The organism is Mycoplana sp. MJR14, assembly GCF_029210525.1.
Classification (GTDB): domain Bacteria; phylum Pseudomonadota; class Alphaproteobacteria; order Rhizobiales; family Rhizobiaceae; genus Mycoplana.
The window spans coordinates 113,652-167,220 of sequence record NZ_JARGEO010000007.1 but is presented as its reverse complement, the minus strand read 5'-3'; the positions used below and the strand labels follow the sequence as shown (position 1 = coordinate 167,220).

Here is a 53,569-nt window from a genome sequence, read left to right as displayed (position 1 = left end):
TCGATGCCGGTATGGGAGGCCGCGTCCATCTCGATGACGTCGACGTGGCGGCCTTCCATGATCGCCTGGCAATGCTCCCCGGGGACCTTGAGGTCGATCGTCGGGCGGTCGATGTCGGCGGTCTTGTAGTTGAGGGCGCGGGCGAGAATGCGGGCGGTCGTCGTCTTGCCGACCCCGCGAACGCCGGTGAGCATGTAGGCCTGGGCGATGCGGCCGGTCTCGAAGGCGTTGGTGAGCGTGCGGACCATCGGCTCCTGGCCGACCATGAGGTCCGTGAAATCCTTGGGACGATACTTGCGCGCCAGAACCCGGTATGCGGCGGGCCTATCACCTGACGGAAGTGGAGTGTCGTCGCTCATCGCCCCTGCCGTATCGCCTGAAATTCGCGTCCCGACAGGACGTTGGGTGGGAGGCTGGCACGATGACCCGTGCCGGGGCTCGTTAGGGCTGCTTCCTTCCGGACCTGACCCGGTTGGCGAGTGGCTCGTCCACCACCAACCTCCCGGCTTTCATATCGGCAATAATGGATCAGAATGCAAGCAGGCATGCCAAAAAACTGTTGGTGCCGGCCCCAAGCCGTGGCATGAGTCAGGGTGAGGAGCAACATGGGAGCGACGGACTTGACCCCATTCGAGGCTGACGCGCGGCTGGCTCGGGACAGCGAACTCCTGACGCGGATCGGACTTTGCGAGCTGCGGCTGATGAAGGATGCGCGCTGGCCTTGGCTGGTGCTCGTGCCGCAGCGGACGGACGTCTGCGAGATGTTCGACCTCACGCCCCTCGACCAGACGATGCTGACCTTCGAGGTCAATCTCGTTGCCGATGCCCTGAAGCGGACCACCGGCGCCACCAAAATCAATGTCGGCGCGCTCGGCAACATCGTCAGGCAGTTGCACGTCCACGTGATCGCCCGCAGCGAGGGCGACCCGAACTGGCCAGGACCTGTCTGGGGCTTCGGCAGTGCCGAGGCCTGGGGCGACGCCGACAAGACCGCGTTCACGACCAAGCTGCTGGAACATCTCGACTCATGACATCTTCGATCTTCGACCTGCACCTGCCGCATGCCGAACCCAGCACCATGGTCGCCTTTGCCGAGAACAGCCTGGACAGGCGCTCGGAGTATCGGGCCGACGACTGCGTGGAGCGGGCCTTCGCGGCCGAGGGCGTGCATGCCTTCGCCTTTGCCGGCGGCAAGCTCGTCGTCAAGCACGACGAGAAGATCATCGATCCGTTGTTTGCGCCTTACGAGCTTGCCGGGCTGGACCCGATCGTCGAGGAGACGATCCTGCTCGGCTACCTGAAAAACGGCGAACCGCGGGTGGCGGTGCCGGTCCGCGCCGATCCGGACACGCTGCACGAGCCGCTCAGGGCTGCCGACGGGCGCACGCTCTACCGCCAGCAGATGCTGGACGACGACCTGCTCGGCCAGTTCGCGCAGGCCTCGGCGCTTCTGACCTGGAACGGCAACAACCGGTTCTGCGGTAGGTGCGGCGCGCCGAACCGGATGGAGATCGGCGGCTATCGCCGGGTGTGCACGGCCTGCGGCCACCAGACCTTTCCGCGCACCGATCCGGTCGTCATCATGCTGGCGATCGACCTGGAGCGGGATCGCTGCCTGCTCGGGCGCTCGCCGCATTTTCCGCCGGGCATGTATTCCTGCCTCGCCGGCTTCGTCGAGCCGGGCGAGACGATCGAGCATGCGGTCCGCCGCGAGACGCTGGAGGAGTCCGGCATCCGGCTCGGGCGCGTGCGTTACCACGCCTCCCAGCCCTGGCCGATGCCGCATTCGATGATGATCGGCTGCTATGCGGAGGCGAAATCGTTCGAGATCCATCGCGACGAGCAGGAACTGGAGGACTGCCGCTGGTTCAGCCGCGCGGAGACCGTGGAGATGCTGGCCCGCACGGCCGTCACCGACCCTGTCACCGGCGCCATCACCTCGCCGCCGAAGGGGGCGATCGCCCACCGGCTCATGCGCGACTGGCTCGACTGGCCCGCCTGAACCGGCCCGCCTGAACGGCGGCCGGCGGGGCAGTTACATGTTCAGACGCATCGGATGCGCCCGGTAGGCGCCGAGGATGCGGACCTTCTCGGAGAAGAAGCGAAGTTCCTCCAGCGCGCGGCGCACGTTGGCGTCGTCGGGGTGGCCTTCGATGTCGGCGTAGAACTGCGTGGCAAAGAACTTGCCGCCGATCTGGTAGCTCTCCAGCTTCGTCATGTTGATGCCGTTGGTCGCAAAACCGCCGAGCGCCTTGTAGAGGGCTGCCGGGATGTTGCGGACGTTGAAGACGAAGGTGGTGACGATGACGTCATCCGGAGCCTTTCGGGCGGGCACGTCCTCCTCGCGGGCGAGGACGACGAAGCGGGTGACATTGCTTTCCGAATCCTCGACGTTCTCGGCGATGATCTCGAGTCCATAGAGATCGGCCGCCAGGCGCGGGGCCAGCGCCGCCATGCTGCGGTCGCCGCTCTCGGCGACGAGCTTGGCGGCACCGGCGGTATCGCCGGCGATCACCGGCTTCCAGCCGTTCATCCGCACGATCCGGCGGCACTGGCCGAGCGCATGGATATGGCTGTGGACGGTGCGGATCTCGTCCTTCGTCACGCCCGGCAGGACCATCAGCTGGAAGCGGATCGGCATGAAATACTCGCCGACGATGTGGAGCCGCGATTCCGGCAGCAGGTGATGGATGTCGGCGACGCGCCCGGCGAGCGTGTTCTCGATCGGGATCATCGCAAGGTCCGCCTCGCCGTTTTCGACCGCGAGGAAGGCTTCCTCGAAGGTCTGGCACGGCAGCGGTTCCATCTGCGGGAACATGTCCCGGCAGGCCATGTCGGAGTTCGCGCCGAACTCGCCCTGAAAGGCGATCCTGTTGTTCTTCTGTATCATGGGGCCGTCCATCAGCGGGGCGCGACCGAGAGCATCCGGCGGGCCTTTTCGAGATCGGCGGGAGTATCGACACCGAGGGGAACGGTGTCAACGATCTCGGCATCGATGCGCAGGCCCGCCTCCAGCGCACGCAACTGCTCCAGCGATTCCCGCTTTTCCAGCGTCGACGGCGGCAGCGCGACGAAGGTCTCCAGCGCCTTCCGGCGATAGGCATAGAGGCCGATGTGATGGTAGAGCGGACCTGCGCCGTAGGGGGCCGTCGCGCGGGTGAAGTAGAGGGCGCGCAGGCGGCTCTGGCCGATCGGCGAGCCCACGACCTTCACCACGTTGGGGTTCACCTTCTCCTCCGGATCGGTGATCTCGGTCGTGAGCGTGGCGATATCGGTTGCGGGATCGGAAAGCGGGTTCAGCGCGGCGAGGATCGTGGCCGGATCGATCGTCGGCAGGTCGCCCTGGACGTTGATGATCACCTGCGCCAGGCGATCGGGGTCGCATTTCAGCAGCGCTTCATGGATCCGGTCGGAGCCGGACTGGTGCTCGACCCTGGTCATGACCACCTCGAAGCCGGCCGCGGCGACGGCATCGAAGGTGTCCTGATGGTCGACGGCGACCACGACACGGCCGGCGCCCGATTCGGCGGCACGCCGGGCGACCTGCACGATCATCGGCGCGCCTGCGATATCGGCGAGCGGCTTTCCGGGCAGGCGGGTCGAGGCCATGCGCGCCGGAATCAGCACAAGCGTCTCTTCAAACTTCGGGGATTTCATGCTCTGCCCTTCACGATCGCGGAACGAGTGTCAAAAGGTCCCATCTCTGGCTGCACAATCACTGTTGCAACGAAGCAGCAAAAGACATAGGTTCCGCGCGATTTCAAGACTGGCGGCCATGCCGCCGTGTCCCTGGGGAGTGGTGGATGAATCCTTATGTGAACATGGGTGTGGGAGCCCTGCTCGGCACCGTCTTCGTGCTGATGTCGGTCTCGATAGCTTCGGAAGGCATATTCCATTCGGAGGCTCCCGAAAAGGAAGGATTCGCCATCGTCGCCGCTGAGGGCGCTGCCGAAGGCGGCGAAGAGGCCGCCGGCGCTGGAGAAGCGGCCGTCACGCCCATCGCCACGCTGCTCGCCTCGGCCGACGCCGGCGCCGGCGAAGCCGTCTTCAAGAAGTGTCAGGCCTGTCATAGCGGAGAGAAGGGCGGACCGAACAAGGTCGGCCCCGATCTCTGGGACATCGTCAACCGCCCGGTCGGCGCGCACGAGGGCTTCAGCTATTCGGCCGGCATGAAGACCTTCGCCGAAGGCGGCAAGGTCTGGGACTTCGATCACCTCAACCATTTCCTGATGGCACCGAAGAAGTATGTCGCCGGAACGGCCATGGGCTTTGCCGGTCTGAAGAAGGACGACGAGCGCGCCAACCTGATCGCCTACCTGCGCACGCTCTCCGACAGCCCGGCACCGCTGCCCTCGCCGTCCGCCGAAGGTGCCGCGGCAACGCCGCCGGCCGCTGCCGAGGGTGCGGCACCGGCCGCACCGGCCCAGTAACGACGTCGAGATCGCCTGAAATCGGAACCCGGCCATTGGCCGGGTTTTCTTTTTGTCCGTCGTCGACAAGCGTTGGAGGCCTGTCCAGTCCCCCCGCGCAATGCCTGCCGGGGTCTCGGGCCGCTAGGCCACCAGGAGCCAGGTCCAGAAGGAGACGCTCAGGGCCCCCGCCATCGTCGTCAGGGTGATGGTCGAGGAGGCGAGGCCGTGGCCGACGTTGAAGTGGTTGGCGAGCAACCAGGCGTTCACGCCGGTCGGAACCGAGGCGGTCAGCACCATCGCCGCGGTCCAGTCCTGATCCAGGCCGATCAGCCGGCAGGCGAGGTACACGCAGGCCGGCAGCAGGAAGAGCTTGAACAGTGACATCGCCACCGCAGGCGCCACGTTGCCGCGGATTCCGTACTTCACCAGCGCCATGCCGACCGAGATCAGCGCCGCCGGCGATGCGATCAGGGCGATCTGGTCGACGATGACCTTCCCCGGCCCCTGCAGCGGCACGCCGCCCAGGTGAAAGAGCGCGCCGCAGACGAGCCCGATCACCAGCGGATTGCGCACGAGGCTCCGGCTCAGCCCCATCACCACGTTGGAGACGCTCTGGGGCGGGCGCGTGCCCTCCCGCTGCTCGGCGAGCTCCATCAGCAGCGTGCCCGCGATCATCATGACGGGGAGGTGAACCGACAGCAGCACGGAGATTGCCACCAGGCCGTCCTTGCCGACGATATTGGAGACCAGCGGCAGGCCGATGAAGATCGTGTTGGCGAAGGCCGACGACACGCCGGCGAGCACGCCGACGCGGCGGTCGCGGCGGAAGGCGAGCGTGGCGACGAAATGGGCGACGGCCCAGGTCACGGCGACACCCGAGAAATAGGCGACCCAGATCCGCCAGGGCGCGTCTCCGGCGAACGTCGCCTCGGCAATGGTGCGGAAGAGCAGCACCGGCACGGCGACGCGGAAGACGAACTCGCCGAGCGCATCGCCGATCGAGGCGGTCAGATAACCGGTGCGGACAAGAAGCCAGCCCAGGAGGATCAGGGCGAACAGCGGGACTACGTTCAGTGCGACATCGGCCATGGGGAAAGAGCAAGGGAGCGTGGCGAAGGGGATCGAAGCGCCGCGGAAGCCGGCGCCTGCCTTCGATGCCTAAAGCATGCGGCCGGCCCGGTCCACCTCGCAGCCCGGCCAAACTGAAAAAAGCGGGGCCGTAACCCCGCTTCCTCATTCCCGGAGACGTCCGGGACGATATCCGCCGGCTGCCAGTACATCCGTGGTCAGCATCGTCGGACAAATCTCTGTCCGCCTCGCGGCGGGCGCCTTTGCAGGTTTTCTAGTCACCCACGGTTACAGCCGTGTGACATGTTCCGGCCCGGCATCGATGGCCTCAGCATCATCGGGTTTGGTTAACGGCCGGTTAACGCACCCGTCGCTTCGATGATAAACTGGCATGGCGGACCGAAATCCCGGCCTTGGGGAACCCGGGGCCGCCATTGCCAGTTTCTTGCCTGTAAACCCCGGATCAGGAGATTTCTCATGGTAGATGAAAAGCAGCCGCCCCGGCGCGCGTCACTCGGCGTCGTCGCCGGCGACAAGAAGACAGGCAAGGCAATCGAGGATGCGGCAGATACCCTGTCTGCGGACGCGGCGGACGCCGAAGCGGCAAAGGCCGCGATCACCGAGCAGGTGGCCATCCTGAAGGAGGAGGTCGCCCGTCTGCGCGAAAGCCTCGGCGTGATCGCGGAAAGCAGCGGCCAGTACGCAGTCTCGCGCGTGAACTCGGTGCGGGAGGAGGTGCGCGTCGCCGTTGCCGCCAATCCGCTCGGCGCGCTGTTCGGCGCCGCACTGGTGGGCTACCTGCTCGGGCTTCGGCGCCGCTGAACCATATTTGCGCAACAAGGACTTCCTGCACGTCGAGCGCCGTCCTCGCGGGCGGCGCTCGTGACGTTCTATCGCCAATAGCGGCTGCGCGGCGCCCGATCTTCGGCGCTGCCCAGCAGATAGCCGAGCACGACGCCGGCCAGTCCCGCCGTCAGCACCAGCGTCGACACCGCGGCCGGATGCTCGCGGGCGGCGTCGGCGACTGCGGCGCCTTCCGAACGGACATAGCCCGCGCCCTGCCTGGCGGCCGCGCGCACGGACCGTCCCGCCTTGCCGGCACGATCCCGGACCTCCTCGATCGCCTGCGACGACTGCGCCGCCACTTCCCGGCGCAACCGGTCGATTTCCTCGCGAAGGCTCGCAAGCTGCGCCTGGGCGTCAAATTCTGCCATGTCTCTTCTCCTCTTAAGGATCGATCAGCGTTCGCCCGTGGGTGGCAAGCAAGCCTGACGGCTGCCGGGCGGCCGACGGGAGCGGATCGCCAGGGCCACATGCCCGCGACACCGACAGAACGACCGAAGCGGCATTGCGGTTCCGCTCCGCGCTCCGGATCAGACAGCGCCTCAATTATCGTCCGTCATGCCGTCAAGGAGGTGATGATGCTGCCTGGTGGGCACCATTCACAACGGGCCACCATGCCCCAAAAGGAAGAACCCGGCGCTGTGCGGGCGCCGGGAGGTACAGGTTGGGGCATTTTCTGGGGTGACGCCGGCGCCACGTATGCGAATTTAAATGCAATCAGCATTTGCTCCAAGTAGAATTACACGCTCTAGCTCGAATTATCGAGTTCTATAGCTCTCCGGCCCGGCGCTGCACTGCAGATCGTCCTTCGGTGAAACTCTTCCGTCCGGCTATTCGGCGGCCGCTACCTGCTCAGCTTCGCTCAACTGCGAATAGTGATCGACGAGATCCGGAACGAGCGCCAATCCGAACATGACGGCGACGAACGTGACGAAGACCGTCACGGATAGGGTGGTGCGAATCATATCGGCCTTCCTTTCAAGGGATCAGGCTACACCATGGCGGATGGCCGCGTCGGTGCTTTCTGAACACCAGATGAACAAAAAACCGTTATCGGGGAAAGTAACGAAAAATATACGCCTGTCATGTGCGACGTGCGCCTGCCTGATCCCACGCGCCCTTCGCCGAGCCAGGCCTTTGACATCGGGCTGGAAGCGAGGGTACCAACGGCTGCCCATTCACGATCGATTCCGGACAGGCCATGCCCCCGAAGAAACAGCGCAAGCGCCGTTCGACAGCCCGGCGAACGACCGCGGCACGCGGCCGCATGTGGCCATGGTACGTCCTGGCCTTCACCATCGTCGCCGCCATCGTCGCCCGCGAAAACCTCGACGACCTCGCGGCATGGCTGCGACCCGGCAACACGATCCGTTCCACCGCGCAACCGACGGTCGCCTCCAGACCGAAACCGCCCGAACCGCCGCGGAGCGTGCCCAGGCGCGCCGTCGCCTCCGCGGAGCGCCGGGACGCTCCCGCCGCTCCCGCCACGGCCGATGCGCCGACCCCGGACCCGCGGCCGCCCGAGGCGATCCCCGGCGCCGGCGGAAGTGCTGCCTTCTTCTATTGCGGCATCAAGGAGGACAACTGTGTCGTCGACGGCGCCAACTTCATCTATCGCGGCGCGAAGATCCGCCTGGCCGACATCTATGTGCCGGCGACCAAGGAGGCGAAATGCGACCGCGAGCGCCTCCTCGGCGGCGACGCGAAGGAAGCGCTGCGGATCCTGCTCAACGCGGGCGATTTCGAGCTTGCGACCTGGAAGCCGATCGACGAGGACCAGTACGGCCGCAAGCTGCGGGTCGTGATCCGCGACGGCAGGTCGATCGGCGATGCCATGGTGGCGCGGGGGCTGGCGCGCCCCTGGACGGGCCAGCGGGAGCCGTGGTGCCCGTAAGGATGAAGCGTCCCGCGGCCTGGGGCGGGCTCGCCGGCGGGCGCGCGATGAGATCCTGAAAATCGTCTGCGCGCCACCCCTTCAGGTGGCTGTCAGGCAAAGGCTGCATTCAACGGGTGGTCTTCCACGGCGTGAGTGCGAGCATGCGTCTTCTTCCTGCCCGTAAATCCCTGACGGCATTGGCAAGGCTCTGCCTGCTCTCAGGGGTCATTCTCGGCGGCTACGCCGCAAGTCTGCAGGCGACCGGCAATTTCCATACCGTCATCGCGGGCGAGCTCTACCGATCGGCCCAGCCGAGCCCGGCGCAGCTCGAGAGCTATGTCAGGGAGCACGGCATCAGGACCGTCATCAACCTTCGCGGCGAGAATACCGACGCGCCCTGGTACGCGGCGGAGCGCGAGACCGCCCGCGCGCTCGGCATCCATCACGTCGATTTCCGCATGTCGGCCTCGAAGGAGCTTTCGACACGCCGGGCGGACGAACTCGTGGCCATCATGGCGGCGGCGGAGAAGCCGATCCTCATCCACTGCCAGGCGGGATCCGACCGGACCGGACTGGCGTCGGCGCTCTACAGCCTGCGCGTCGCCGGCCGCCGCGAAAGCGAGGCGGAGCGGCAGTTGTCGTTCTACTTCGGCCATGTGGGCATCCCGCACCTGTCGTCGGCCTATGCGATGGACGAGAGCTGGGAGACCTTCGAGGCCTACTACGCGCCGGAGGGCTAGCTCTGCCGCTCAGCGCGGTTGCGGGGTCGGCGCAGAGCGCCGCACCGTCGTCGCCATGCCACAGGCGCCGTGTATGACGGCCGCCGGACGCGCGGGCTTGCATTTGCCGCGCGGACATGGAAGGAGGCGCTCCCTTCCCGCCCTCGCGACACACCGGATCCGTCATGACGATCGCCTACGGCCTCGATTTCGGCACCACGAATTCCGTCCTTGCGACCGCCAGGGAAGGTACGACGCAGTCCGTCGTCCTGCACACGCCGGCCGGCGAGACGGACACGCTCAGGACCGCGCTCTCCTTCATGAAAGACGGCCTGCGCGAGCTGACCTGCGAGGCGGGGCCGGCCGCCATCGCCCAGTTCATCGACCATCCGGGCGAGTGTCGGTTCCTGCAGTCGATCAAGACGTTCGCCGCCTCGCCGTTGTTCCAGGGCACGCTGATCTTCTCCAAGCGCTACAGCTTCGAAGACATCATGCATGCCTTCCTGTCGCGGCTGCGCGACTATGCCGGGGCGGCGCTGGACCGGCGCGCGGAACGGATCGTCGTGGGGCGTCCGGTGCGCTTTGCCGGCAGCAATCCGGACGAGCGACTCGCCACGGAGCGGTACAACGCAGCCCTTGGCCGCTTCGGCTTCCCCGAGGTCCACCATGTCTACGAACCGGTTGCCGCGGCCTTCTACTTCGCGCGCAACCTCGATCGCGACACGACCGTGCTGGTCGCCGATTTCGGCGGCGGCACGACGGACTATTCGCTGATCCGCTTCGAGCGCCATGCCGGGCGGATGACGGCGACGCCGCTCGGCCATTCCGGCGTGGGCGTGGCCGGCGACAATTTCGACTTCCGCATCATCGACAACATCGTCTCGCCGATCATCGGCAAGGGCACGATGTTCAGGAGCTTCGACAAGCTGCTCGAGGTGCCCTCGAGCTACTATGCGAACTTCGGGCGCTGGAACCAGCTGTCGATCTTCAAGACGCTGCGCGATTTCGCGGAGCTGAAGAAGCTCGTCCAGACCAGCCTGGAACCGGAGAAGCTCGAGACCTTCGTCGAACTGATCGAGATGGACGAGGGCTATCCGCTCTATCAGGCGGTATCCGCCACCAAGATGCGGCTTTCGGCCGCCGAGGAGACGGAGTTCTTCTTTCCGCCGCTCGGCACGTCGGCACGCCGGGTCGTCCGGCGCACCGATTTCGAGAGCTGGATCGCCCCGGAACTCCAGCAGATCGAGAACGCGCTGGACGACGTGCTGACCAAGACGCACACGGCAGCCGGCGATATCGGCAAGGTGTTCCTGACCGGCGGCACGTCGTTCGTCCCCGCCGTCCGGCGGATCTTCGAGCAGCGCTTCGACCGGAGCCGCATCGAGAGCGGCGGCGAATTGCTCTCCATCGCCCATGGCCTCGCCCTGATCGGCGCGCGCGACGACATCGCGGACTGGTCGGCCACCTGACGAGGGCGCCCATCGGCCGCAAGCCTCGCCCTGCCGAGACCGCGATGCGGACAGTCGGCATGGGACAAACCGCACGCGGCCGCCTGTCGCCGCCTCTCCTGTTTGCGCAATACCAAAGAGCGACCGTGGCAAAGCAGTAGTCTGCTCCGGAAGACCACGCGCGTCTTGCATCCGATCGAGCAGAAAACGAGAGGCCGCCCGCTTCTGGCGGCTGGAGACAGTTCATGAGCGAAGCAGAGCTTACGGCCGTCGCCGGCGATGGCCACCGCACGCAGGGCAACGCCCTGAGCACGATCAGGCGTGTTCGCCGGATCGTTCTGGAAAGCGCCCGGGATTGCCGCTGCCGCGAGCGGGTCGCCGAGGCGATCAGCGGCCTGGAGGACTTCGAGGCGCGGCGCGAGCGAAAGCGCCTGACGGAGGCCGCACGGATCCAGCCGCGCAAGATCGTAGCCCTTCTCGAACTCCTCGCGGATTTCGATCCCGCCACGGCCGACGAAGGGGAGCTTTCCGAGGCGAGCCTGCTCCTCGACGATATCGCGTCCGAGGCGCGGCTGGGATCGAGCCTGCTGCACGAACTGGCCGGCCTGCGGGAGACGTCCGCCCCGGCCCCGCGAGGGACGCCACGATGAGACCGCATCTACACAACGACCGGGACCACCTGCTCGAACTCCTGATGGCGCCATCCTTCGCGCCGGCCGAAACCGCGCAGTTCATCGACCTTCTGGAGAAGGAAGTGGGCTACGGCGAGACCGCCGGCGTGCGGGCCCGGCCTGCGCGGCACAATGCCGAGGCCAGGGCAACACGGACCTGACACCGGCAGCGGCGCGGGGCCTTCATACCCCGGCCCACCAGGCGCCCGCCCCTCAACCGTGGCCCATCGCGGCGTTTCGGCCCCTGGCGATCCAGGCGGCCCCTTCCCGCTGGTGGAAGAAGCCGTTGGAGAATTCGGCGCCCGGGTAGATCCCGGTGAGCCTGCGAATGGCTTCCTCGCTCTCCATCTGCCCGTCCAGCACGGCGCGATAGAGGACGGCGACCGCGACCATGTCGCAGTCCTGCGGCGAAAGACGGACCCGCGCAATCCCGGCGCTCTTCAACGCCGCCAGCTCGTCGAGCAGAACGACACAGCTGTTCGACATGGTCTGCACGCCGTTCAGGACGAGGAACGACTGCCGGTCGAGGGTCTTAAGCGGCAGTCCGTCCGGCTCCTGCCCGCAGATGAACTGGCAGTTGTCCTTGCTCAGTCCCTTCGACCGCGCATGGGCGCAGCGCGCCGAGATGGCGAGCGGCATGCGGCCGAAGGCGAAGATCTCGAACGAGAAGCCCGGCATCTCCTGCAGGATCCGTTCGATGGAACTCATCGGCAGCTCGGGCGGCAGGCAGATGTTTTCGGCGCCGCGCGCCGCCAGGACCTTCGCGGTCACGGCATTGTAGACGTTGACCAGCGGTCCGATCGAGTGCGCCTTGTCCTTGACGAGCCCGAGCGCGGAAAGATCGTTGGCCTCGACCGGATGGTCGCTGTCACCGATCAGATCGCGCACATGGCGGCTCTCGCGTTCGAGCGTGACCATGGCGAGCGTCGACAGCGTCACCGTCTTGCCCGCCGCCTCCAGCCGCTCCACGACCTCGGCGACGTGCGGCTCGGTGAAATGCTGGCGCTTCGAGCAGACCGTCTCGCCGAGCGTCACGTGTTCGACCGGCGCCTCATCGGCGATCCGGAAATAGAAGTCCCGCCACTTCGGACCGTCCCAAAGATAGTAGACCGGGCCCAGGCTGAGCGCCGGCGTGCGTGCGTCGGTCATGATGTCTCCTATCGCCAGCGCTTGTCGTAGGCGCCTGCGGTGGTGCGCTGGCCTTCGCTCATCGATCGCAGGCGCGCCACCAGGGCGCTGCGCTCGCCGGCCGGAGCGGCGAGCGCCTTCTTCATCGAAGAGACGACTTCGGCGACATAGGCCTTGCCGCGCTGGCGTCCCTCGATCTTGAGCGCCGAGACGCCGGCCTCCCGCAGGGCGTCGAGCTGGTCGACGACGTCGAGCGACACCGGGTCCTCGAAGGCATAGCCGTGCGCATCGCCGATCTCGAAGCGTCCCTTGCAGAGCGTCGGATAGCCGGAGGCCTCGTCGGGGCCGAAGCGATTGATGGTGTAGGCGCCGAGTTCGGACACCATGGTGTCGCCGTCCTGCCGGTACTTCACGTGGCTCGCCGGCGAGCAGACGCCGTTCATGTTCGGCGATTTTCCCGTGGCGTAGGACGACAGCGAACAGCGCCCTTCCGCCATGACGCAGAGCCCTCCGAAGGCGAAGACCTCGACCTCGCAATCGATCTGCCGCGTCAGCCGGGCGATGTCCTGGACCGTCAGGATACGCGGCAGCACCACCCGCTTCGCCCCAAACGCCTCGACCAGGAAACGGATGGCGTCGCGGTTGGAGGCCGAGGCCTGGACCGAGACATGCAGGCGCTGGTCGGGGTATTTCTCGGCGACATAGGCCATCAGGCCGAAATCGGCGAGGATCAGGGCATCGGCGCCCAGGGCGACGGCGTCGTCGGCGGCCTGGTACCACAGGGCTTCGCTGCCCGCCCGCATGAAGGTGTTGAGCGCGACGAAGGTTTGGACCGCCTTGCTCCTGGCATAGCCGATCGATTCCTTCAGTTCGGGCCGGCTGAAGTTCAGGCCGGGGAAATTGCGGGCATTGGTCTCGTCGCGGAAGCCGCAATAGACGGCGTCCGCCCCGGCATCGACCGCCTCGCGGAAGGCCGAGGGCGTGCCTGCAGGGCAGATCAGTTCCATGTTGCATCCCTTTCCTCGAAGGCCCGCTTGCGCACATGGCGCGCAGCCCGCGCGACGAACGGCGCGAGCGGGCCGGCGAGGCTGCCGATTTCGGTCGGAAGGTCGATCGCGCTGTCATCGAGCGCGTTGCGGAGCGCCAGCATCGCCTCCATGTCGCCCGTGACCGAAAGCTCGCGCGAGAAGAACAGCGCATCCGCGTCGCATCGCCCTTCCAGCAGGCCGAGAAGCAGCACCAGCGGCCCCTCGATGCAGGCATCCGACAGGGGCCGCTTGGCCTTGCGCGAAACCTGCACCGTCTTTGCGGCCGGGACGACGAGGAAGTTCAACGGCAGGTCGAGCGGGCAGAAGAGATACCGGGTCTGCCGGTAGTCGCCGAGGCGTTCGAAGAGATCGGGATGGGAGCGGAGGACGCCGGAAAAGATCGTCCTGGCGACACGTTCGATCAGCCAGAGAGGCGCAAGATCGACGGGCGCAACCAAGGCGGGCGGAAGGGTCATGCGAAAGGCTTTCGACAGTGTACGGTCGCCCCAAGACTAGGGACAGGCGTCCCGTTGCAGTTTGAGCCAGGACAAAGACGCTCCAATTTTTCGACGGCAATTCTTCCCGAATGAAAGCCGATGTCCCCGTTCCGCGCCGATTCGACAGCCTCCAGGATTTCGTCGCCCTATTGGAAAGCAGGGCCAGGCTGAAGCGCGTCACGCGCCCGGTGTCGCTGGTGCACGAGATCACCGAAATCCATCGGCGCGTCCTGCACGACGAAGGTCCCGCCCTTCTCTTCGAAAAGCCGGTCGATGCGGCCGGCAACGTCCAGCCCATTCCGCTCCTTGCCAACCTGTTCGGGACGCGGGAGCGCATCGAATGGGGACTGGGCCTGGAAAGCGGCGGCCTCTCCCGCCTTGCCGAGCTCTTGGCGGACCTGCGCGATCCGCGGCCGCCGCGCTCGATGCGCGACGCCTGGCAAAAGCTGCCGCACCTGCGGGCCGCACTCGCCATGAACCCGCGTCCGGTCGGACGCGCACCCTGCCAGCAGGTGATCTGGCGTGGCGACGCGCTCGACCTCGATCGCCTGCCGATCCAGACCTGCTGGCCGGGCGAGCCCGGGCCGCTCGTGAGCTGGCCGCTCGTGATCACCCGGGCGCCCGACGACCCCGCGGACGTCAACGCCGGCATCTACCGGATGCAGAAGCTGGGGCCGGACCGTCTCATCATGCGATGGCTGGCCCATCGCGGCGGCGCACGCCACCACCGGCTGTGGCAGGCGAGCGGGCGCGACATGCCCGTCGCCGTCGTCATCGGCGCGGATCCCGCCACCATTCTCTCCGCCGTCATGCCGCTGCCCGACGGCATGAGCGAACTGAACTTCGCGGGATTGCTGAAGGGCAGGCGGCAGCACGTCGCAACCGGCGTGAGTGTTCCGTTGCCGATCCCCGCCACCGCCGAGATCGTGCTCGAAGGCACGGTCTCCGCAAGCGAGACGGCGGAGGAGGGTCCCTTCGGCGACCATACCGGCTACTACAACAGCGTCGAGATCTTTCCGGTGATGACGCTGTCGGCGATCACCATGCGGAAGAATCCGCTCTATCTCTCCACCTATACCGGCCGCCCGCCGGACGAACCCTCACGCCTCGGCGAGGCGATGACGGAACTGTTCGTGCCACTGGTCAAGCGCCAGTTTCCCGAGATCCGCGACCTGTGGATGCCGCCGGAAGGATGCTCCTACCGCGTCATGGTGGTGGCGATCGACAAGCGCTACGCCGGCCAGGCGCGGCGCATCATGATGGGGCTCTGGTCGATCCTGCCGCAGTTCAACTACACTAAGATGATCATCGCCGTGGACGGCGACATCGACGTCAGGAGTTGGCAGGACGTGATCTGGGCGCTGTCCACGCGCTTCGACGCCAGCCGCGACCTCGTGCTCGTCGAAAACACCCCGATCGACTATCTCGACTTCGCCTCGCCGAAATCCGGCCTCGGCGGCAAGCTGGGCCTCGATGCCACGACGAAGATCGGCGCCGAGACCGACCGCGAATGGGGGCGGGTGCTGGCGATGTCCTCCGAGGTAAAGGCCAGGGTGGACGGCATCTGGGCCTCGCTGGGGCTCGGCGAGGCAGGGTCATGATCGAGCGCGTCATCGTCGGCATCTCCGGCGCGTCGGGCGCGGCGATTGCCGTGCGGATCGTCGAGCAACTCGCGTCGATGCCGGATGTCGAGACGCATCTGGTCGTCTCCGACGCGGCCCGACGGACGCTCGATCTCGAGTGCGGTGCGGATGCCCTGGATCGTCTGCGGGCACGCGCCCACAAGCACCATTCCGTCACCGACGTGGGCGCGTCGATCGCCAGCGGCTCCTTCCCGGTCCGGGGCATGATCGTGGCACCCTGTTCGATGCAGACGCTGTCTGCGATCGCCACCGGGCGGGCCGATACGCTTCTGACGCGTGCGGCGGACGTGCAACTGAAGGAGCGGCGCCGGCTGGTCCTGCTGGCGCGGGAAACACCGCTTCACCTCGGCCATCTGCGCAGCATGTGCGCGGCGACGGAGATGGGAGCGATCATCATGCCGCCGGTGCCGGCATTCTACCATCGGCCGCGTACGGTGGACGAGATCGTCGATCACCTGGCCACCCGCGCGATCGATCTCCTGGCGCTTCCCTCCGGTCCGATCGCCCTGCCCTGGCAGGGCCAATAGCAAACAGGAGAAGCGCAATGCCGAAGGAAACAGCGGTCAGGATCGCGATCGTCACGGTGTCCGACCGGGCAAGCCGGGGCGAATATGCCGATGTGGGCGGGCCCGAGATCGATGCCTGGCTGCGCTACGCCATCGTCACCCCCTTCGAGACGATCCGGCGGCTGATCCCGGACGGCAAGGAGTCCGTGCGCAGCGCACTTATTTCGCTCTGCGACGAGGAGGAGGTCGATCTCGTGCTGACGACGGGCGGGACGGGCCCCTCGCCGCGCGACGAGACGCCCGAGGGCACGAGGGCGGTGCTGGACAAGGAACTGCCGGGCTTCGGCGAACAGCTGCGCCAGGCCGGCCTCGCGCAGACGCCGACCGCGATCCTGTCGCGCCAATTGGCAGGCGTGCGCGGCAGGACCCTGATCGTCAACCTGCCGGGTCGGCCCGCGTCGATCCGGCTGAGCCTCAACGCCGTCTTTCCCTCCATTCCCTACTGCCTGGACCTGATCGGCGCCGGGCGCATCGAGACCGATCCCTCGCGCATCGTCAGTTTCAGGCCGAGCCGCTAGGGGCCCCACAGCACACAAGGAGACAAAAATGATCGAGATAACCCCGGACAAGTCCGTCAGCGCGATTTCGGCGACGCTGCCGGGTGCTGCGGAACTGTTCCGCCGCGCCGGCATCAATTTCTGCTGCGGCGGACACGTGACGCTGGCGGATGCGGCAACCGAGGCCGGGCTTTCGCCCGAGGCGCTGGTCGCGGACCTCAAGGCGCTGGTGGCCGCAGCCCGGCGCGACGCGCCGGAAGAGACGGGGCTGCTGATCGAGCACCTGATCAACCGCTACCACCTCGTCCACCGGAGCGAACTGGAATGGCTCATTCCGCTCGCCCAGAAGGTCGAGCGCGTTCACGGCGACAGTCCGAATGCCCCGAACGGCCTGGCGAATGCGCTGATCGCGCTGCGCGAGGAACTCGAAAGCCATATGCGGCGGGAGGAGCAGGTGCTCTTTCCGATGATGAAGCGCGGCGGCAGCGCGACGATCGGGGATCCGCTGGCGCAGATGCGCCACGAGCATGGCGATGCCGCAAAGCTCCTCGGCGTGATCGAACGCGCGACGAACGGCCTGAACCTGCCGCAGGGCGCCTGCGGCTCCTGGACGGCGCTCTATACGGGCCTGCGCAAGTTCTGCGACGACCTCGTGACCCACATGCTGCTGGAAGACGCCGTGTTGTTCCCGCGCTTCGAGCAGAAGGCCGCTTCCGCCTGATGCCGTGCGCAGACGCGCAATAGATCGCCCGTTCTGGCGGGCGCCGCACCGGCCGCTGTTCGCCTTCGCCGGACTGTGGGCAGTGGTTGCGCCGCTGGTCTGGCTTCTGCCCGACGGGATCGCAGCCGATCCCGTCGGCTGGCACCTGCACGAGCTGATGTTCGGAACGGGCGGGGCTGCAGCCGGCGGCTATCTGCTCACGGCGCTGCCGGCCTGGACCGGGAGAGGCCCGGCGCCGGCGGGGATCGTGCTTGCGCTGTCATTGCTCTGGATCGTCGGGCGCCTCGGCCTTCTGCTGTCGGAAATGGTGCCGCCGATCGCCGCTGCAGCTGCGACATCGGCCTATCTCGTGGTGCTCGGCACCTTCATCCTGCGTGAGCTTCTGACGTCCCGGCTCTGGTCCAGGCTCTGGGTCGTCGCGCCCATCCTGGGATTGATGCTGGCGGATGGTCTGCTGGTTTCCGGTGCCGCGCAGGGGCGGACCGGCCTCTGCGGCGTCCTGCTCTTTGCCCTGCTGATCAGCGCGATCGGCGGACGCGCGGTGCCCGCCTTTACGCGCAGTTGGCTCGAACGACGCAAGGCTGCGACCGATTTCCGCGATGGCCGGTGGCTCGGCCGCCTCGGCATCGGCGCGCTCATGGCAGGCGGGGTGGCGGCGCTCGCCGATGCGGGCAGGCCTGCCGGGATCCTCCTCGTTCTCTCCGGAACCTTGCAGCTCGTCCGCATGGCCGGCTGGCGGAGTTTTCGCACGGTGCGCTACCCTGCCCTTCTGCTCCTCCATCTCGCCTGGCTCTGGCTCCCGGCCGGCTTGGCGCTGGTCGGCCTGGCGCTGTTGTCACCGCAGACCCTGACGCTCCCTGCGGCGTTGCACGCGCTGACCATGGGGGCCATGGGAACGATGATGCTCGCCATCATGAGCCGCGCCGCCATGGCCCGGCAGGGCGACCGGCTCGTGCTGTCGCCTGTGCTTGCATCAGCCTTCGCCCTCGTTTGGCTGTCGGCCCTCATCAGGATCGTCGCCGGAAGTGCCACTGCGGAAGCGGCGGTGCGGCTTGCAGCGTTCTTCTGGGTCGCCGGCTGGGCCCTCTTCCTCTGCGCCCACCTCCGGTCGCTGCTGCGTCCGGCGCCCCGGCCGGTGTTCAGCGCGCGCATCGGCACTCCTTCGCCATAACCGAAGAGATGCGCGCCGGCTACCAGACCCAGAAGAACAGGATCCACGACCCGGCCGCAATCGCCCAGGCCAGCGACAGACAGGCCATCGCGGCGATGCGGCGAGCGCGGCTTGCGGTGTAGAGCGCGCTGACGCGCCATCCGAGATAGGCGCTCCAGACCGCAGCCAGAAGCAGAAAGCCCGCCCGCAACTCCGCAACGAAGGGGATGACGATGCCGTCGGACCGCAACTGGGTGACGGTCATTGCGGAGAGCCCGAGGAACAGGCCTGCCCCGGCGAGCGGGATCAGGGTCTGCGCCAGGTGGTGAAAGCGGCGGCCATCCCAGCGGCCAAGACAACGGACGGACAGGGCCACCGACAGCGAAAGCATGGCCCCCAGGGCGATCGCCGACATCAGGATATAGGTCAGCAGCAGCGCACCATCGACGATCGTCAGCACGTCGTTGCGCCCCGGATAATTGGTCAGGATCCACCAGGGCAGCGCCTGTTCGAGCGGCGCCACCCATCCGATGTCGATCAAGAACAGGCCAAGCGCCTGCTTTGCGGAAACGAACCAGGGGCTTGCGCTCCAGTGGAAGGCGCCGACCGCCAGGCCCAGCAGGCCCGCCAGGATCAGGACCGTCTCGGCCGGCTTCGGAACCGTCCCCGCGACGTGGATGATCTCGTGGTTCGGCGACCGGCGCGCCAGCGAAATGGCGCCGCGGAAGCCGCTGCAGCGGCCGCACATGTGACAGTCGCTCGCCCCCCGCATCGTCCGCAACGGCACCAGCGGCGCACAATCGACCGCGCCCGGCTTCTCGCCCCGCTCCTGCGACAACCGCCAGAGAAAGGGATCGGAACGGAAATGCAGCGGGGCCAGCTTGGCCATCAGGGCGAAGACGCCCCCGACCGGGCAGAGATAGCGGCACCAGACGCGCTTGTTGCGGCCATAGGCATAGCCGACCGCCATCGCCGCCACGGTCGATCCGCCGAGGATGAGGGCCGCGGGCTTCGGGTACTGATAGACGCTCGTCATCTGGCCGTAGACGGTCGTCAGCGCGAATGCCGTCGTCGGCCAGCCGGACCATTGCAGCCATTTCGGGATCGCACCGCCCCGGCCGTGCCGGCTGGCGAACTCCGAGAGCGAGCCTTCCGGGCAGAGCAGGCCGCACCACATGCGCCCGACCAATGCGGTGCCGAGGATGACGAAGGGCCACCAGATGCCCCAGAACATCAGTTGCGCGAAGCGGGTGAGGTTGTTCCATACGGTTGCGGTGCGGTCCGGCAGCGGCAGCCACAGCGGCACGACGAGAAGGCCGAGATAGAGCACCACCACCGCCCACTGGGCCCGTTGTATGTGACGGCGGTGGCGGAACAGCCAGTCGCCGACCCGTCTCCACGGATCGGCCCGCAACGGTGGCGCATGGTACATGTTCATGACACGGCCGCAGCCCTTCGCGGCAGCCAGGACCCGAGCAGGCTGACGACGAACCAGTAGCCGCCGAAGACGATCACCGGCAGCAATTCCGGCCGGGCGCGATAGCCGGTCAGGGTGGCGAGCAGGCCGCCGACGCCGCGTGCGTCGTCCAGGAGCCACGACGTGTCCCACAGGGGCTGTGAGAGCGGCGACAGGACGTCCAGCGAAATCAGCCTGTCGAGGCCATTCATCAGGAGCGAGCCGGCGAGGACGAGCAGCATCGCCTCGCTGACGCGGAAGAACGCCTTCCAGCTCAGCGCGCGGGCGCCGAACTGCAGGGCGACATAGAGGCCGATCGCCGCGGCGAATCCGAGCCCGGCGGCGGTCACCGCCGCGAGATCGACGCCGCGCCCGGACGAGGCGAGGATGCCGTAGAGAAAGATCGTCGTCTCGCTGCCTTCGCGCGCGATGGCCAGCGCCGGAATCAGCAGCAGTCCCCAGCCGCTTGCGGCAGACAGGGCCTGGCTGGCGCGCCCCTCCAATGCCCGCCGCGTACCCGGCCCCTGCCGCCGCATCCAGTAGACCATCTGCAGGATGAGCGCTGCGGCGACGAGCACCATCGTCGCCTGGAAGTAGTCCTGGCGGTCGCCGTCGAGCCACTCGCCGACGAAGAGGATCACGCAGGCGATCAACAGCGCCGCCAGCAAGCCGGTGACGATGCCGGCGCGCAGCCAGAGCGCGCCCCTCGTCCTGTCTGCGGCCGGCTGGCGCTGCAGCCAGGCATGCAGGACGCCGATGACCAGCAGCGCCTCCACACTCTCGCGCCATACGACGAGGGCAATCTGGATCATGGTGCCTGACATCGGTCCGTTCCTTACCTGGCAATCAGCCTTGCCGGCGGCATATCGAGGTGGAAATCGTCGAAGAACTCGTATTCGCCCGGATCCAGCCTGCGGATGACGATGAAACTGGACGCGCCGGGGCCCAGCACCTTCTCCTTGCGGAGGACGATGCTCTCGAACTCGACGGGGCTTTCGCCGACGTTGTGAAGCTCGAGCTTGAAGCGCGTGTCGGCCGGCACGACGAGCTCGGACGGCGCAATCGCGCCGTCCTTGAACTCGATGACGAAGACGGGATCGTCGTCGGCGCGGGCGCTGCCGATCGATGCCGCCAGGGGAAGGACGGTCGCGAGAAGGGCCGCAACCAGCCGGCGCATCTCAATACCCGCCCTTCTTGCCGGTGCCGGTGAAGGCGAACTCGTAGGAAAGGGTCACGGGCTCGGGCCAGGGGGCGACGCCCGTCTCCTTGTCGACATGCCGGCCGAAATGGCCGTGCCCTTCGCTGCTGCTGTTGACGACGAGCTCCAGGCGGTACTTGCCGGGCCCCTTGAGCTTGACGTTGTCGCCGTAGTGGGGACCGTCGCTCGCCACCATGGTCATGAGCGTGCCGCTAACCTCCTGGCCGTCGTCGATCCTGGTCAGCCGATAATCGATGGCAAGGTTCGGCAGCCAGTCGCCTTCGGCAAAGCCGTTCGTGTTGTCCGCGGTGGCGTGGATGTCGGCCTCCAGATGGATATCTGTCTCGCTGGCCGGCGCCATCATGCCTTCCGGCTCCATTTCGATCGGCTGGAGATAGACGGCCGCGATCTCCATGCCGCTGACGAGCTTCGGCTCGCCGATCGGATACTCCGCAGCGAGGGCGGACTGGAGCGACAGGCCGAGAAGGCCGATGCCGGCGAGGGAAAGCGAGCGAGATAGACGCATGAGATGTCCCCGTTAATATGAGATAACGGGTCATGTTTATGCGCGATCAGGGGCAACGCTGTTTGCGCTGGATCAAACAGCTGCGATTTTCGGATCGGACCGGTCGCCGGGACGGCTATTGCTGCACGAACAGCACCGCGGCGATCGCAACCGAAAACAGCACGGCCGCGACCGCGCTGTAGCGCTGCAGCACGCCCATCCGATGGAGCGCGACCGCAAAGACGATGATGATCGGCGTGGCCACGAGCAGGCCGGCTTGAGCGTCTGACATTCTGATCAGTCCTATCGATTGAGCCGATCCTATCCGCCCGGCGATGTCGTTCTTTGCGAAAGCGCAAAGATCTGGCCGCCCCGAGATGCCAAGCATCCGGTGGAACAGAGCCGGAGATCCAGAATGACCGTGGCGCAGCTATCCCAGGACGATGCCTCCGACGAAGGCGGCGACCTGCTTCTATGGATCCTCGTCTTCAGCGAGCTCGCCGCCTTCGGGATCCTCCTCGGCGGATTCCTCGTCATGTCCCTGATTCATCCGGAAAGCTTCGGCGCGGCGAAGCTGCACCTGTCGGCGCGCCTGGCCGGCTTCAATACGGTCGTCCTGCTCGCCAGCGGATGGCAGGCGGCGCTGGCGGCCCGGACAGGCGCCAGCGTCGGGCAGCAGCGCATCGCGCTCCTCATCGCCGCCGCGCTCGGTTTCGTCTTCGTCGGTCTGAAAGCGCTGGAATACACCGCCGAACTGCCATTTGCGGGAGACGACCGGTTTGCGACCTTCTTCGAGCTCTACTTCATGATCACGGGCTTTCATCTCGCGCATGTCGCCTTCGTCGCCGGCCTGTTCGTCGTGGCGGCCCTGCGGCCGGTGCGGGCCAACATAGTGATGCTGACGACCGTCTGGCACGTGATCGACATCGTCTGGCTCGTCATGTTCCCGCTGATCTACTTCGGGTGAGACCCATGAACCCCAAGACCTCCGGCTCGCTGTTTGCCAGCACCAACTGGATTTTGATGATGGGTGTCGTCTCCGGCATCGTCTCCGCGCAGTGGAAGCACGAGGCGCTACCGATCGTCGCACTGGCCGCGATCCTGCTGCTGACGGTGTTCAAGGCCCGCCTCATCATCCTCGACTTCATGCACCTGCGCGAACGGCCGGCGCTCGCTGCGGCGCTGCTTGGCTGGCCGATCCTGTTCTGCATCGCCGTCCTGGCGAAGATCGCGGTCCCCGCCCTGCTCTAGCGCCGGCTTCGTCTTCCCAACGCGTTCTTGTTTGCAAAATCACAAAGAAGAGCGCCGGGAAAAACCTCAATAAACTGAAGGTCGTATGCGCCACATTGATCCCGGCTGCCGGCGAAGATCCTCGCTGCAGGCCGCGGTTCGATGCGGCCCGCAATTCAAGGGGACCTCCGAATGGCTGAACGCCTGACAAAGACAGGGGCCCGAAACGTCTTCTACGGCGGCTCGGCGTTCTTCTTCGCAATATTCATCGGGCTCACCGCCCATAGCCACTACTACATGCGCACGACATCCACGGATGAGACGACGCTGACGGACTCCGTCGCCCGCGGCAAGCACGTGTGGGAAAAGAACTCCTGTATCAACTGCCACACGCTGCTGGGCGAAGGCGCCTACTTCGCGCCGGAACTCGGCAACGTGTGGAAGCGCTGGGGCGGCGACACCGACCCGGAGACCGCCCGCGAGACGCTCAAGGGCTGGATGGCCGCGCAGCCCTCCGGGATCGAGGGCCGGCGCCAGATGCCCCAGTTCAATCTCACCGAGCAGGAGCTGAACGATCTGGCGGACTTCCTGGAATGGACCAGCCGCATCAAGACGCAGAGCTGGCCGCCGAACGACGCCGGTTGATCAGGGGAAAGGAAGACTGAGATGAAGTATCAAACGCAAAAGGTCGCCATGCTGTATTTCTACGGCGCGCTCGGCCTGTTTCTCGCCCAGGTCCTGTTCGGCGTCCTCGCGGGCACGATCTACGTCCTGCCCAACACGCTCTCCGAACTGCTGCCCTTCAACATCGTCCGCATGGTGCACACCAATGCCCTGATCGTCTGGCTGCTGATGGGCTTCATGGGGGCGACCTACTACCTGCTGCCGGAAGAGGCCGAGACCGAACTCTACAGCACCAGGATCGCCGTGGTGCAGTTCTGGCTCTTCCTCGTCGCCGCCGCGATCGCCGTGGTCGGCTACCTGCTGCACATCCATGAGGGCCGCGAGTTTCTCGAGCAGCCCTTCGCGATCAAGGTCGGCATCGTCGTCGTCGCGCTGATGTTCCTCTACAACGTGACACTGACGATCCTGAAGGGCCGGAAGACGGTCGTGACCAACATCCTGGTCTTCGGGCTCTGGGGTGTCGCGATCTTCTTCCTGTTCGCCTTCTACAACCCGGCCAACCTGGCGCTCGACAAGATGTACTGGTGGTACGTCGTGCACCTGTGGGTCGAAGGCGTGTGGGAGCTGATCATGGCTTCCGTCCTGGCGTTCCTGATGATCAAGCTGAACGGCATCGACCGCGAGGTCGTCGAGAAGTGGCTCTACGTCATCGTCGGCCTGGCGCTGTTCTCGGGCATCCTCGGCACCGGCCACCACTATTACTGGATCGGCGCCCCGGGCTACTGGCAGTGGATCGGCTCGCTGTTCTCCACCCTCGAGGTCGCCCCCTTCTTCACCATGGTCGTCTTCACCTTCGTGATGACCTGGAAGGCGGGCCGCAAGCATCCGAATCGCGCAGCGCTGCTCTGGTCGATCGGCTGCTCGGTGATGGCGTTCTTCGGCGCCGGCGTCTGGGGCTTCCTGCACACCCTGTCGTCGGTGAACTACTACACCCACGGCACGCAGGTCACCGCCGCCCACGGCCACCTCGCCTTCTTCGGCGCCTATGTGATGCTCAACCTCGCCATCATGGCCTATGCGGTGCCGGAGATCCGCGGCCGCGCGCCCTACAACCAGTGGCTCTCGATCGCAAGCTTCTGGATCATGTGCACGGCCATGTCGGTGATGACCTTTGCGCTGACCTTTGCCGGGGTGCTGCAGGTCCACCTCCAGCGCGTGCTCGGCGAAGGCTACATGGACGTGCAGGACCAGCTGGCGATGTTCTACTGGATCAGGCTCGGCTCCGGCGTGTTCGTGCTGATCTCGGCGCTGATGTTCCTCTGGGCGCTGTTCGTGCCAGGCAAGGCGCGCAATCCCAGCGTCGCCGCCACCGTGCAGCCGGCCGAATGAACGATGCGGCTCCGGCATCGCCGGAGCCGCGCTCTCCCTTCCTCAAGGAAACCCGTCATGACTGTTCTGACCTCGACCCCGTTTCAGGCCCAGCCGGAAATTCCTCCCTATGTTCCCCAGGGCAACGAGTGCGCCCTGTTCGAGACCGCGCTCGTCAGGCAACTGCCGCTGCTTCTGAAGGGGCCGACCGGCTGCGGCAAGACCCGCTTCGTCAGCCACATGGCGGCCCGGCTCGGTCTGTCGCTCACGACCGTCTCCTGCCATGACGACCTCGCCGCCGCCGACCTGACCGGCCGCTATCTTCTCAAGGGCGGCGACACGGTCTGGGTGGACGGGCCGCTGACGCGCGCGGTGCGCTCCGGCGGGGTGTGCTATCTCGACGAGATCGTCGAGGCGCGCAAGGACGTCGCCGTCGTGCTGCATCCGCTCACCGACGACCGCCGCATCCTGCCGTTGGAGCGAACCGGCGAGATCCTGGAGGCGCCACCGGGCTTCATGCTCGTCGTCTCCTACAATCCGGGCTACCAGAACATCCTGAAGGCGCTGAAGCCTTCGACCAAGCAGCGCTTCGTCGCGATCGAGTTCGACTTCCTGCCGAAGGAGCAGGAGATCGCGGTGGTCTCGACCGAAAGCGGCCTCGAAGCGGCGAAGGTCGCCCCGCTCGTCGAGCTCGCCCACCGCCTGCGGGCGATGAAGGGGCACGATCTCGAGGAAGGCGTTTCCACCCGGTTGCTCGTCTATTGCGCCTGCCTGATCGACAGCGGCATGCCGGCCAAGGAAGCGGTTCTCGCCGCCCTGATCGAGCCTTTGACCGACGAGCCGGACGTGCGGGCGGCACTGCGGGAAATCGCGCACGCCGTGATCGCCTAGGGGGCATCCATGCTGGATTTTCTCGAACTGGAAGAAACGGTCGGCAAGTTCTGGCATCGGCTGGTGGGGTCGACCGCCAGCATGCCGCGCTATCCCGACCATGCCATATCCTTCGAGGAACTGAAGCCGATCCTCAGCGCCTGCTTCCGGGGTTTTGGCGGCGCGCCGGCGGTTCAGCTGACCCCGGCGCATGCGAAGACCTCGCGGCACCGGCTGCGCCTGCGCCAGCTGATCGGGCTTGGCGAGGAGAAGGTGGCGGGCGCCAGCCGCGACCTCGCCACCGCGATGCTGCCGCCGGTGATCGACCACTTTCCGGACCGGCAGCTCAACCGCGATCTCTACATCTGGCTGGCCGCCGCCATGGCGCTGATGGACCTGGAGGCGCCGGACGGCACGGACCCGCTGCGGCGGGATCTGCGCCGGATCGAGACGGCGCAGGCCATGGTCCTGCGCGTGACCGCCGCGTTTCCCGGCCTGAGCGCGACCTACCGGCGCCTTTGCGCGGCGACGCTGAAGGAGCGAAGCCGCGGCATCCTGCCGGCCGTCGAGCAGCTCGTCGAAAACCGCATCCTCGCGCTCCTGAAGAAGGGGGCCGGCCTCAAGGACGATACGCTGCCGGCGATCTTCCCGCATCATGCGCCCGCGGGCTACCAGCCGATGATGGGCGTGCCGCTCTGGCCCGAATTTCATGTCCGCTCCGAAGCCGACACGACGATCGAGGATGCGGTGCCGGACGGGACGCAGGAGCAAGGACTTGCCGGCAATGCGCGCTATCTGGCGACGCGGCAGACCAGCGATGAGCGCAAGGGCGAGCGCAGCCCGTTCATCCTGAACCGCTTCGAGAAGATTCTGGCGATGGCCGAAATGGTCAACGTGGACCGACCGACGGACGACAGCGAGGACAGCGACAGCAAGGCGGCCGACGACCTGGACGAGATGAAGCTCGGCCAGCGCCGGGAGCGGCCGTCCTCGAAATTCCGCTTCGATCTCGACCTGCCGCCGGAAATGATCGACCTGTCGGAGATGACGGCCGAGATCAGCTACCCCGAATGGGACTATCGCAAGGGCCGCTATCTGGAGAACTACACGAACGTGCTCGCCGTGCCGGCCGAGAGCCTCGGCGAGCGAAGCGCGCTGGACAGCGAGACCCAGTCGCTCGTCCGCAAGGTGCGGCGCCAGTTCGAGGTGCTGCGGCCGCGCCACGAGCTGTTGAAGGCGCAGCTGGATGGCTCGGAGCTCGATCTCGACGCCGTCATCCGCTCGCGGGCGGACCTCGCCGCCGGCGGACAGGGCAGCGACCGGATCCACCTGGCGAGCCGACCGCTCGCGCCGGATCTCGCGACCACGATCCTGGTCGACGTCTCGCTCTCCACCGACGCCTGGATCGACAACCGCCGCGTCCTGGACGTCGAGAAGGAGGCCCTGCTGGTGCTGGCGCACGGCCTTGCCGCCTGCGGCAGCATGCATTCGATCCTGACCTTCACGTCGCGCCGTCGGTCGTGGGTGCGCCTCGAGACGGTGAAGGGGTTCAACGAGACGATCAGCGCTGCGACCGAAGAACGGATCGCCGGATTGAAGCCCGGCTACTACACGCGCATGGGTGCTGCCATCCGCCACGCCGCAGCCGATCTTCGCAAGCAGCCGAGCCGGAAGAAGCTGCTGCTCGTCCTCACCGACGGCAAGCCGAACGACATCGACCATTACGAGGGCCGGTTTGCGTTGGAGGATACCCGCAAGGCGGTGCAGGAGGCCCGGCGCACTGGGGTGAGCGTCTTTGCCGTCACCGTCGACCGGGACGCGAACAACTACCTTCCGGCACTCTTCGGCAGGAACGGATACGCGCTCGTCGGCGACATCTCGAAACTGCCGGTGGCGCTGCCCACGATCTATCGCGGACTGACGGCATAGGGGGCAAACATCCGCGATAACGAGCGACGAGGCCGGTCGCTCGGGGGCCCGGCATGGGCGGAATGCCGGGCCCTCTTCTTTTGTCGACCACGAGGCCCGTTTCGATCCGCGACGACGGCGCCCGGTGGCGCCGTCCAGCATCGACAACCAGCACGAAACGCCGACATCGATCGGCGCGAGGTCACGCCGGGACAGCCCCGGTGCGCCGGGGACGCTTCTAGTTCACCTCAGCATGGAGTTCCGCCATGGCGCGGCTCAGGTCGTCGATCGGGGTCAACCCGGCCGATGGCTTGCCCTGAAGCTCCGGCGGCATCTTCCAGCCCGGATCGACGCCCTGCATGTTGGGCAGTTCGTGGGCGATCCCCTTGTGGCAATCGATGCAGGTCGCCTTGCCCGGCAGCAGGTAGCGCGTGTGGATCTCGGCCGCCCGCTGGGTCTGCTTCTGCAGGTCCATGGCGACCGAGGAGTGGCAGTTGCGGCATTCGAGGCTGTCGTTGGCCTTCAGGCGCGCCCATTCATGCTGGGCGAGCTCCAGCCGGTGTTCCAGGAATTTCGGCCGGGTGTTGATCGTGCCGAAAATCTTGCCCCAGACCTCCTTGGAGGCCTGCATCTTGCGCGCGATCTTGTCGGTCCACTGATGCGGAACGTGGCAGTCCGGGCACGAGGCGCGCACGCCCGAGCGGTTGGAGAAATGGATCGTCCGCGTCAGCTCCTGGTAGACGTTGTCACGCATCTCGTGGCAGGAGGTGCAGAATTTCTCGGTGTTGGTCAGTTCCAGCGCCGTGTTGAAGGCGCCCCAGAACATCACCCCGCCGACGAACCCGCCCAGGGTGAGGAAGCCGAGGCCTAGCGTGCCGGCCGGGGTGGCGACAATCTTCCATGCCCAGAGGATGACGCCCTTTATCCATTTGATCATGGCGTCACTCGCTTCCGGCGGGCTTGACGCCCATCTCGCTCATGTCCCTGAAGCCGTTCGGCACCAGGGGGCGCGTGTCCGCCTGCGGCACGTGGCAGGCGGTGCAGAAATAGCGCCGCGGCGAGACATCGGCGAGCATCTGGCCTTCGCGGGTCATGTAGTGCGTGACGCTGATCATCGGCGCGCCGGAATCCTGCGTGAACTCCCGCTTGTGGCAGGACAGGCAGCGGTTGGCGTTGACCGACAGCTCATAGCCCTCGATCGAATGCGGAATGACCGGCGGCTGGTCGGGATAGGCGCGCATCTTGCGCTGATCGTCGACCACCCATTTCGGCAGCGGCGCCGCCGCCTCGGTCGCCATCGACGGCGTCGGCCCCTCCAGCTGCGGCGGGGTTTTCGTCACCACCTGGGCAATCGCAGCCGTCGCAACGAAGATGAGAAGCCCCGCTGCGATGGCCGTCCATTCAGGCCGCCTCAGACGGCGACGGGAACAATCTTGACCGCGCATTTTTTGAAATCCGTCTGTTTGGAAATGGGATCGGTTGCGTCCAGGGTGACCTTGTTGATGAGCTGGCTCGCATCGAACCAGGGGACGAAGACAACGCCCGGCGGCATGCGGTTGCGGCCGCGCGTCTCCACGCGGGAGCGGATCTCGCCGCGCCGGGAGACGATGCGGACTTCCGCGCCCTGGTTGATCCCGCGCTTGCGCGCATCGTCGGCATTCATGAAGACGCGGGCGCCCGGGAAGGCCTTGTAGAGCTCCGGCACGCGCATCGTCATCGAGCCGGAATGCCAGTGCTCCAGCACGCGCCCGGTCACGAGCCAGACGTCGAACTCCTCATCGGGGGACTCCGCCGGCGGCTCGTACGGCACGGCGAGAATGACCGCCCTGCCGTCCTTCTGGCCATAGAACTTCAGGCCCTCGCCCGGCTTGACGTAGGGATCGTAGCCCTCGCGGTAGCGCCAGAGGGTCTCCTTGCCGTCGACCACCGGCCAACGCAGCCCGCGCACCTCGTGGTACATGTCGTAGGGTGCGAGATCGTGGCCGTGGCCGCGGCCGAAGGCGGCATATTCCTCGAACAGTCCCTTCTGGATGTAGAAGCCGAAGGCTTCCGCTTCGTTGTTGTCGTATTCGGGATTGATCCCGCTCAGCGGGAAGCGGTCGACTTCGCCGTTCCTGTACAGGACCTCATAGAGCGTCTTGCCGCGGTACTGCGGGTTCGCCTCGAGGATCTCGGCGGGCCAGACCTCGTCGGTCGTGAACCGCTTGGAGAACTCCACCATCTGCCACAGGTCGGAGCGCGCCTCGCCCTTGGCCTGGACGAGCTGATGCCAGACATGGGTGCGGCGCTCGGCATTGCCGTAGGCGCCTTCCTTTTCCACCCACATCGCGGCCGGCAGGATGAGGTCGGCGCTCATCGCGGTGACCGTCGGATAGGCGTCCGAGACGACGATGAAATTGTCCGGGTTGCGATAGCCCTGCCAGGTCTCGTTGCTGGTGTTGGGGCCGGCCTGGACGTTGTTGTTCACCTGCACCCAGTAGAAGTTGAGCTTGCCGTCCTTGAGCATCCGGTCCTGCTGGACGGCATGGTAGCCCGGCTTCTCCGGAATGATGCCGTGCGGGATGCGCCAGATCTCCTCGGCGTGCTTGCGGTGCTCGGGGTTCGTCACCGTCATGTCCGCCGGCAGGCGGTGGGCGAAGGTGCCGACCTCGCGGGCGGTGCCGCAGGCGGACGGCTGGCCGGTCAGCGAGAACGGGCTGTTGCCGGGCTCGGAGATCTTGCCGGTCAGGAGATGCAGGTTATAGACCATCTGGTTGGCCCAGACGCCGCGGACATGCTGGTTGAACCCCATGGTCCAGAGCGACATGACCTTGCGGTCGGGATCGGCATAGAGCTCCGCCAGCTCCTGGAGGAACCCGGGGTCGACGCCGGTCATTTCCGCCGTCTTTTCCAGCGTGTATTCGGAAACGAATTCCTTGAACGCCTCGAAGTCGATCGGTTCGGACTTGCCCGGTTCGGCTGCATTGGCAGCCTTCGTCTCCTGCGGATCGTCCGGCCTGAGGCCGTAGCCGATGTCGGTGGCGCCGCGGGCGAACTTGGCGTGCTGGCGGACGAAGTCCTCGTTCACCCGCCCGGTCTGGATGATGTGGTTGGCGATGTAGTTGAGGATGACCAGGTCCGTTCCCGGCTTGAACACGACCGGGATGTCGGCGAGATCCATGCTGCGGTGGGTGAAGGTCGACAGCACGGCGACCCGCACATGCGGATGGCCGAGGCGGCGGTCGGCGACACGCGTCCAGAGGATCGGATGCATCTCCGCCATGTTCGAGCCCCAGAGCACGAAGGCGTCGGCATGCTCGAAATCGTCGTAGCAGCCCATCGGCTCGTCCATGCCGAAGGTGCGCATGAAGGCGTAGGCGGCGGACGCCATGCAGTGGCGCGCGTTCGGATCGAGGTTGTTGGAGCGGAATCCCGCCCGCATCAACTTGGTGGCGGCATAGCCCTCGAAGATGGTCCACTGGCCGGAGCCGAACATGCCGACGGCGGTCGGCCCCTTTTCCTTCAGCACCTTCTTGCACTGCTCGGCCATCACGTCGAAGGCCTCGTCCCAGCTGACCGGCTCGAACTCGCCGTCCTTGGCGTAGGCGCCGTTGCGCTTGCGCAAGAGCGGGGTCTGCAGACGATCCTGCCCGTACATGATCTTGGAGAGGAAATAGCCCTTGATGCAGTTCAGGCCGCGGTTGACCTCGGCCTGCATGTCGCCATGGGTGGCGACGACCTGCCCCTCCTTGACGCCGACCATCACGCCGCAGCCCGTGCCGCAGAACCGGCACGGGGCCTTCGACCATTTGATTTCGAGCGCCTCGACCCCGCCCGGCACCGGCTGGGCGGCCGCGGGAAGCGCGACACTGGCCGTGGCCGCGGCGATGCCGGCCGCGTGGGCCTTCAGAATGTCACGTCGCGTCAATGTTCCGGTCATCGCTTCCAGTCTCCTCTGTCTCGACGTGCTCGAAAACCATGTTTGCGGAGATCACCCCGTCCAGGAGCGACATGCGCGTCAGGCATTCCCCGAGCATGCCCGTCGACGTCCCTTCGATCACGACGACGATCTTGCCGCCGCCTTCTCCGTGGACTTCGACGTGTTCCATCTTGTTGATCTCGGCCAGCACCGCCGCGGTGCGCGCCGGCATGGTCGCGATCACGGCGCTGGAAATGTGATAGGTTCCCTCAGGCATCGGCCACCTGCAATTCTCGTGCATGAAGGCCGATCGCCCCGACCGGGCAGACGCCGAGGCACGCGCCGCATCCGCTGCACAACGCTTCGTTCAGTTCGGGAAGGAAGGCCCCGCCGATGCGCGGGCGAAAACGGATCGCCTGCACAGGGCAGCATTCGCCGCAGGACTGGCAGGCGACGTTCCGCCGCGCCAGGCAGGCATCGTCGACGCTGGCCACATGCGGGAAGCGTGCCGCCCCCTTCTCGACGAAGACAGGCGCGGGACAGGCGGCGGCGCATTCCCCGCAGAAGGTGCATTCGCCGCGCGAAAAATCGATCGACGGCACACCGCCTGCCAGATCGATGATGCCGCTCGGACATCGTTCGGCGCAGAGCCCGCACCCCGTGCACGCCACGAGGCTCTCGGGCGTCGCCCCCGGCGGACAGATCCCCGCCTTGCGGGCGACCGGCCGGCCGAAGAAGAGCTCCCGTCTGGAGATCGCGTCCTCGCGCATGTCGGACCTCAATGGCCAAGCGGCCCGGGTGGGCCATAGACGATCTGGAACATCCAGACCAGGAAGCCATAGCCGCCGACGACACCGACGGCGACCAGCGGCCAGATACCGAAGGCCAGCACGAAGAAGGCGATCAATTCGGCACGGCGCCGAGAACGTTTCTCGGCCAAGACAGAGTGTTCTGTAGGAATTTCAGCCATCTCGCCCTCACGGATAGGAAGAAGATAGCGCCGAAGGTCAAATAGTAAAGCCGGTGAGGTGCTTTGCCGCACGCCCGCGTTGCGGATCGGAACAGGCTGCCATCGTGGCGCGGCGAATATGCCGAGCGCCATTGCCGCATTTTTTGATTATTGCAAAATAACAACGACTTAAACATGAAACCGTCGAGGCGACGGCGATGCTTTCCAATGCCTACGGAGGGATGGATATCGCGGACAGACTACTTCAGGCTTGATCAAAACTGCATGCGGTGTCATAGAATAGTTTTTATTTATACTGGGGACGAGGGAATGAATGAAATGGCTTCTGGCATCGGGGCAACTGAGCCCTATTCATGGGAATTCAGAGAGGGCAAATTTAACAGGGACGTCACCGTAACGTTAGAATACTATGCGAAGAAACTAAACAACACCTGGAAGCAACAGCGACTAATTTCAGTAATTGTAATGTTGTGTAGCGTATTTGCCCCGCTTCTCGTCGTTGGCTCATCATTGGAACAAGCGTTCTATCTGAGCGATGTAGCGATAAAGATCGGTGCGGTAATTGTTACCATAATTTTATCCATCGCCGAAGGATTGAAGAGAATATTTCGATTTGATCGGCGTTGGGTCGCCATCTATTGGGCGAGATCGGCAATCAAGCGCGCCAGAAACGACTATCGGATTGCACAGATAGGCCAGCCGATCGGAAGTGAGACCTGGGTCGCCAACTTCAAGGCTTTCCGCGATCGGTACTACGAGACAATCGACGCCGAGACTCGCGAGTTTTTTGACGCCTTGGGGAAGGGAGATGAAAAAGCTGGCCCGAAATAGCAGGCCCCGCCACCCATGGCCGCATCGATCGCTCAATCCAGGGCCAGCAAAACGACACCGATTGCCGGGAGGAGGATGGCGGACAGAGAGGGATTCGAACCCTCGATACGCTTTCACGTATACACGCGTTCCAGGCGTGCGCCTTCAACCACTCGGCCACCTGTCCATCCGCTGACGGCCGGCGGTCAATCCGGCGCGGACCGCTTTGCTGTTTCCAGTTGGCGGGACGGCGCGATATATACCGATGATGGCCGCCGGATCAACCGCTTTCTGACAGATTTTTGACCGCGTTCGATCGCGTCGGCGCAACGCCGATTGCAAGGGATGGCGGCGCCTCTTATCTATAGGCCGACGCAGGGGATCGGGCCGATGGTCCCGCCGGAGTGATACCGTCGATGATACGCTTCGTTTTCAGGATGCTCAGCCTCGTGGCGCTCGTGCTCGCCGTGATGGCGGCGACGCTGGATGCCATCCAGTCCGTGGCCGCGTCCACACCCGTGCTGACGCCGCTGGCGGTGGCCTGGAGTGCGGCCAGCCCCGAATCGATCGCCTTCGTCGCCGACACGCTGATGAACCGGGTGCACCCGCTGCTGTGGGATCCGGCAGCACTGTGGGTGCTGTCGCAGCCGGCGGCGATCGTGCTGCTCGTGCTGGCGCTGCTGCTTTGGATGATCGGCTACAAGCGCCGGCCGTTCGCCGGCCGCTTCACCGCCTGAGAGCGGCATCCCGAATGCCCATGACAGTTGCCCGGCCATCCGGGCTGGAACGGAGGAGTTCGCGTGTTTCTGATCGACATGTTCAACAGGAAGACGACGATGCCCGCGCCGGACGGCGCGCTTCCCGGTCGCGCCGACCCGATCCCGACGGCGGAGACGCATTTCGTCAATGGGCGGCCGCTCCAGGCGCCCTATCCCGACGACACCCGCAGCATCCTGCTCGGGCTCGGCTGCTTCTGGGGCGCCGAGCGGCTCTTCTGGCAGATCCCGGGCGTCTACGTCACCGCGGTCGGCTATTCCGGCGGTTACACGCCGAACCCGACCTACCAGGAGACGACGACGGGGCTGACCGGGCATGCCGAGGTGGTTCGCGTCGTCTACGATCCGCAGGCCGTCTCCCTCGAGACCCTCTTGAAGGTGTTCTTCGAGCAGCACGACCCCACCCAGGGCATGCGCCAGGGCAACGATATCGGAACGACCTACCGTTCGGCGATCTATGCGACCGACGACGGCCAGTTGCAGACCGCCCGGAAGGTGCGCGACCAGTATCAGGCCGCCCTCGATGCGGCCGGGCACCGCAGCAGGATAACGACGGAAATCGCGCCGGCCGGCGCGTTCTATTTCGCCGAGCCCTATCACCAGCAGTATCTGGCCAAGAATCCCGGCGGCTCCTGCGGCCTGCGCGGGACGGGCGTATCCTGCGCCATCGGTTGACGGCGCTGCGTCTCGCCGCCGCATCGAAATCCCTCAGGGCGGGTCCATTCGGGCCCGCAACGTTTTTTTACCAACTGAAAAAATTCTCGTGAAATTTTGCGGCGGGCATGCAAGGATCGCCGCGTCTGATCCTCGGGAACAGGGTTGGCGCTCCGCAGACCGTCATTTACGGACGTGCGGGAGGACCCAAAAAAATCAATAGCAACAGGGCTGCACGATGAAAAAAACCTTGCTTACTCTCCTTGCCACTGCGGCCATGTCGGCGACGGCGCTCGCAGCGGACATCAAGCCGGCCATCATCTACGACCTCGGCGGCAAGTTCGACAAATCCTTCAACGAAGCAGCCTTCAACGGCGCCGAAAAGTTCAAGGCCGAGACCGGCATCGAATACCGCGACTTCGAGATCGCCAACGACGCCCAGCGCGAGCAGGCGCTGCGCCGCTTCGCCGGCGACGGCAACAACCCGATCGTGATGGCCGGCTTCTCCTGGGCCGCCACGCTGGAGAAGGTCGCAGCCGAATATCCGGACACCAAGTTCGCGATCATCGACATGGTGGTCGACAAGCCGAACATCCGCTCCGTCGTCTTCAAGGAAGAGGAAGGCTCCTGGCTCGCCGGCATCCTCGCCGCCATGGCGTCGAAGTCGAAGACCGTCTCCTTCGTCGGCGGCATGGACATCCCGCTGATCCACAAGTTCGCCTGCGGCTATATCGGCGGCGCGAAATCGGTCGGCTCCGACGTCAACGTGCTCGAGGCCTATACCGGCACCACGCCCGACGCCTGGAACGACCCGGTCAAGGGCGGCGAGATCGCCAAGTCGCAGTTCGACCAGGGCTCTGACGTCGTCTACCACGCGGCCGGCGGGACCGGCGTCGGCGTGCTGCAGGCGGCGGCAGATGCCGGCAAGCTCGGCGTCGGCGTCGATTCCAACCAGAACATGCTGCATCCCGGCAAGGTGCTGACCTCGATGCTGAAGCGCGTCGACGTCGCCGTCTACGACGCCTTCAAGTCGGCGAACGACGGCAACTTCACCCCCGGCATCAACGTGCTCGGCCTGAAGGAAGACGGCGTCGGCGTCGCCATGGACGACAACAACGCACCGCTGATCACGCCCGAGATGAAGGCCGCCGTCGACAAGGCCAAGGCCGACATCATTGCCGGCACGGTCACCGTCCACGACTACATGTCGGACGAAACCTGCCCCTACTGATCACAGCAGTCCTGGAGGGCCCGCCGGGTTCGCATCGAGCCCGGCGGGCCCTCTGATTCTGCGGGCGCGTCAGTAATGCGGCGGGCGGGTGACCGGCGGCGCCTCGAGGGCATTCTCCTCCAGCGCGAGGAAGCGTTCGGCCAACTGGTCCAGCTTTGCCCGCATCTGCTCCACGACCTTCCACTGCCCGGCAATCTGGTCGGACAGTTCCTCGATGGTGCGGTCCTGGTGGGCGATGTGCTCCTCGAGGGCGGCGATGCGGGCCGAATGGTCTTCGGCAGTGTCGGCGGGTTCTGTCATGATGCTTCGGCCTTGCGCTTCGTTGTGACGGATCTAACGAATGACGGCGCGGGCCGCAATGATGCTGGACAAGCGCAACGGAAGCAACAAGACTGAACCGGCAGAGAGCGGCCGGACGTGAGAAGCCAGCAGACCCGCCATGCGGACGACGGCTTCCCCACACAAGAACAACGGATCGTCATGGTTGAACTGGCAATCGAACTGAAGGGCATCGACAAGAGCTTCGGCCTCGTCCATGCCAACAAGGACATCAACCTGAAGGTCCGAAAAGGGACCATTCACGGCATCATCGGCGAGAACGGCGCCGGCAAGTCGACGCTGATGTCGATCCTCTACGGCTTCTACCAGGCCGATCGCGGCGAGATCCTGGTCGATGGCAAGCCGATCGACATCCGCGATCCGAACACGGCGATCTCGGCCGGCATCGGCATGGTGCACCAGCACTTCATGCTGGTGGAGAACTTCACCGTGCTCGAGAACGTGATGCTGGGGGCGGAGGAAAGCTGGATCCTGAACGCCGGCATCACCAAGGCGCGCAGCGAGCTGAAGCGGCTGGAGAAGGAATACGCGCTGGAGGTCGATCCGGATGCGGTGATCGAGGAACTTTCGGTCGGGCTGCAGCAGCGCGTCGAGATCCTGAAGGCGCTCTACCGCAAGGCGGACATCCTGATCCTCGACGAGCCGACGGGGGTTCTCACCCCGGCCGAGGCCGACCATCTGTTCCGCATCCTCGGACAGCTGAAGGCGCAGGGAAAGACCGTCATCCTCATCACCCACAAGCTGCGCGAGATCATGGCGATCACCGACGAGGTGTCGGTCATGCGCCGCGGCGAGATGGTGGCGACGCGGCAGACGAACAAGACCTCGGTGGAGGAACTGGCCGAACTGATGGTCGGCCGGCGGGTGCTGTTGCGGGTCGAGAAGGGCGAAGCGCGTCCCGGCGCCGTGAAGCTCTCGGTGAAGGGCCTGACGGTGCGCGACAGCCGCGGCGTGACCATGGTCGACGACGTCTCCTTCGATCTGCGCGCAGGCGAGATCGTCGGCATCGCCGGCGTCGCCGGCAACGGCCAGTCCGAGCTCCTCGAGGCGATCGCCGGCATCCGCCGGGCGGTCGCCGGCAGCGTCGAACTGAACGGCCGGGCGATCGACGTCACCGGCCATGCCGATCCGGCCGAGCTGCGCCAGCGCGGGCTGGCGCATGTGCCGGAGGACCGCCACCATGTCGGGCTGGTCTTGAAGTTCGAGGAAAGCGAGAACGCCATCCTCGGCTATCACGACGACCCGAAATACCGCAAAGGCCTGCTGCTCGACGTCGATGCGATCCGGGCGGACGCGGAGGACAACATCCGCAAATACGACATCCGGCCGCCGAATGCGCGGCTGAAGACCGCCAACTTCTCCGGCGGCAACCAGCAGAAGATCGTGCTCGCCCGCGAGATGGAGCGGGACCCGGACGTGCTGATCATCGGCCAGCCGACCCGCGGCGTCGACGTCGGCGCGATCGAATTCATCCACCGGCGCATCATCGAGATGCGCGACCAGGGCAAGGCGGTGCTGCTCGTCTCGGTCGAGCTCGACGAGATCCGGGCGCTGTCCGACCGGATCCTCGTCATGTTTGCCGGTCGCGTCGTCGGCGAACGTGAACCCGATGCCTCCGAAGGCGAGATCGGCCTCCTGATGGCCGGCGTCGAAGGCCCGAAGGAGGCCGCGCAATGAGCACCCCTTATGCGAAACTGCCGGGCTGGGTCGAATACGGCCTCATCCCGCTCGTCAATCTCGTCGTCGCGTTTGCGGTCGCCGGCCTCGTCGTGCTGCTCGTCGGCGAGAGCCCGCTGGAAGCGGCCTACCACATGATCAACGGCGCCTTCGGGCGCGGCGAATACATCGGCTTCACGCTCTACTACGCCACCACCTTCATCTTCACCGGGCTCGCGGTCGCCGTCGCCTTCCATGCCGGGCTGTTCAACATCGGCGGCGAGGGCCAGGCCTATGTCGCCGGCATCGGCGTGGCGCTGGCCTGCCTCTGGCTCGACCGCCTGATGCCCTGGTACGTGGTGTTTCCGATCGCGATCCTCGGTGCGGCGCTGTTCGGCGCCGCCTGGGCCTTCCTGCCCGGCTGGTTCCAGGCCAAGCGCGGCAGCCACATCGTCATCACCACGATCATGTTCAACTTCATCGCCGCGAGCCTGATGAACTACATGCTCAACCGGGTGATGAAGCCGCTCGGCTCGATGTCGCTGGAGACGCGCACCTTCGACGCCGGCGGCCAACTGCCGAAGCTCGACTGGCTGATGGCGATCTTCGGCCTGAGTGTCGGCACCTCGCCCTTCAACGTCACCTTCCTCCTGGCGCTTGCGGCCAGCTTCGGCGTCTGGGTGCTGATCTGGCGGACCAAGCTCGGCTACGAGATGCGCACCATGGGCCACAGCCCGCAGGCGGCGCGCTATGCCGGCATCAAGGAGGCGCGGATCATCGTCATCACCATGATGATCTCCGGCGCGCTCGCCGGCATGATGGCGCTGAACCCGATCATGGGCGAGACCTACCGCATGCAGCTCGACTTCGTGCAAGGCGCCGGCTTCGTCGGCATCGCCGTGGCGCTGATGGGGCGCTCGCATCCGGCCGGCATCATCCCGGCCGCGATCCTGTTCGGCGTGCTCTACCAGGGCGGCGCCGAGATCGCCTTCGAGATGCCGTCGATCTCGCGCGACATGATCGTCATCATCCAGGGGCTGGTGATCCTCTTCGCCGGCGCGCTGGAGCACATGTTCCGGCCCGCCATCACCCGCGCCGTCCTCGGCCTGTCCGGGCGCGGGCGCACGCAAGCAGCCGTCAAGGGAGCCTGAGGCCATGGACTATCTCCAGCTCTTCCTCGAGCTCGCGCAGTCGACCGTGCGTCTTTCGACGCCGCTGATCCTGGCCGCCCTTGCCGGTCTCTTCACCGAGCGCGCCGGCGTCTTCGACATCGGCCTGGAAGGCAAGATGCTCGGCGGCGCGTTTGCCGCCGGCTGCGTCGCCTTCGTCGCCCAGTCGGCCATGGCGGGTCTGCTCGCCGCCGTCGTCGTCTCGGTGCTGCTGTCGCTCGTGCACGGCTACGCCTCGATCACCCAGCGCGGCAACCAGATCGTCTCGGGCGTCGCCATCAACTTCATCGTCGCCGGCGCCACCGTCATCCTCGGGGAAGCCTGGTTCCGGCAGGGCGGGCGCACGCCGGCGCTGGCCGAAGGCGCGCGCTTCCAGGAGATCACGCTTCCCTTCGCCGAGACGCTGCGCGGCGTGCCGTTGCTCGGGCCGATCTATGCCGAGCTCATCTCCGGCCACCAGGCGCTGACCTACCTCGCCTTCCTGATGGTGCCGGCGAGCTGGTGGATCCTCTATCGCACCCGCTTCGGGCTGAGGCTCAGGGCGGTCGGCGAGAACCCGGGAGCGGTCGACACGGCCGGCATCTCGGTTCTGTGGATGCGCTACCGCGCCGTCATCTGCTGCGGTATCCTGTGCGGCATCGCCGGCGCCTATCTGTCGCTCGCCGCCAATGCCGGCTGGACGAAGGGGATGACAGCCGGCAAGGGCTATATCGCGCTCGCGGCGCTGATCTTTGCCAAGTGGCGGCCGGTACCGGTGATGCTGGCCTGCCTGCTGTTCGGCTTCCTCGACGCCTTCGCCATCCGCTACCAGAGCACGCCGCTGCCGTTGATCGGCAAGGTGCCGGTACAACTGATGCAGGCCCTGCCCTATATCCTCACCGTGGTGCTGTTGGCCGGCTTCATCGGCAAGGCCATCCCGCCGAAGGCCGGTGGCGTCCCCTACGTGAAGGAGCGGTAAGAATGTCCCACGACCTGTTCGAAGCGGCGCGCGACGCCATGGCGTTTTCGCACGCGCCCTATTCGAAGTTTCCGGTGGGGGCGGCGATCCGTGCGGAGGACGGCAAGGTCTATCGTGGCGCCAACATCGAGAACATCTCGTTCCCGCAAGGCTGGTGCGCCGAGCCGACGGCGATCGGCGCGATGATCATGGGCGGCGCGAAGAAGATCGTCGAGATCGCCGTGATCGCCGAGAAGCTGCCGCTCTGCCCGCCCTGCGGCGGCTGCCGGCAGAAAATCGCCGAATTCGCCTCGTCGTCGACGCGCATCTATCTGTGCGACGAGACGGGCGTGAAGAAGACGCTGACGATGGACGAGCTCTTGCCGCACAGCTTCGCGACGGAGGTGATCGGATGAAGGACACCGTCGACCAGCTGTTCCCGCATCTCGGCGGGCGCGTGCCGCGCTACGGCATCATCCTGGGATCCGGGCTCGGCTCGCTCGTGGAGACCGTCGAGGGCAGCGTGCGCATTCCCTATTCGGAGCTTCGCAGCTTTCCGGTCAGCACCGTCTCGGGCCATGCCGGCGAAATGGTGATCGGGCTCGTCGGCGGCGTGCCGGTCATCATGCTGTCCGGTCGGGCGCACTACTACGAGAAGGGTGATGCGAACGCGATGCGCGGGCCGATCGAGGTGCTGAAGGGGCTCGGCGTCACCTCGCTGATCCTGACCAATTCCGCCGGTTCGCTGCGCGAAGACATGCCGCCCGGCTCGGTGATGCGCATTTCCGACCACATCAACTTCTCCGGCGCCAACCCGCTGATCGGGATCGAAGACGACGACCGGTTCGTCGGTATGACCCAGGCCTACGATGCGGGCCTTGCGGCGCAGATGGAGGCGGCGGCGCAGAAGACCGGAACGCCGCTCCACCAGGGCGTCTACATGTGGTTCTCGGGGCCGAGCTTCGAAACGCCGGCGGAAATCCGCATGGCGCGGGTGCTCGGCGCCGACGCCGTCGGCATGTCGACCGTGCCGGAGGTGCTGATCGCCCGCCACCTCGGGCTGAAGGTGGCCGCGGCGTCGGTGATCACCAACTACGGTGCCGGCATGACCGGCTCCGAACTCAGCCATCACGAAACCAAGGACATGGCCCCGGTCGGCGGTGCGCGGCTCGCCGCCATCCTTGCCGAGATGATCGCGGCCGGAGAAACTGCCGATGAATGAGACCACACCCCGCCTCGTCGCCGCCAAGGCGCTGTCGCTGCTCGACCTGACCGACCTCTCCGACACCTGCGACGCGGCCGCGATCGAAAAACTCTGCGCGCAGGCGAACACCCCGTTCGGCCCGACGGCGGCCATCTGCATCTGGCCGCGCTTCGTTGCCCAGGCCCGGGCCCTTCTCGGCCCGGACAGCCCCATCCGCATCGCCACGGTGGTCAACTTCCCCTCCGGCGACCTGCCGGTCGACACCGTCGTCTCCGAGACGGAGCAGGCGATCGCCGACGGCGCCGACGAGATCGACCTCGTCATTCCCTACAGGGCGCTGATGGCCGGCAACGAGGACGCCGTGCGGGAGATGATCCGCGCGGTGCGCGCGGCCTGCAAGCCGCCTGTCGTGCTGAAGACGATTCTCGAGACCGGCGAGCTGAAGGACCGCGACCTGATCCGCAATGCGTCGCATCTGGCGATCTCGTCGGGCGCCGACTTCATCAAGACCTCGACCGGCAAGGTGGCGGTGAACGCCACCCTGGGCGCGGCCGACATCATGCTCAACGCCATCCGCGAGAGCGGCCGCAATGTCGGCTTCAAGCCGGCAGGCGGCGTGCGCACCGTTGCGGATGCGACCCTCTACCTGGACCTCGCCGCAACGATCCACGGTCCCGACTGGGCGGCGCCCTCGACCTTCCGCTTCGGCGCCTCCGGCCTTCTCGGCGACATCATCGCCGTGCTCGAGGGCCGTGAGACCGGCGACCAGAGCGCGGCCTACTGATCATGCTGCCGCAGGAGACCATACGGCGAAAGCGCGACGGCGAGGTGCTGGCGGCGGAGGAAATCAGCGCCTTCATCGCGGCGCTGACGGAAGGAACGGCGAGCGAAGGCCAGGTCGCAGCCTTCGCCATGGCCGTGTGGTTTCGCGGCATGGACGCGCGCGAGACCGTTGCCTTGACCGAAGCGATGCGCGATTCCGGGGAGGTGCTCGACTGGCGCGACCTCGACCGGCCGGTGGCGGACAAGCATTCGACCGGCGGCATCGGCGACAACGTCTCGCTGATGCTGGCGCCGATCGCGGCAGCCTGCGGGCTGGCGGTGCCGATGATTTCCGGCCGCGGGCTGGGGCACACCGGCGGCACGCTCGACAAGCTCGAATCGATCCCGGGCTACACGGTCACCCCGACGCCGGCCCTGTTTCGCCGGACGGTGAAGGAGGCAGGCTGCGCGATCATCGGCCAGACGGCCGACCTCGCGCCGGCGGACCGGCGTCTCTACGCCATCCGCGACGTCACGGCCACGGTCGATTCGGTGCCGCTGATCACCGCCTCCATCCTGTCGAAGAAGCTCGCCGCGGGGCTGCATTCGCTCGTGCTCGACGTGAAGCTCGGCAACGGCGCCTTCATGACCAGCCGGCCGGATGCCGAACGGCTGGCGCGGGCGCTCGTGGAGGTCGCCAACGGCGCGGGCCTGCGGGCGACTGCGCTCATCACCGACATGAACCAGCCGCTCGCGGATGCGGTCGGCAACGTCGTCGAACTGGAAAACTGCATCGCCTTTCTCCGGGGCGAGAAGGCGGGGACGCGGCTGGAGCGGATCGTGCTGTCGCTGGCTGCGGAAATGCTGGTCAGCGGCGGCATCGAGACGGATACGGCAGCCGCGCATGAGCGTGCGCAGCGGGCCGTCGCAGACGGACGGGCCGCCGAGGTGTTTTCGACGATGGTGCGGTCGCTCGGCGGCCCTGCCGACCTTCTCGACAATCCGGCCGGCATCCTGGCGAGGGCCCCGGTCATCCTGCCCGTCACCGCCGCGACGTCGGGCTACCTTGCGGCCTGCGACGCGCGCGGCATGGGGATGGCCGTGATCGAAATGGGCGGCGGACGGACCAGGCCGGACCAGACGATCGATCATCGCGTCGGCTTCGACCGGCTGAAGCCGCTCGGCACGCGCATCGAGGCGGGCGACGAGATCGGGCGGGTCCACGCGCGAACGCTGGAAGAGGCCCAGGCCGGCGTTGCGCGCCTGCGCGCGCTGTACACAATCGAAGATGCCGCGCCGCTTCCGGACTATCCGATCATCGGCCGGATCAGCGAATAAGGCGCATCCGGCCGCCGTCGACCTGATAGGACGAGAGCCCCTTGAGGAAGGTCATGCCGACCAGCATGCCGGAGAGCGCCTTGTCCTCCAGCACCATGGCGCCGACATCCGAAACGCTGATCGAGCCGATGGCAACACTGTCGAGGCGGACATAGGCTGCGCGCGCCTTGCCGTTGGCCGTGTTGACCGCGTAGCGGAAATCGAGTTCCTTGCGCGCGATCCCCAGCCGTTCGGCCATCGAGACGTTGATCGCGACCATGCTGGCGCCGGTGTCGATCATGCCCTTCTGCTTGCGGCCGTTGATCGTGAACAGGCCGGAGAAGTGACCGGCGGCATCCGCCTCCAGCGTGACGCCGCGGTTGCCGGTATAGCGGGCGGTCGAGACCGGCTCGACGGTGGCCGTCTCTGCGCCGTTCGCGCTGCTCTCGCTCCGACCGGTGGACAGATAGCTGCTGGCAATGCCCGGCACATAGACGGCCACGGCGGCAATGGCGGCAACGACGAACAGACTGCGGGCGAACATGGGCATCTCCTGCGGGGATCATCCCCGACCTTGCACACGCCCCGATGGCGCGGGACGGTGCGCCGAACCGGACGTGTCAGGCAGTAGACCATGCCAATGTTGACGGACCGGAAAAATGGAGCCCGATCGCCGGATTTGCCGCGGTGAAAGCGCAGGGTGGCTAACACCCGGTTAACGCGGCATACCAACCTGCGCTGATACTACTTCGTGCCGTACATGCGGTCTCCGGCATCGCCGAGGCCGGGCATGATGTAGCCCTTGTCGTTCAGGTGGCTGTCGATCGACGCCGTATAGACCCTGACGTCGGGATGGGCGGAGCGGAAATTGCGGATGCCCTCGGGGGCCGCCAGCAGGCAGAGGAAGCGGATATTGGTGGCGCCCCGCTCCTTCAGCTTCTCGATCGCCGCGATCGCCGAATTGCCGGTAGCGAGCATCGGGTCGACGACGATGACCAGCCGTTCGTTCAGCAGGTCGGGGGCCTTGAAGAAATACTCGACGGCTTCCAGTGTCTCATGGTCGCGGTAGACGCCGATGTGCGAGACGCGGGCGGAAGGGACGAGCTCCAGCATGCCCTCGAGCAGGCCGTTGCCGGCGCGCAGGATCGAGGCGAATACGAGCTTCTTGCCCTCGAGGACCGGGGCGTCGATGACCTGCAGCGGCGTCTCGATCCGCTCGGTCGTCAATTCGAGGTCGCGCGTCACCTCGTAGCAGAGCAGCGTCGAAATCTCGCGCAAGAGCCGCCGGAAGCTGCCCGTCGAGGTGTCCTTCTTGCGCATGATGGTCAGCTTGTGCTGCACGAGCGGGTGATCGATGACTGTTACGCCGTCCATGGCCAAACCTTCCCTCGATTTCGTTGATCTTCTCTTCTTTCACAATCGCGCCCCGTCCCGCAAGAGACTGGATGGGACACCTGCCGTTCATCCCCGGTTGCCGGGCGAGGGACGGCCGAAAGCCACGTCAGAGCTGCGACAGCAGCCGGCTGCGGGTCTCCTTGTCCACAAAGGCGGCCTCGATCGCCGTTCTCGTCATCCCGTCCAGTTCGCTCTCGGAATATCCCATCGCCTGCGAAGCGACCTCGTATTCGCGTTGAAGCGAGGTGTGGAAGAAGGGCGGATCGTCGGAATTGAGCGTCACCTTCACCCCAGCGGCCTGGAGGCGGCGCAAGGGATGAGCCTGGAAGCTCTCGAACACGCCGAGCGCCACGTTCGACCCAGGGCACACTTCCAGCACAACGCCCGCCTCGGCCAGCCGCTCGACGAGGCCCGGATCCTCGATCGCCCGCACGCCATGACCAATGCGGGCAGGACGAACGAAATCGAGCGCATCGCGCACGCTTTCCGCCCCGCAGACCTCGCCGGCATGGATGGTGATCCCGAGGCCCGCCTCGCGGGCGATGTCGAAGGCGCGGACGCAGTCAGACACGGCGCCGATGCGCTCGTCGCCCGCCATGTTGAAGCCGGTCACCAGCGGATGCCCGATTGCGGCGGCAAAGCGGGCCGCCCATTCGACCCGCTCGGGTCCGCGGTGACGGAGACCGACGACGATCATCCGGCACTCGATGCCGGTCTTTGCACGGGCCGCCTCGATCCCGCGCGCGATGCCGGCGATGTAGGCGCCGGCGCCGAGGCCGACAGTCTCGGCGTGGTCGGGCGAGACGAACAGTTCGCTGTAGATGGCGCCCGCAGCGGCCAGTTCGTCCAGATAGGTCTCGGTCAGGAGCGCATAGTCGTCCTCGGTGCGAAAGAGACCGGCGACAGCATCATAGGCGGCCAGGAAGCTCGTGAAGTCCCGCCAGACATAGGCGCCGTCCCGGAGGAAGACATCGGTTTCGACGCCGTATCTGCGCGCCTGCGACAACGCCAGCGCCGGCGGAACCGCGCCCTCGAGGTGGCAGTGAATCTCGGCCTTCTTCATCTGCCGCATCACAGGAAGCTTCTCCCGTAGGGTCCCGGCGGCAGGCCGAGGTGCCTTGCGATCGTCTCGCCGATGTCGGCGAAGGTCGTCCGGGTGTCCAGCAATCGCGAGCGGATGCCGGGGCCGAAACTCATGATCGGCACGCGCTCGCGCGTGTGGTCGGTGCCGCGCCAGGTCGGGTCGCAGCCGTGGTCGGCCGTGAGCAGAACGAGATCGCCCGGATGCAGCTTGCGGTCCACCTCCGGCAGGCGCCGGTCGAACGCCTCGAGGGCTGCGGCATAGCCGGCCACGTCGCGGCGATGGCCGTAGAGCATGTCGAAATCGACGAAATTGGTGAAGACCAGGTCGCCATCCTGGGCCTCGTCCATCGCCTGCAGGGTGGCGTCGAACAGCGCCATGTTGCCGTTCGCCTTCAACAGCCGGCCGATGCCCTGATGGGCGAAGATGTCGGCGATCTTGCCCACCGCATGCACCGTGCGCCCGGCCTCGGTCAGCCGGTCCAGCAGCGTCGGCTCGGGCGGCAGGACGGAGTAGTCGCGGCGGTTGCCGGTGCGCTCGAAGCTCCCCGGCGTCTCGCCGACGAAGGGCCGCGCGATCACCCGGCCGATCTTGCCGCCCGGCCGGTCGTCGAGAATGGCCCGGACGGCCTGGCAGAAAGACAGGAGCCGATCCAGGCCGAAATGCGCCTCATGTGCTGCGACCTGGAAGACGGAATCCGACGAGGTGTAGCAGATCGGCTTGCCGGTCGCGATGTGCTCCTCTCCGCACCGTGCGATGATGTCCGTTCCAGAGGCGTGGCAGTTGCCGAGAATGCCCGGGACCTGGCCGATCTCGCAGATGGCCGCGACCAGTTCCGGCGGGAAGGCGTCACCTTCGGAGGGGAAGTAGCCCCAGTCGAACATCACCGGCGTGCCGGCGATCTCCCAGTGGCCCGACGGCGTGTCCTTGCCGCGGGAGACCTCGCTTGCGGCGCCATGCTGGCCGAAAACGCGGGAAGGCACCTCCATGCCGGCGGGAAAGCGGCCGGTGGCGGCGTGGGCGGCGTGCAGCAGCCCGAGGGCGGACATGTTGGGAAGCCTGAGCGGCCCCTGCCGCAGGCCCTCCCGATCTCCGGCACCGGCCGCACAGAACTCGGCGATGTGCCCGAGGGTATTGGCGCCGTCGTCGCCGAAGTCCGCCGCATCCGGGCCGCCGCCGATGCCGAAGGAATCAAGTACGAAAAGAAACGCTCTGGCCATGCTTCACCTGTCGATCCTACGCAGCGCGCACGGGGCCGCGGAATGGGAGACGATCGACCTGCGGCCGAAAGCGCGATGGCGTCATCCTGCGCCGACGGCGATCCTCCCATCGCCGGAATGACATGGAACTCGATGACGGCTCAAGAGAAATCGCCGGCTCAGGCCGGCTGGGCGACAGCGAGCGACGCCGAATGCAAGTATCAGCTGCAAACGCTGCAGGGAAGCTCGTTGCCCTTGCGCAGACGGCTGTAGCTGGTGCGCCTGAGCGTGGGATCCAGGATCTCCGTCGTCGGAGATCCGTGCAGAAACGGGAGGAACCGCTCGACGAGCTCGATCTTGTAGTCCATCTTCACCGTGGTCATGACGAGGAAGCTCTTCACCGTCTTCATGTCGTCCGGCAGCGGTATCGGCGTTCCCTTGGTCATGCCCGTCACCGTCTGATCGTTCTCGTCGCGCGACCAGGCAACCGTGGCGTTCTGGGCATCGTCGACTTGAATGCCGACGATCTCGTAGCCGAGGTTTGTGGCGTCGACCGCGTAGGGTGCGAGCATGCTGTTGGCCGCCATCCTCGCGTCGGCAAATTCCGTATTGCCGAGGCTACTGAACTGAGCCAGCAGATCGGAGATCGTCGAGGATGCGCGGCCGACCTTGTTGTAGACCGACATCGCCACCGAGATCTCGTAGGCGCCGATATATCCGACCAGAAGCAACGGCACGAGGATGGCGAACTCCACCGCTCCGGCGCCGTCGCGCCTGCGTGCCAGACGCCGCAGCGCGGTCGGCATCCGGGAGGCGATGATCCTGCGCATGCGACCTGCACCCGCCCTCATTTGTAATCCTCGTTCCGGAATACGGCCGTGGCGACCAGATTCTGCCCGTCTATCGTCTCACCCGACGGACCGTACAGCAGCGAGACCATCCGCAGGTAGTCGACGATGATCGGCCAGCGGTAGCAGGCGCGTACGATGTTGGTCGACTGCTTGCCGCCGGGCGCGAAGGTGTCGGCGTCCGGGCATTCCATGACGTCGGCGGCTCCCCCGAAATTCGCAAGGCTGCGGACATCGATGTGGAGACGCGACGGCTCGTCGGTGCTCTCGTCGCAGCTCAACAGGACGACAAGCTCCTCGCAAAAGAGTGTGCGGAACTCCGTCTTATCCACGTCCGTCGGACGGTCCATCTCGAATGTGATCTCGCCCATGCGGATCCTGCGCGCCATCGAATCGTTGGCGTTGAGCAGAACCTGCTCCGCGGCATAGGCGACGAAGGTCTCGATGATCGCGAAGATAATGCCGAAGAACACCGGAGCCAGAATGGCAAACTCCAGTGAGGAGGCGCCTTCGCGCGTGCAGAAGAAGCGCCGCAGCCGGCCGGAGGGCCTGTCATGTCGCCTGGTCGTTCCCGTCATGGATCCGATTCACCTTCCGCTCGCGCTCCGGCCCTTTCGGGGCGCAGGGCACCTTCCCCAAGCGTCGTTCCAAAAGGTCCTTCATCGACCATTCGACCGCGCATGGGCGCGAGACTAAACGATCGACCGTTTATTTTCCGTTTGCGGGAAGGCTGGCATTCTACCGGCTTCCCGGTTTCGAACGCCACAGGCGTCAGGGAGAGGAACTGGTCGCCCGCTTGGCGTGCTGTTCGCAGATCGGCGTGCAGGAGAGCACCGAGCGTTCGGTCTGGCGGAACACGCGGACGGTGTTGCCCTCGTCGATGGAGACGAGGATGCGCTCGTCGACGATGGCATTGCCGTCGGCATCGAGGAGCACGAGATTGGTGGTGCCGAAATTCCGGCCGGTCAACACGATCGTCGTCGAGTCGGCGACGGTCGCGTCGGCCACCTCCGCATTGCCGACGATGACCTTGCTGACGGGGCGGTCCAGCTTCAGCACGCGCGCGTGATCCATGTAGACGCGCATCATTTCGCCGTCTTCCGCCCGGGCGCCGCCCGCGACCATGCAGGACTGCGCGAGCAGAAGCCCGATACCCAGACGCATGGCCCTGGAGGTGGCAAAAGTCCCGACGGTTCTCATCTAGCAGAATCCTGACGCTGCGGCTTGTGCTGAGCATGGCCGCGAATGGTGAACGATCCCTTAAGCCGGCCGGCTTTTTCGTGAGTCCTTCACTGACCCGCCGGGCGACACCGAGCGTACCGAAGAATCGCATCTCAAAGCCCGCGCGCCGATCCCGGCTTTAAAATCGCCCGCTCGCCCGCGGCTCCGGAACATCCACCGTGCGGGCGCGCTCCGTTGCACTATTGTTTACCACAATATCGGTCAGTCCGCGTTAACGGAACGGTAACCGCCTTCCTTAAGCAGGTGGCAATGCGGCGCGTGTAGGTTGCAGTCATCCGAACAACGGAAAACAGTTGTCGGACGTGCTGAACCAACATCGTGGATAGGAGAAACTCCCATGACCAAGATCTTCGCTCGCTTCCTGAAAGACGAATCCGGCGCGACCGCCATCGAATACGGCCTGATCGCCGCCCTGATCTCCGTCGCCATCATCACCGCAGCAACCACGCTCGGCGACAATCTGTCGACGACCTTTGACACCATCGCTGGTCGGGTTGACGCCGCAAACCAGGAAGCCGCCGGCGGCGCTGGTGGCGGCGGCGAATAAGCGCCAAAGCCGACATCGGAACATAAATGATCGACCGCCTTCCTCCACTGGAAGGCGGTCTTGCTTTTTTAGGAAGTCTTCATCGATAGCAGGCATGTTCCCTGTCGATGGGATAAGCCCGAGGGGAGGAGAAACCTATGACGGAAGCAGCCATCTTTGTCGTCTTTCCGCTGTGCCTTGCGATCGCGGCCTTCTCCGATTTCTTCACGATGACCATCCCGAACCGGGTTTCGGCCATCCTCCTGGCCACGTTCATCATCGTGGCGCCGCTCGCCGGGCTATCCGTCGCCGAGATAGGTACTCACCTGCTCGCCGGCCTTATCGTCTTTGGCATCTGCTTTGGGCTGTTCGCATTGAACGTCATGGGCGGCGGCGATGCCAAGCTGCTGACAGCAAGCGCCGTCTGGTTCGGCATGACGCCCTCGCTCCTGTCCTTTGTCATCCATGTCTCCATGTACGGTGGAGCCCTGACGCTACTTCTGCTCGCGCTGCGGGCCCGGACCGATATGATCCTGGCATCCGGCCTACCGGTCCCGAACCACCTGCTGACCGCGAAAAAGGTGCCCTACGGGATCGCGATCGGAATTGCCGCCTTCGTCACTTATCCGGCTTCGCCGCTGATGCAGGCCGCGCTCGCCCGCCTCCACTGACACCGTCGAAGACTTGAAGCGCAAGGTCACCGGTGACCTTGCCCGCCGCCCCGTTGCCGCCTGCAGCGCGCATACGCCTTTCAGCCGTCGATTGCATTAGCAGAACGCGATAGCCCCGTGGTGAGCGGCATTTAAGCGCCTGTTAACCACGCTCATAAGCAAGTCATTAACCATAATTATACCAATTGGTGGTCAATGTGACGATGCAATCTCGCACGTCCAGGGGCCAACCATGAAACCGGCGCGAATCATCATTCTGGCAGTCGCCGTCCTTTCGGCGGGCGTTGCGGGCTATCTCGCCCTGCAGCTCGCCCGCGGCAACCGCATCTCGGTCGCCAAGCCCGTCGTCGAACGGGAGCCGACCATCAACGTGCTCGTGGCAACGCAGAGCCTGCCGATCGGCGCGCGCCTCAACGGCGACTCGTTCGGCTGGAGCGCCTGGCCTGAGAAGAACGTCGTCGAAGGCTTCATCACCGAGGAGAACCGACCGGACGCGGTGGAGAAGCTCGCGGGCGCCGTCGTGCGCATGCCGATCTTCAACGGCGAACCGATCCGCCAGGAGAAGATCGCCGACTCGAACAGCAAGATCATGTCGTCGCTGCTGCCGGCCGGAAAGCGCGCGGTATCGACGGAGATCTCGGTTGCGACCGGCGCCGGCGGCTTCATCCTGCCGAACGACCGCGTCGACGTGATCATGGTCCGCGAAGGCGACGACGACGCCAAGATCACCGAGACCATCCTCAGCAACGTGCGGGTGCTCGCGATCGACCAGCAGATCCAGGAGAGCGAGGACGGCAAGAAGACGGTCGTCGGAACGACGGCGACGCTCGAGCTGACGCCGGATCAGTCCAAGGTGATCACGGTCGCGCAGCAGATGGCCGAGCGGCTGCAGCTGGCGTTGCGCAGCGTCGCCGACGCGCAGGAAGAAGACACGAAGGCGGCCGACTACCTGCTGAGCGGAGGCGAGGGCTCCCCCATCATCCAGGTCATCAAGTCCGGTGAAATCGTCCGGTCGGGTACGGCCGCGGCCAACCAGTGAAGCAGGAGCGCACAGTGCGAGGAATCGGAAAGAAATTTCGGACTTCGGTCGCCGGCGGGATGACCTTCTGCCTTGCCTTCTCGGGCATGCCGGCAGCGGTGGTCAATGGCGGCCATGCCATCGACATGGCGCGCGCCGCCGCCTCGACCAGCCTGGTCCGGATCACCGACGCAGGCCCGGGGGCACGCAAGTCGCTGAAACTCGGGCTCAACAAGGCGATCGTCGTGGACCTGCCGACCGACGCGCACGACATCCTGGTCGCCGACCCGATGAAGGCGGACGCGGTCACCCGTACCTCGCGACGCATCTACATCTTCGGCAAGGAGATCGGCCAGACCAACGTCTTCATCTTCGGGCCGAACGGCGAGGAGATCGTCAGCCTCGATCTCGCCGTCGAGCGCGACATCACCGGCCTCGAAGAGCATCTGCGCCGGTTCATTCCGGATTCCGACATCTCGGTCGAGATCATCTCCGACAACATCGTGCTGACCGGCACGGTGCGCACGCCGCAGGACGCGCTGCAGGCCGCCCGTCTCGCCGACATCTTCCTCACCGGCGGTGAGGCGACCACCCGTACCGTGACGGCCCAGGGCAACAACGGCGATGCGGCGATCTTCGGCGAAGAACGGCAGAAGTCGCAGGTCGTCAACATGCTGAAGATCGACGGCGAGGACCAGGTCACGCTGAAGATCACCGTCGCCGAGGTCAGCCGGCAGGTGCTGAAACAGCTGGGCTTCAACGGCTCGGTCAGCGGCAGTGACGGCGGCATCGCCTTCCGCAATCCCTCCAACCTTGGCGGTGCGATCGACTGGATCGCCAACGGCAGTCTGTCCGGCAGCATCGGCGGCACCAATATCGCCACCTACGTCAACGCCATGGAACAGGCCGGCGTGATGCGGACCCTTGCCGAGCCGAGCCTGACGGCGATCTCCGGCGAAAACGCCAGCTTCTATGTCGGCGGCGAATTCTGGCGCCCCGTCGAGCAGGAGGTCGACGAGGAGGGCAAGATCTCGCGCACGAACGAGGAAGTGGAATACGGGATCCGTCTCAACTTCAAGCCCGTCGTGCTGTCTGCCGGCCGCATCAGCCTGCGGGTCGACACGGAGGTCTCCGAGCCGACGTTCGAAGGTACCGTCAACACCGGCAGCAACCTCACCATTCCCGCCGTCACCGCGATGTCGATCCGCAGGCGCGAGGCGTCAACGAGCGTGGAGCTTCCCTCGGGCGGCTCGATCGTGATCGCCGGCCTGGTGAGAGAAGAAATCCGCCAGGCGATGACCGGTTTCCCCGGACTGTCCAAGATCCCCGTGCTCGGCACGCTGTTCCGCTCGAAGGACTTCCTGCGCAACGAGACGGAAATGGTCATCATCGCGACGCCCTATCTCGTGCGCCCGGTGGCCCGCAACGAGCTGAACCGGCCGGACGACAACTTCAACCCGACGAACGATGCGGCAAGCTTCTTCCTCGGCCGGGTCAACCAGATCTACGGCCGCAAAGAGGCCGGCGTGCCCGCCGGGACCTACAACGGCGCCGTCGGCTTCATCTACAAGTGACCGGGGAACGGACATGACCGCACACACACGCTTCCAGCCCCCTTCCGAAAGGCTCCGCCCGATGGTGTTCCATCGCATTCTTCCGCTGACGCTCGTCCTCTCCGCGGCGATGCTCGCCGGCTGCGCCTCCAAGGATGCGGTCACGACGTCATCGATCCCGGACGACTACCGTACACGCCACCCGATCGTGCTGACCGAGGCCGAGCATACGCTGGACGTTCCCGTCGCCTCCGGCGACCGTTCGCTGACCCTTCCGATGCGCGACAACATCCGCGGCTTCGCGCAGGACTACAAGTCGAAGTCCAAGGGCACGGTGCAGATCATGCTGCCGCAGGGTTCGGCGAATGCGGGTGCCGCCGCCGCGCTGCGCAAGCAGGTCCGCGCGACGCTCGTCAACGAGGGCGTGCCGAACAAGCTCATCATCGAGACGGCCTACGGCGCGGCCGGACAGGGCGACGCCGCCCCGATCCGCCTCGCCTTCGTCTCGACGACGGCCAAGACGAACACCTGCGGCCAGTGGCCGGAGGATCTGACGCTGAACACGATGGAAAACAGGCAGTACTACAATTTCGGATGCGCGACGCAGGCCAACCTCGCAGCGCAGATCGCCAACCCGATGGATCTGGTCGGGCCGCGCGGCATGACGCCGATCGATGCGGAGCGGCGGGCGACGGCGATCCAGGACTATCGCGAAAACGGAACGGACGACTGACGGAGCGGCGCACGGCTGGCCAGACAGTAACGGGGCATCAACGATGACGAGCATCCAGTACGGAATAGAGGCGAGACAACCCTCCGACGCCTACCTCGACGAAGGTACGGCCACCGGCGAGCTCGACCATGTGCGCCCGCTTCCGCGCATCTCC

At 65.9% G+C, this 53,569-nt stretch carries 65 protein-coding genes, 1 tRNA gene and 1 other RNA gene (2 of these 67 only partly in view); 37 read left to right on the top strand and 30 right to left on the bottom strand.

Going from position 1 to position 53,569, the window contains the following annotated elements; genetic code table 11:
- A protein-coding gene (locus P0086_RS17565; protein WP_275787866.1) for a DNA polymerase III subunit gamma/tau crosses the window boundary here: on the bottom strand, positions 1-359 show its 5' portion. 1,519 nt of this gene lie to the left of the window's left edge; the window shows 359 of its 1,878 coding nt (coding positions 1-359); the start codon lies at positions 357-359; the stop codon falls past the left edge of the window.
- 46 nt (positions 360-405) lie between these two features.
- Positions 406-503, bottom strand: an RNA gene (ffs, locus tag P0086_RS17560) — signal recognition particle sRNA small type.
- Between the two features lie 117 nt (positions 504-620).
- Between ffs and P0086_RS17555 the strand changes: the two genes are divergently transcribed.
- Positions 621-1,031: an HIT family protein gene (locus P0086_RS17555; RefSeq protein WP_275787863.1), complete on the top strand. Its 411-nt coding sequence runs from the start codon at positions 621-623 to the stop codon at positions 1,029-1,031.
- On the top strand, positions 1,028-2,002 hold the full coding sequence (gene nudC / locus P0086_RS17550) for an NAD(+) diphosphatase (protein WP_112594411.1): 975 nt from the start codon (positions 1,028-1,030) through the stop codon (positions 2,000-2,002). Before P0086_RS17555 ends, nudC begins: the two co-directional genes overlap by 4 nt.
- Positions 2,003-2,035: 33 nt before the next feature.
- On the opposite strand, the gene P0086_RS17545 is transcribed toward nudC, so the two are convergent.
- Both P0086_RS17545 and P0086_RS17540 read right to left on the bottom strand, forming a co-directional pair.
- Complete coding sequence (locus P0086_RS17545) at positions 2,036-2,890, bottom strand: prephenate dehydratase (protein WP_112594695.1); 855 nt, start codon at positions 2,888-2,890, stop codon at positions 2,036-2,038.
- A gap of 11 nt (positions 2,891-2,901) precedes the next feature.
- On the bottom strand, positions 2,902-3,657 hold the full coding sequence (locus tag P0086_RS17540) for a 3-deoxy-manno-octulosonate cytidylyltransferase (protein WP_112594412.1): 756 nt from the start codon (positions 3,655-3,657) through the stop codon (positions 2,902-2,904).
- 146 nt (positions 3,658-3,803) lie between these two features.
- Here P0086_RS17540 and P0086_RS17535 point away from each other — a divergent pair, with 146 nt between their 5' ends.
- Complete coding sequence (locus P0086_RS17535; protein ID WP_275787857.1) at positions 3,804-4,430, top strand: cytochrome c family protein; 627 nt, start codon at positions 3,804-3,806, stop codon at positions 4,428-4,430.
- A 123-nt stretch (positions 4,431-4,553) separates the two neighbouring features.
- On the opposite strand, the gene P0086_RS17530 is transcribed toward P0086_RS17535, so the two are convergent.
- A complete protein-coding gene (locus P0086_RS17530; RefSeq protein WP_112608885.1) occupies positions 4,554-5,501 on the bottom strand; it encodes an AEC family transporter in 948 nt (315 codons plus the stop codon).
- A 456-nt stretch (positions 5,502-5,957) separates the two neighbouring features.
- Here P0086_RS17530 and P0086_RS17525 point away from each other — a divergent pair, with 456 nt between their 5' ends.
- Positions 5,958-6,302, top strand: coding sequence for a hypothetical protein (locus P0086_RS17525; protein WP_112612649.1), 345 nt, complete (start codon positions 5,958-5,960; stop codon positions 6,300-6,302).
- A 68-nt stretch (positions 6,303-6,370) separates the two neighbouring features.
- Here P0086_RS17525 and P0086_RS17520 read toward each other — a convergent pair whose 3' ends face one another.
- Both P0086_RS17520 and P0086_RS17515 read right to left on the bottom strand, forming a co-directional pair.
- Entirely contained in the window at positions 6,371-6,694 is a 324-nt protein-coding gene (locus P0086_RS17520; RefSeq protein WP_112594420.1) for a hypothetical protein, read from the bottom strand.
- Positions 6,695-7,153: 459 nt separating this feature from the next.
- On the bottom strand, positions 7,154-7,288 hold the full coding sequence (locus P0086_RS17515) for a hypothetical protein (RefSeq protein ID WP_275787853.1): 135 nt from the start codon (positions 7,286-7,288) through the stop codon (positions 7,154-7,156).
- A 236-nt stretch (positions 7,289-7,524) separates the two neighbouring features.
- Between P0086_RS17515 and P0086_RS17510 the strand changes: the two genes are divergently transcribed.
- From P0086_RS17510 to P0086_RS17490, 5 genes are all read left to right on the top strand, one after another.
- Complete coding sequence (locus P0086_RS17510) at positions 7,525-8,217, top strand: thermonuclease family protein (protein WP_275787851.1); 693 nt, start codon at positions 7,525-7,527, stop codon at positions 8,215-8,217.
- A 143-nt stretch (positions 8,218-8,360) separates the two neighbouring features.
- On the top strand, positions 8,361-8,939 hold the full coding sequence (locus P0086_RS17505; RefSeq protein WP_275787849.1) for a dual specificity protein phosphatase family protein: 579 nt from the start codon (positions 8,361-8,363) through the stop codon (positions 8,937-8,939).
- A 164-nt stretch (positions 8,940-9,103) separates the two neighbouring features.
- Entirely contained in the window at positions 9,104-10,387 is a 1,284-nt protein-coding gene (locus P0086_RS17500) for an Hsp70 family protein (protein WP_275787846.1), read from the top strand.
- 224 nt (positions 10,388-10,611) lie between these two features.
- Complete coding sequence (locus tag P0086_RS17495) at positions 10,612-11,016, top strand: hypothetical protein (protein WP_275787843.1); 405 nt, start codon at positions 10,612-10,614, stop codon at positions 11,014-11,016.
- Positions 11,013-11,198, top strand: a complete 186-nt coding sequence (locus P0086_RS17490) for a hypothetical protein (protein WP_275787840.1) — start codon at positions 11,013-11,015, stop codon at positions 11,196-11,198. The genes P0086_RS17495 and P0086_RS17490 overlap by 4 nt, the downstream gene beginning before the upstream one ends.
- Positions 11,199-11,250: 52 nt before the next feature.
- Here P0086_RS17490 and P0086_RS17485 read toward each other — a convergent pair whose 3' ends face one another.
- Genes P0086_RS17485 through P0086_RS17475 form a run of 3 tightly spaced genes read right to left on the bottom strand, consistent with a single transcriptional unit; the run spans position 11,251 to position 13,669 of the window.
- Entirely contained in the window at positions 11,251-12,186 is a 936-nt protein-coding gene (locus P0086_RS17485) for a U32 family peptidase (RefSeq protein WP_275787837.1), read from the bottom strand.
- Between the two features lie 8 nt (positions 12,187-12,194).
- Complete coding sequence (locus P0086_RS17480) at positions 12,195-13,172, bottom strand: peptidase U32 family protein (RefSeq protein WP_148178938.1); 978 nt, start codon at positions 13,170-13,172, stop codon at positions 12,195-12,197.
- Complete coding sequence (locus P0086_RS17475; RefSeq protein ID WP_112612656.1) at positions 13,163-13,669, bottom strand: SCP2 sterol-binding domain-containing protein; 507 nt, start codon at positions 13,667-13,669, stop codon at positions 13,163-13,165. Before P0086_RS17475 ends, P0086_RS17480 begins: the two co-directional genes overlap by 10 nt.
- Before the next feature lie 110 nt (positions 13,670-13,779).
- Here P0086_RS17475 and P0086_RS17470 point away from each other — a divergent pair, with 110 nt between their 5' ends.
- From P0086_RS17470 to P0086_RS17450, 5 genes are read left to right on the top strand one after another with little or no spacing between them, the layout of a single operon-like run.
- Positions 13,780-15,291 (top strand): UbiD family decarboxylase, encoded by a 1,512-nt coding sequence (locus P0086_RS17470; RefSeq protein WP_275787831.1) that lies wholly within the window; start codon positions 13,780-13,782, stop codon positions 15,289-15,291.
- The gene (locus P0086_RS17465; RefSeq protein WP_275787828.1) at positions 15,288-15,860 is read left to right on the top strand and encodes a UbiX family flavin prenyltransferase; all 573 of its coding nucleotides are present in this window, start codon (positions 15,288-15,290) and stop codon (positions 15,858-15,860) included. The genes P0086_RS17470 and P0086_RS17465 overlap by 4 nt, the downstream gene beginning before the upstream one ends.
- A gap of 17 nt (positions 15,861-15,877) precedes the next feature.
- Positions 15,878-16,417, top strand: coding sequence for a molybdopterin adenylyltransferase (mog, locus tag P0086_RS17460; protein WP_275787825.1), 540 nt, complete (start codon positions 15,878-15,880; stop codon positions 16,415-16,417).
- Between the two features lie 28 nt (positions 16,418-16,445).
- Entirely contained in the window at positions 16,446-17,117 is a 672-nt protein-coding gene (locus tag P0086_RS17455) for a DUF542 domain-containing protein (RefSeq protein WP_112608861.1), read from the top strand.
- A gap of 4 nt (positions 17,118-17,121) precedes the next feature.
- Positions 17,122-18,288, top strand: a complete 1,167-nt coding sequence (locus tag P0086_RS17450) for an NnrS family protein (protein WP_275787822.1) — start codon at positions 17,122-17,124, stop codon at positions 18,286-18,288.
- Between the two features lie 19 nt (positions 18,289-18,307).
- Here the strand turns inward: P0086_RS17450 and P0086_RS17445 are convergent, their stop codons facing one another.
- From P0086_RS17445 to P0086_RS17425, 5 genes are all read right to left on the bottom strand, one after another.
- Complete coding sequence (locus P0086_RS17445; protein WP_275787818.1) at positions 18,308-19,705, bottom strand: 4Fe-4S binding protein; 1,398 nt, start codon at positions 19,703-19,705, stop codon at positions 18,308-18,310.
- Positions 19,702-20,547, bottom strand: a complete 846-nt coding sequence (locus tag P0086_RS17440; protein WP_275787816.1) for an FTR1 family protein — start codon at positions 20,545-20,547, stop codon at positions 19,702-19,704. Before P0086_RS17440 ends, P0086_RS17445 begins: the two co-directional genes overlap by 4 nt.
- Before the next feature lie 11 nt (positions 20,548-20,558).
- Positions 20,559-20,900 carry a cupredoxin domain-containing protein gene (locus P0086_RS17435; RefSeq protein WP_112594448.1) on the bottom strand — a complete coding sequence of 114 codons (342 nt, stop codon included), beginning with the start codon at positions 20,898-20,900 and terminating at the stop codon, positions 20,559-20,561.
- A 1-nt stretch (position 20,901) separates the two neighbouring features.
- Positions 20,902-21,447: an iron transporter gene (locus P0086_RS17430; RefSeq protein WP_275787813.1), complete on the bottom strand. Its 546-nt coding sequence runs from the start codon at positions 21,445-21,447 to the stop codon at positions 20,902-20,904.
- A gap of 115 nt (positions 21,448-21,562) precedes the next feature.
- Entirely contained in the window at positions 21,563-21,718 is a 156-nt protein-coding gene (locus tag P0086_RS17425) for a hypothetical protein (RefSeq protein ID WP_275787811.1), read from the bottom strand.
- A 123-nt stretch (positions 21,719-21,841) separates the two neighbouring features.
- Here P0086_RS17425 and P0086_RS17420 point away from each other — a divergent pair, with 123 nt between their 5' ends.
- From P0086_RS17420 to P0086_RS17395, 6 genes are all read left to right on the top strand, one after another.
- Positions 21,842-22,393 carry a cytochrome c oxidase subunit 3 gene (locus P0086_RS17420; RefSeq protein WP_275787808.1) on the top strand — a complete coding sequence of 184 codons (552 nt, stop codon included), beginning with the start codon at positions 21,842-21,844 and terminating at the stop codon, positions 22,391-22,393.
- Between the two features lie 5 nt (positions 22,394-22,398).
- Positions 22,399-22,677 carry a cytochrome C oxidase subunit IV family protein gene (locus P0086_RS17415; protein WP_112612664.1) on the top strand — a complete coding sequence of 93 codons (279 nt, stop codon included), beginning with the start codon at positions 22,399-22,401 and terminating at the stop codon, positions 22,675-22,677.
- A 171-nt stretch (positions 22,678-22,848) separates the two neighbouring features.
- Entirely contained in the window at positions 22,849-23,301 is a 453-nt protein-coding gene (locus P0086_RS17410; protein WP_112594456.1) for a cytochrome c, read from the top strand.
- A 21-nt stretch (positions 23,302-23,322) separates the two neighbouring features.
- Positions 23,323-24,669 carry a cbb3-type cytochrome c oxidase subunit I gene (locus P0086_RS17405; RefSeq protein ID WP_112594458.1) on the top strand — a complete coding sequence of 449 codons (1,347 nt, stop codon included), beginning with the start codon at positions 23,323-23,325 and terminating at the stop codon, positions 24,667-24,669.
- A 57-nt stretch (positions 24,670-24,726) separates the two neighbouring features.
- A complete protein-coding gene (locus P0086_RS17400) occupies positions 24,727-25,539 on the top strand; it encodes a CbbQ/NirQ/NorQ/GpvN family protein (RefSeq protein WP_112612665.1) in 813 nt (270 codons plus the stop codon).
- 9 nt (positions 25,540-25,548) lie between these two features.
- Entirely contained in the window at positions 25,549-27,447 is a 1,899-nt protein-coding gene (locus P0086_RS17395; protein WP_275787801.1) for a VWA domain-containing protein, read from the top strand.
- Positions 27,448-27,664: 217 nt separating this feature from the next.
- Here the strand turns inward: P0086_RS17395 and P0086_RS17390 are convergent, their stop codons facing one another.
- The 6 genes from P0086_RS17390 to napE are packed head-to-tail and all read right to left on the bottom strand — an operon-like array spanning position 27,665 to position 32,294.
- A complete protein-coding gene (locus P0086_RS17390) occupies positions 27,665-28,360 on the bottom strand; it encodes a NapC/NirT family cytochrome c (protein ID WP_112594701.1) in 696 nt (231 codons plus the stop codon).
- A gap of 7 nt (positions 28,361-28,367) precedes the next feature.
- On the bottom strand, positions 28,368-28,871 hold the full coding sequence (locus tag P0086_RS17385; protein WP_112594464.1) for a nitrate reductase cytochrome c-type subunit: 504 nt from the start codon (positions 28,869-28,871) through the stop codon (positions 28,368-28,370).
- Entirely contained in the window at positions 28,838-31,345 is a 2,508-nt protein-coding gene (gene napA, locus P0086_RS17380) for a periplasmic nitrate reductase subunit alpha (RefSeq protein WP_275787798.1), read from the bottom strand. The genes P0086_RS17385 and napA overlap by 34 nt, the downstream gene beginning before the upstream one ends.
- The gene (locus tag P0086_RS17375; protein ID WP_112594468.1) at positions 31,320-31,601 is read right to left on the bottom strand and encodes a chaperone NapD; all 282 of its coding nucleotides are present in this window, start codon (positions 31,599-31,601) and stop codon (positions 31,320-31,322) included. The genes napA and P0086_RS17375 overlap by 26 nt, the downstream gene beginning before the upstream one ends.
- Entirely contained in the window at positions 31,594-32,094 is a 501-nt protein-coding gene (locus tag P0086_RS17370; protein WP_148151648.1) for a ferredoxin-type protein NapF, read from the bottom strand. The genes P0086_RS17375 and P0086_RS17370 overlap by 8 nt, the downstream gene beginning before the upstream one ends.
- An 8-nt stretch (positions 32,095-32,102) precedes the next feature.
- On the bottom strand, positions 32,103-32,294 hold the full coding sequence (gene napE / locus P0086_RS17365) for a periplasmic nitrate reductase, NapE protein (RefSeq protein WP_112608839.1): 192 nt from the start codon (positions 32,292-32,294) through the stop codon (positions 32,103-32,105).
- A gap of 318 nt (positions 32,295-32,612) precedes the next feature.
- Between napE and P0086_RS17360 the strand changes: the two genes are divergently transcribed.
- Positions 32,613-33,125: a hypothetical protein gene (locus tag P0086_RS17360; protein ID WP_275787793.1), complete on the top strand. Its 513-nt coding sequence runs from the start codon at positions 32,613-32,615 to the stop codon at positions 33,123-33,125.
- A gap of 76 nt (positions 33,126-33,201) precedes the next feature.
- Here P0086_RS17360 and P0086_RS17355 read toward each other — a convergent pair.
- Positions 33,202-33,291 (bottom strand) — tRNA-Ser (locus P0086_RS17355).
- Between the two features lie 232 nt (positions 33,292-33,523).
- On the opposite strand from P0086_RS17355, the gene P0086_RS17350 reads away from it, so the two are divergent.
- The 3 genes from P0086_RS17350 to P0086_RS17340 all read left to right on the top strand — a co-directional run bounded on the left by P0086_RS17350 (position 33,524) and on the right by P0086_RS17340 (position 35,765).
- Complete coding sequence (locus P0086_RS17350) at positions 33,524-33,841, top strand: hypothetical protein (protein ID WP_112594703.1); 318 nt, start codon at positions 33,524-33,526, stop codon at positions 33,839-33,841.
- A 63-nt stretch (positions 33,842-33,904) separates the two neighbouring features.
- A complete protein-coding gene (msrA, locus tag P0086_RS17345) occupies positions 33,905-34,555 on the top strand; it encodes a peptide-methionine (S)-S-oxide reductase MsrA (RefSeq protein WP_275787790.1) in 651 nt (216 codons plus the stop codon).
- A gap of 217 nt (positions 34,556-34,772) precedes the next feature.
- Positions 34,773-35,765, top strand: a complete 993-nt coding sequence (locus P0086_RS17340) for a BMP family ABC transporter substrate-binding protein (RefSeq protein ID WP_112608833.1) — start codon at positions 34,773-34,775, stop codon at positions 35,763-35,765.
- A gap of 69 nt (positions 35,766-35,834) precedes the next feature.
- Here P0086_RS17340 and P0086_RS17335 read toward each other — a convergent pair whose 3' ends face one another.
- Positions 35,835-36,065 (bottom strand): SlyX family protein, encoded by a 231-nt coding sequence (locus tag P0086_RS17335; RefSeq protein ID WP_112594483.1) that lies wholly within the window; start codon positions 36,063-36,065, stop codon positions 35,835-35,837.
- A 180-nt stretch (positions 36,066-36,245) separates the two neighbouring features.
- Here P0086_RS17335 and P0086_RS17330 point away from each other — a divergent pair, with 180 nt between their 5' ends.
- The 7 genes from P0086_RS17330 to deoA are packed head-to-tail and all read left to right on the top strand — an operon-like array spanning position 36,246 to position 43,170.
- Positions 36,246-37,781, top strand: coding sequence for an ABC transporter ATP-binding protein (locus tag P0086_RS17330; RefSeq protein WP_275787786.1), 1,536 nt, complete (start codon positions 36,246-36,248; stop codon positions 37,779-37,781).
- The gene (locus P0086_RS17325) at positions 37,778-38,911 is read left to right on the top strand and encodes an ABC transporter permease (RefSeq protein ID WP_112594487.1); all 1,134 of its coding nucleotides are present in this window, start codon (positions 37,778-37,780) and stop codon (positions 38,909-38,911) included. Before P0086_RS17330 ends, P0086_RS17325 begins: the two co-directional genes overlap by 4 nt.
- Positions 38,912-38,915: 4 nt before the next feature.
- Positions 38,916-39,887: an ABC transporter permease gene (locus tag P0086_RS17320; RefSeq protein ID WP_112594490.1), complete on the top strand. Its 972-nt coding sequence runs from the start codon at positions 38,916-38,918 to the stop codon at positions 39,885-39,887.
- 2 nt (positions 39,888-39,889) lie between these two features.
- Positions 39,890-40,282, top strand: a complete 393-nt coding sequence (locus tag P0086_RS17315; protein WP_275787780.1) for a cytidine deaminase — start codon at positions 39,890-39,892, stop codon at positions 40,280-40,282.
- Positions 40,279-41,088 carry a purine-nucleoside phosphorylase gene (locus P0086_RS17310; protein ID WP_275787778.1) on the top strand — a complete coding sequence of 270 codons (810 nt, stop codon included), beginning with the start codon at positions 40,279-40,281 and terminating at the stop codon, positions 41,086-41,088. Before P0086_RS17315 ends, P0086_RS17310 begins: the two co-directional genes overlap by 4 nt.
- Positions 41,081-41,854, top strand: a complete 774-nt coding sequence (deoC, locus tag P0086_RS17305; RefSeq protein WP_275787775.1) for a deoxyribose-phosphate aldolase — start codon at positions 41,081-41,083, stop codon at positions 41,852-41,854. Before P0086_RS17310 ends, deoC begins: the two co-directional genes overlap by 8 nt.
- A gap of 2 nt (positions 41,855-41,856) precedes the next feature.
- The gene (gene deoA / locus P0086_RS17300) at positions 41,857-43,170 is read left to right on the top strand and encodes a thymidine phosphorylase (RefSeq protein WP_275787773.1); all 1,314 of its coding nucleotides are present in this window, start codon (positions 41,857-41,859) and stop codon (positions 43,168-43,170) included.
- On the opposite strand, the gene P0086_RS17295 is transcribed toward deoA, so the two are convergent.
- The 7 genes from P0086_RS17295 to P0086_RS17265 form a co-directional block, all read right to left on the bottom strand.
- Positions 43,160-43,693: a TIGR02281 family clan AA aspartic protease gene (locus P0086_RS17295; RefSeq protein WP_275787770.1), complete on the bottom strand. Its 534-nt coding sequence runs from the start codon at positions 43,691-43,693 to the stop codon at positions 43,160-43,162. The genes deoA and P0086_RS17295 overlap by 11 nt on opposite strands.
- 200 nt (positions 43,694-43,893) lie before the next feature.
- Positions 43,894-44,523, bottom strand: coding sequence for a uracil phosphoribosyltransferase (upp, locus tag P0086_RS17290; protein WP_112594501.1), 630 nt, complete (start codon positions 44,521-44,523; stop codon positions 43,894-43,896).
- Between the two features lie 127 nt (positions 44,524-44,650).
- Positions 44,651-45,619, bottom strand: coding sequence for an adenosine deaminase (locus tag P0086_RS17285; protein ID WP_275787767.1), 969 nt, complete (start codon positions 45,617-45,619; stop codon positions 44,651-44,653).
- Positions 45,616-46,845 carry a phosphopentomutase gene (locus P0086_RS17280; protein WP_275787765.1) on the bottom strand — a complete coding sequence of 410 codons (1,230 nt, stop codon included), beginning with the start codon at positions 46,843-46,845 and terminating at the stop codon, positions 45,616-45,618. The genes P0086_RS17285 and P0086_RS17280 overlap by 4 nt, the downstream gene beginning before the upstream one ends.
- 200 nt (positions 46,846-47,045) lie before the next feature.
- Entirely contained in the window at positions 47,046-47,654 is a 609-nt protein-coding gene (locus tag P0086_RS17275; protein ID WP_275787763.1) for a TadE/TadG family type IV pilus assembly protein, read from the bottom strand.
- 17 nt (positions 47,655-47,671) lie between these two features.
- A complete protein-coding gene (locus P0086_RS17270; RefSeq protein ID WP_275787761.1) occupies positions 47,672-48,250 on the bottom strand; it encodes a TadE/TadG family type IV pilus assembly protein in 579 nt (192 codons plus the stop codon).
- Positions 48,251-48,443: 193 nt separating this feature from the next.
- On the bottom strand, positions 48,444-48,836 hold the full coding sequence (locus tag P0086_RS17265) for a pilus assembly protein N-terminal domain-containing protein (RefSeq protein ID WP_275787995.1): 393 nt from the start codon (positions 48,834-48,836) through the stop codon (positions 48,444-48,446).
- A 415-nt stretch (positions 48,837-49,251) separates the two neighbouring features.
- Here P0086_RS17265 and P0086_RS17260 point away from each other — a divergent pair, with 415 nt between their 5' ends.
- The 6 genes from P0086_RS17260 to P0086_RS17235 all read left to right on the top strand — a co-directional run.
- Complete coding sequence (locus tag P0086_RS17260; RefSeq protein ID WP_275787758.1) at positions 49,252-49,461, top strand: Flp family type IVb pilin; 210 nt, start codon at positions 49,252-49,254, stop codon at positions 49,459-49,461.
- Between the two features lie 137 nt (positions 49,462-49,598).
- Positions 49,599-50,111, top strand: a complete 513-nt coding sequence (locus P0086_RS17255; protein WP_275787755.1) for a prepilin peptidase — start codon at positions 49,599-49,601, stop codon at positions 50,109-50,111.
- A 232-nt stretch (positions 50,112-50,343) separates the two neighbouring features.
- A complete protein-coding gene (cpaB, locus tag P0086_RS17250; protein ID WP_275787752.1) occupies positions 50,344-51,150 on the top strand; it encodes a Flp pilus assembly protein CpaB in 807 nt (268 codons plus the stop codon).
- A gap of 14 nt (positions 51,151-51,164) precedes the next feature.
- On the top strand, positions 51,165-52,703 hold the full coding sequence (locus P0086_RS17245) for a type II and III secretion system protein family protein (RefSeq protein WP_275787749.1): 1,539 nt from the start codon (positions 51,165-51,167) through the stop codon (positions 52,701-52,703).
- Positions 52,704-52,764: 61 nt separating this feature from the next.
- Positions 52,765-53,415: a CpaD family pilus assembly protein gene (locus P0086_RS17240; RefSeq protein WP_162714720.1), complete on the top strand. Its 651-nt coding sequence runs from the start codon at positions 52,765-52,767 to the stop codon at positions 53,413-53,415.
- A 43-nt stretch (positions 53,416-53,458) separates the two neighbouring features.
- On the top strand, positions 53,459-53,569 hold the start of the coding sequence (locus tag P0086_RS17235) for a CpaE family protein (RefSeq protein ID WP_112612682.1). It continues 1,179 nt past the right edge of the window; 111 of the gene's 1,290 nt are visible here — the first part of the coding sequence; it begins with the start codon at positions 53,459-53,461; its stop codon lies beyond the right edge, outside the window.

Coding starts and splice junctions, on each gene's coding strand:
- P0086_RS17420 (WP_275787808.1), top strand. CDS start 21,842: ATGACCGTGGCGCAGCTATCCCAGGACGATGCCTCCGACGAAGGCGGC.
- P0086_RS17510 (WP_275787851.1), top strand. CDS start 7,525: ATGCCCCCGAAGAAACAGCGCAAGCGCCGTTCGACAGCCCGGCGAACG.
- P0086_RS17435 (WP_112594448.1), bottom strand. CDS start 20,900: ATGCGCCGGCTGGTTGCGGCCCTTCTCGCGACCGTCCTTCCCCTGGCG.
- P0086_RS17445 (WP_275787818.1), bottom strand. CDS start 19,705: ATGAACATGTACCATGCGCCACCGTTGCGGGCCGATCCGTGGAGACGG.
- P0086_RS17455 (WP_112608861.1), top strand. CDS start 16,446: ATGATCGAGATAACCCCGGACAAGTCCGTCAGCGCGATTTCGGCGACG.
- P0086_RS17405 (WP_112594458.1), top strand. CDS start 23,323: ATGAAGTATCAAACGCAAAAGGTCGCCATGCTGTATTTCTACGGCGCG.
- deoC (WP_275787775.1), top strand. CDS start 41,081: ATGAATGAGACCACACCCCGCCTCGTCGCCGCCAAGGCGCTGTCGCTG.
- P0086_RS17505 (WP_275787849.1), top strand. CDS start 8,361: ATGCGTCTTCTTCCTGCCCGTAAATCCCTGACGGCATTGGCAAGGCTC.
- P0086_RS17440 (WP_275787816.1), bottom strand. CDS start 20,547: ATGTCAGGCACCATGATCCAGATTGCCCTCGTCGTATGGCGCGAGAGT.
- P0086_RS17295 (WP_275787770.1), bottom strand. CDS start 43,693: ATGTTCGCCCGCAGTCTGTTCGTCGTTGCCGCCATTGCCGCCGTGGCC.
- P0086_RS17310 (WP_275787778.1), top strand. CDS start 40,279: ATGAAGGACACCGTCGACCAGCTGTTCCCGCATCTCGGCGGGCGCGTG.
- P0086_RS17470 (WP_275787831.1), top strand. CDS start 13,780: ATGAAAGCCGATGTCCCCGTTCCGCGCCGATTCGACAGCCTCCAGGAT.
- P0086_RS17410 (WP_112594456.1), top strand. CDS start 22,849: ATGGCTGAACGCCTGACAAAGACAGGGGCCCGAAACGTCTTCTACGGC.
- P0086_RS17480 (WP_148178938.1), bottom strand. CDS start 13,172: ATGGAACTGATCTGCCCTGCAGGCACGCCCTCGGCCTTCCGCGAGGCG.
- mog (WP_275787825.1), top strand. CDS start 15,878: ATGCCGAAGGAAACAGCGGTCAGGATCGCGATCGTCACGGTGTCCGAC.
- napE (WP_112608839.1), bottom strand. CDS start 32,294: ATGGCTGAAATTCCTACAGAACACTCTGTCTTGGCCGAGAAACGTTCT.
- P0086_RS17425 (WP_275787811.1), bottom strand. CDS start 21,718: ATGTCAGACGCTCAAGCCGGCCTGCTCGTGGCCACGCCGATCATCATC.
- P0086_RS17495 (WP_275787843.1), top strand. CDS start 10,612: ATGAGCGAAGCAGAGCTTACGGCCGTCGCCGGCGATGGCCACCGCACG.
- P0086_RS17260 (WP_275787758.1), top strand. CDS start 49,252: ATGACCAAGATCTTCGCTCGCTTCCTGAAAGACGAATCCGGCGCGACC.
- P0086_RS17540 (WP_112594412.1), bottom strand. CDS start 3,657: ATGAAATCCCCGAAGTTTGAAGAGACGCTTGTGCTGATTCCGGCGCGC.
- P0086_RS17415 (WP_112612664.1), top strand. CDS start 22,399: ATGAACCCCAAGACCTCCGGCTCGCTGTTTGCCAGCACCAACTGGATT.
- P0086_RS17475 (WP_112612656.1), bottom strand. CDS start 13,669: ATGACCCTTCCGCCCGCCTTGGTTGCGCCCGTCGATCTTGCGCCTCTC.
- P0086_RS17335 (WP_112594483.1), bottom strand. CDS start 36,065: ATGACAGAACCCGCCGACACTGCCGAAGACCATTCGGCCCGCATCGCC.
- P0086_RS17370 (WP_148151648.1), bottom strand. CDS start 32,094: ATGCGCGAGGACGCGATCTCCAGACGGGAGCTCTTCTTCGGCCGGCCG.
- P0086_RS17490 (WP_275787840.1), top strand. CDS start 11,013: ATGAGACCGCATCTACACAACGACCGGGACCACCTGCTCGAACTCCTG.
- P0086_RS17520 (WP_112594420.1), bottom strand. CDS start 6,694: ATGGCAGAATTTGACGCCCAGGCGCAGCTTGCGAGCCTTCGCGAGGAA.
- P0086_RS17465 (WP_275787828.1), top strand. CDS start 15,288: ATGATCGAGCGCGTCATCGTCGGCATCTCCGGCGCGTCGGGCGCGGCG.
- P0086_RS17400 (WP_112612665.1), top strand. CDS start 24,727: ATGACTGTTCTGACCTCGACCCCGTTTCAGGCCCAGCCGGAAATTCCT.
- P0086_RS17280 (WP_275787765.1), bottom strand. CDS start 46,845: ATGGCCAGAGCGTTTCTTTTCGTACTTGATTCCTTCGGCATCGGCGGC.
- P0086_RS17535 (WP_275787857.1), top strand. CDS start 3,804: ATGAATCCTTATGTGAACATGGGTGTGGGAGCCCTGCTCGGCACCGTC.
- deoA (WP_275787773.1), top strand. CDS start 41,857: ATGCTGCCGCAGGAGACCATACGGCGAAAGCGCGACGGCGAGGTGCTG.
- P0086_RS17275 (WP_275787763.1), bottom strand. CDS start 47,654: ATGCGCAGGATCATCGCCTCCCGGATGCCGACCGCGCTGCGGCGTCTG.
- P0086_RS17340 (WP_112608833.1), top strand. CDS start 34,773: ATGAAAAAAACCTTGCTTACTCTCCTTGCCACTGCGGCCATGTCGGCG.
- P0086_RS17330 (WP_275787786.1), top strand. CDS start 36,246: ATGGTTGAACTGGCAATCGAACTGAAGGGCATCGACAAGAGCTTCGGC.
- P0086_RS17265 (WP_275787995.1), bottom strand. CDS start 48,836: ATGCGTCTGGGTATCGGGCTTCTGCTCGCGCAGTCCTGCATGGTCGCG.
- P0086_RS17525 (WP_112612649.1), top strand. CDS start 5,958: ATGGTAGATGAAAAGCAGCCGCCCCGGCGCGCGTCACTCGGCGTCGTC.
- P0086_RS17385 (WP_112594464.1), bottom strand. CDS start 28,871: ATGCGCGGTCAAGATTGTTCCCGTCGCCGTCTGAGGCGGCCTGAATGG.
- napA (WP_275787798.1), bottom strand. CDS start 31,345: ATGACCGGAACATTGACGCGACGTGACATTCTGAAGGCCCACGCGGCC.
- P0086_RS17395 (WP_275787801.1), top strand. CDS start 25,549: ATGCTGGATTTTCTCGAACTGGAAGAAACGGTCGGCAAGTTCTGGCAT.
- P0086_RS17545 (WP_112594695.1), bottom strand. CDS start 2,890: ATGATACAGAAGAACAACAGGATCGCCTTTCAGGGCGAGTTCGGCGCG.
- P0086_RS17485 (WP_275787837.1), bottom strand. CDS start 12,186: ATGACCGACGCACGCACGCCGGCGCTCAGCCTGGGCCCGGTCTACTAT.
- P0086_RS17500 (WP_275787846.1), top strand. CDS start 9,104: ATGACGATCGCCTACGGCCTCGATTTCGGCACCACGAATTCCGTCCTT.
- cpaB (WP_275787752.1), top strand. CDS start 50,344: ATGAAACCGGCGCGAATCATCATTCTGGCAGTCGCCGTCCTTTCGGCG.
- P0086_RS17375 (WP_112594468.1), bottom strand. CDS start 31,601: ATGCCTGAGGGAACCTATCACATTTCCAGCGCCGTGATCGCGACCATG.
- nudC (WP_112594411.1), top strand. CDS start 1,028: ATGACATCTTCGATCTTCGACCTGCACCTGCCGCATGCCGAACCCAGC.
- P0086_RS17315 (WP_275787780.1), top strand. CDS start 39,890: ATGTCCCACGACCTGTTCGAAGCGGCGCGCGACGCCATGGCGTTTTCG.
- P0086_RS17325 (WP_112594487.1), top strand. CDS start 37,778: ATGAGCACCCCTTATGCGAAACTGCCGGGCTGGGTCGAATACGGCCTC.
- P0086_RS17430 (WP_275787813.1), bottom strand. CDS start 21,447: ATGCGTCTATCTCGCTCGCTTTCCCTCGCCGGCATCGGCCTTCTCGGC.
- P0086_RS17320 (WP_112594490.1), top strand. CDS start 38,916: ATGGACTATCTCCAGCTCTTCCTCGAGCTCGCGCAGTCGACCGTGCGT.
- P0086_RS17270 (WP_275787761.1), bottom strand. CDS start 48,250: ATGACGGGAACGACCAGGCGACATGACAGGCCCTCCGGCCGGCTGCGG.
- P0086_RS17530 (WP_112608885.1), bottom strand. CDS start 5,501: ATGGCCGATGTCGCACTGAACGTAGTCCCGCTGTTCGCCCTGATCCTC.
- P0086_RS17240 (WP_162714720.1), top strand. CDS start 52,765: ATGGTGTTCCATCGCATTCTTCCGCTGACGCTCGTCCTCTCCGCGGCG.
- P0086_RS17515 (WP_275787853.1), bottom strand. CDS start 7,288: ATGATTCGCACCACCCTATCCGTGACGGTCTTCGTCACGTTCGTCGCC.
- P0086_RS17255 (WP_275787755.1), top strand. CDS start 49,599: ATGACGGAAGCAGCCATCTTTGTCGTCTTTCCGCTGTGCCTTGCGATC.
- P0086_RS17360 (WP_275787793.1), top strand. CDS start 32,613: ATGGCTTCTGGCATCGGGGCAACTGAGCCCTATTCATGGGAATTCAGA.
- upp (WP_112594501.1), bottom strand. CDS start 44,523: ATGGACGGCGTAACAGTCATCGATCACCCGCTCGTGCAGCACAAGCTG.